This window comes from Cryocola sp. 340MFSha3.1, assembly GCF_000383315.1.
Classification (GTDB): Bacteria; Actinomycetota; Actinomycetes; order Actinomycetales; family Microbacteriaceae; genus Leifsonia.
This window is the reverse complement of sequence record NZ_KB911088.1, coordinates 1077442-1131251: the sequence shown is the minus strand read 5'-3', so window position 1 is coordinate 1131251 and position 53810 is coordinate 1077442. Positions and strand designations below refer to the sequence as shown.

Below are 53810 nucleotides of genomic sequence, written 5' to 3'. Positions count from 1 at the left end.
GATGCGGACACGGTCACGATCACGAACCTCCAGCAGACCGCCTGGAGCACCCAAGCCTCCGTCTTCACCCTCAGCGGCATGCACGTCGAGCTGACCGACGGCTCGAAGGGATGCTTCTGATCGTGGCCCGCGCGCACGCGAACGGCCCGATCGCGGCCGGCGAGGAGACGACCGCGCCGAGCGCCCGCGCGCGCTTCCGCGCGTGGCGCCGCCGCCGCCCCTTCGTCGGCGGTCTGCTGACCGCGATCGGCGGCGTCGAGATGTTCTTCTCGGGGCAGCTCGACATCGGCAAGATCCACGTGCAGCTCGGCATCGAGGGACTGCAGGCGACGATCATCCCGATCCTGCTGGTGCTGCTGGGCATCCTGGTGATCGCGATGCCCGCGCACCGCATCTTCTACGGCGTCATCGCGCTGGCGGTCGCCGTCTACTCGCTGGTCGGCGTCAACCTCGGCGGGTTCTTCATCGGGATGCTGCTGAGCAGCATCGGCGGCATCCTGACGGTGGCATGGATGCCGAAGAAGGCCGAGGGGGATGCGGCGGGCGCCGACGGGGACGACGACGCGCTTTCCGCCTCTTCGGCCGCTGAATCGCCGGCCGAATCGCCGGCCGCATCGCCGACCGCTTCATCCACCGAAGGCACGATCGCATGAGGCGGGGCCGCTCCGGCATCGTCGCGGGTGCCCTGGTCGCGTGCATCGCCGCCGCCCTCGCGGGCCTCGGCGCCGCACGCGTGCCGACCGCGGCTCCCGCCGCGCTGTGCATCCCGATCATCCTGCCGTGCAGTTCGCCGACGCCGACCCCGACACCCACGCCGACCGGCACCGGCATCCCGGGCGTCCCCACGCTGCCGATCCCGGGTGCGCCGGGCGCGCCGACCGCGCCCGGCTCCCCCACCCCGACGCCGACGACTCCAGCAGCCCCGGCCGCCCCCGCCGGCCCGGACGCGACCGCTCCAGTCTTCACCCAGCCGCCCGCGCAGCTCGGCAGCAGCTCGCTGTCGTTCTCCGGGCTCAAGGGCATCAGCGTCGTCACCGTCCCGCTCGCCGATGGCAGCCGCGTCCCGGTGCTCAAGGTCTCGGCCGACAGCATCACCATCGACGGCTTCAGTCTGACCGTCCGCAAGGAGACCGGCCCCAAGCTCGCGACCACCGCCGACCAGATGGCGTTGCGCGGCAACGTGCAGGTCTACCTCGACTCGGTGACCGCGACCGGCCCCGACGGAAAGACCCTGACCCTCGGTGCGGCCACGCCTCCCCCGGCGGACGGCCTGCCTCCCCAGCTGCTGCGCGTCACACTCGGGCTCGTCGGGGTGACGGCGGACAGCATCCACTTCACCAATCCGCACCAGCACCTGACGGAGTAGCGGCCCCGTCGCTCACCCCATCCTGTTGACGCAACACGCCGTCGGGGTGTCGCCGTCGACGGCGTGTCGCGTCAACTGCAGGGAGTGGATGCGGGCCTCAGCGCCCGCGCCGCAGCCGTCGCCGCTCGCGCCAGCTGAGCGCCGCGTACGCCTCCTGCTCGGCCCGCCGCCGGGCATCGGCCTCGCGGATGCGCTCGTCGCGTCGCTGCCGCCACCGGGCGACCTCGTCATCGACGTCACGCGTGCGCGTGATCACGGGCGGGCCGCCCTGCAGCTGCCTGCGAGCCTCGATCACGCGTCGGTTGAAGCTCTCGAGGTGCTCCCGCACGGCGCTCTCCGACGCGAGCCGGTCGAGTTTGGCGTCGAGCTCCGCATCCTCGGTGCGCAGCAGCAGCGCCGGCGGCCCGAGTCCGGTCAGCTGCTCGCGCTCGATCTTGCGGCGGATCCACCAATCCGGGTCGTGCGTCCCGGTGAGCCCGGGCAGCGGCTTGCCCGCGCCGGGCAGGTTGTCGAAGTCGCCGCGGCGGATCGCCTGCTGGATGGAGGTCTCCACGATCTGCGCGCGCTGTTCCATGGTGGGCTGGCCGGGGTTGGCTTCCTCCACCGGCTCTCCGCGCGCCTCCGCGTCTCGTCGCAGGCGGTAACGCGCGGCCTCGACGAGCGGGTCGGACTCCCGAGGCGCGCGACGGATGTCGTCGCGGTTGCGGGCCATGCATCCACATTACGCCCGGCCGCCGACGCTCCGCCGGGGGTTTCGACCATCCCCTCGCCGGCGCCGGTGGCGCTGTCGGTGGCGCTGTCGGTGGCAGCGACTACGTTCGGCCCATGGAGTTCCGCATCGAGGTGCCGCAGACCGTGCTCGACGACCTCCGGCGGCGGCTGGAGGCGACCATCCTGCCCGAGCCGACGCCGGGCCCGGAGTGGTCGAACGGCATCCCGCCGCGCGTGCTGGCGGCGCTGGTCGACCGGTGGCGAACGGGGTACGACTGGCGCGCCTTCGAGCGGCGGGTCAACGGATACGAGCAGCGAATGGTGCAGGTCGAGGGCGCCGACGTGCACGTCGTGCGACTCCCGGCCCGCCGCGCGTCCGGCCTCCCGATCGTGCTCACCCACGGTTGGCCGTACTCGTTCGCCTCCATGCTCGACCTCGCCGACCTGCTCTCCGAAGACCGCGACGTCGTCGTCCCGTCACTGCCCGGGTACGGCTACTCGGCGGCGCTGCCCGAGCCCTTCTCCGCCCAGGGCGTGGCTCGCCGGTGGAACACGCTGATGACCTCCGAGTTGGGATACGACCGCTATCTGACCTACGGAGAGGATGTCGGCGCGGGCGTGAGCGACTGGCTGGCGGGGACGCATCCCGAGTCGGTCGCCGGAATCGTCGCCACGCATGCCTCTTTCTCTGGGCGTTCCCGGCCGGGCGTCGAACTGACGGAGGAGGAGACCGAATTCCTGCGGTCGGTCGCCCGACCCGAGGAGTCCGGGTACGCGCACCTCCAGGGCACGCGTCCCGACACGCTCGCCGCCGCGCTCCTCGACTCCCCCAGCGGTCTGCTCGCCTGGATCGCCGAGAAGGTGGCCGCGTGGAGCGACGGCGACGGGCTGGAACACTTCGAGGTGGATGACGTGCTCACCAACGTCGCCCTGTACTGGGTCACCCGCTCCATCGGCACGAGCTTCCGTCCGTACCGCGAGTCGCCGGACGACGACGACCTGCACCCGCTGATCGAGGTTCCGGCCGCGATCGTCATCCAGCGGCACGAAGCCGCCTACCCGCGGTCGCTCGCCGAGAAGAGCTACACCGACATCCGCTCGTTCGAGCGCCTGGAGCGCGGTGGCCACTTCACCGCGTGGGAGGCACCCGAGGCCGTCGCGCGCACGGTGCGTGAACTGGAGATGAACATCCGGAATTCATAGCCGCAGACCGGTTGACAACCCAGGAAAGCCCTTTACTGTGTGCACTAAGCAACGGATGGCAGGCTGAACCGCAGGGGGCGGGCAGCTGTACTGCGTTCCCGGTGCGCGGCGGTCGGCTTTTTCGGGTGAGCCGGCCGCCGCTAATTCTTTCCCGGCCCTCCCTGGTCGCTCCGGACCTCGGTACGCTGGCCGCCGTGACCGATGATGCCGTGACCGCTGACGAACACCTCCGGGCCGTGCGCGAACGCTTCGACGACCGCGCGCCCACATACGACGAAAGCGCCATGCACCGCAACCTCGCCGCCGCCGTCGCCGGCTTCGCCGACCTGACCGGGGTGGATGCTGTGCTCGACGTCGCGACCGGCACCGGTCTGGTGCTCCGCGCCCTCCGCGACCGCGGCTTCACGGGAAGCGCCACCGGTGTGGACCTCTCCACGCGCATGATCGCCGAGGCCCGCTCGCACCTCCCCGACGCCGAACTCTTCGAGGCGGATGCGACCCGCCTGCCGCTCGGCGACGGCACGTTCGACCTCGTGACGTGCGTCACCGGACTCCAGCTGTTCCCGCATCCCGTCGCCGCGATCGCCGAGTGGGCGCGGGTCCTCCGCCCCGGCGGCCGCGCCGTCACGGCAACGTTCCTCACCTTCGACCCGTCGAAGCACCGCTCCGCCCCACCGCAGGCGTTCATCGACCACGCCCCGTTCGACTCGGTCGAGCACCTAGCCGACACCGTGGAGGCCACCGGCTTCCGCATCGCCCGCACCACCACCTGGACGGACGGCGCCGACGAGCTCCTCCTCGCCGAACTGACCCTCCCGACCTCCTGACCCCGCATCCCCCACCGTCGAGTCCGCACAAACTTGACGCCCTCACGGCGCGTCGCGTGCAAAGTTTGCGGACTCGACGGTGGGGGTGGAGCGGCGCGAGGGGTCAGGCGCGGGACTCGCGGGCGAGACGCCGCATGGTCCAGAAGCAGCCGAGGAACGCGAACGCCAGGGCCAAGACCACCTGCGGCAGGTACGCCTGCCACAGCTCGCCGTTGTTGAAGATGTTGTCCGCGAACAGTCCCCAGAAGTCCGGGTCGGTCAGCGCCTGGGTCAGCGGGATGCCGACCGCGCTGACGAGATCGGTGAAGATCCCGGCGAGCAGGCTGAGCACCACGGTCACGACCACGATCGCGACGAGCCCCCAGAAGGCGCCACGCGTGACGCGCGCCTTCGATCCGGCGCGATACAGCCACACCGCTCCCGCCGCGACACCCCACGACACGATGGAGGCGATGAAGCCGATGTTCCACAGGATGGTCCACGCGATCACCCCGGCCGGGATGATGACGAGCGCGAGCGCGAGGCCCCGGCCGACCCGCTCCTGCTGGGTGAGCGGTCCGCCGGGCGCGAGCGATTCCGCCGAGGGGTACGCGGCCGCGGAAGGCGCGTCGGCATCCGCCGCCGGCGTCGCGGCAGGTGCCTCAGCGGGCACCCCGGCCGTCGGCTCCTGCGCCGCCTCCCCGGGCGCGAGCTCCCCGTATCGCGGCTGAGTTCGGTCGTCTGTCGCGTCGGTCACGCGTGTCCCCCATCCCGGCCTCCCACCGAGGCGCGGAGGACAGCCTCCCACACCCCCAGCCCGCGAGTCTCGCGCCGACCGCACCCCACTTCGAGGCGCACGCCCACGGTCAGGGAGGACTCACGCGACCCCGAACCAGCCCGCCAGCCGCACCTCCAGCTCCTCCTGCGAGCTCCCGACCCAGACCACGTGCCCGTCGGGCCGCAGCAGCACCGCCGGCGCATCCAGTTCGTCACTGACGTCCGACACGAGATCAACCCGGGCCGACCATCCCGCGACGCTGAGCGTTCCCGTCTGGTCGAGCAGCAGCCCGCGTCCGTCGTGGAGGTGCTCGTACAGCCGCCCCCGCGACAGCCGGACGTCACGCAGCCGCCGCCCGAGCAGCCCGCCCGCGTCCGAGACCGCGTCCACCTCCCCCACGTCGTACCGCACCGCGATCCCGGCGACTTTCGCGCCGAAGAACTCCCCCACCCCGTCAACGTCCATCAGCTCGGTCAGCAGCCGCCGCACCGCCTGCGGCCCGGGCTCCGGCGAGATCAGCTCGCTCTGCGCCCGCGTGATCGTGAGCACGTCCTCCGCTGCCGGGTGCCGCTCGCCGAAGTAGGTGTCGAGCAGCCCGCCAGGCGCCCATCCCCCGACCTCCGCGGCGAGCTTCCAGCCGAGGTTGAAGGCGTCCTGGATGCCGAGGTTCAGTCCCTGCCCTCCGAGCGGCGGGTGGATGTGCGCAGCGTCGCCCGCGATCAGCACCCGCCCGACGCGGTACCGCTCGGCGAGCCGCGTCGCGTCGGTGAACCGCGTGATCGAGCGCGGCGAGTGGATGCCGAAATCGGTTCCCGCAAACGCCCGCAGCTGCGTTCGGAACTCGTCGAGCGTCGGCGGCACCGACCGGTCCTCCGACACGGATGCCGCGGGAACGACCGCCCGGTAGAGCCCCTCGCCGTTGGGCCCGATCCCGAAGCCGCGGTGAATCTTCCGCACCTCCTCGGAGACGGCGGCGATCTCCTCCGCCGACGCGGTCGCCTGAACCTCTCCGAGGATCCACTCGGTGGTCGCCGCCTCGCCGGGGAAGCCGATCCCGAGCGTCCGCCGCACCAGGCTGCGTCCGCCGTCGCAGCCGACCAGCCAGCGTCCGCGCACCCGCTCGCCCGGCGCGAGCACGACCTCCACCCCGTCCGCGGTCTGCGAGAACCCGACGACCTCCTCGCCGCGGCGGACCTGAGCGCCCAGCTCGGCTGCGCGCTCGGCGATGATCCGGTCGGTGACGGGCTGCGGCATCCCGAGGATGTAGTCGTGCGCCGTGTCGAGGTGCACCGGCCGCGGGCTCGGGATGCCGGCGAACCGCCCGCCGCCGGGGTAGGTCGTGCCGGCCGCGAGGAAGCGGTCGAGCAGCCCACGCGAGTCCATGATCTCGATGCTGCGCGGGTGCAGGCCGAGCGACCGGACCGCGGTCGTCGGCTCCACGTCGCGCTCCAGCACCAGCACCTCAATGCCGTGCAGGCGCAGCTCGCTCGCCAGCATCATCCCCGTCGGCCCGCCCCCGCTGATGATCACGTCGAACACGTCAGAACCCATGCGTCTCCCCATCCTCGCTTCCGCCGCGCGCCACGATTTCACGCGCGACCAGCCATTCTGGTGGATGGGATGGGCCTTGCCGCAAGCCCCCGCCCGACCGGTATCCTGGAAATGCGGGAGGGGGCGTCATCTTTCCAGTCGAGCATCCCGAGGTCGTCACCCCTGTGGGATGATTTCGGCAGGCGCAGACCCGACGCGCGCCGACCGGAGCCGCCTCGATGCCAGACCATCGCCTCGCCCCCGTGCACGCGGTCGACCGCCCCGCGCTGTTCGAGTTGCTGGATGTCGGCGTCCGCGGCCCCTTGACGGTCATCATCGCCCCGGCCGGGTCCGGGAAGACTGTGCTGCTGTCCCAGTGGACGGCCTCGCGCCCCGATCTCGCGGTCGCGTGGTTCCATGCGACGCGGGCGGACCGCGATGTCACGCATTTCGCGCGCCGCTTGGCGACCGACCTCGCCGCCGCGCATCCCGCCATCGCCGAAGTACAACCCGCGGCGGAGGCGACCGGCGGCCTCGGCGAGAGCTATCTCGAGGCGCTGGTCGGTGCGCTCGCGGAAGCGGGTGTCGAGATCGTGATCGTCATCGACGACGTCCACGTGCTCCTGCCCGAGCTGGTGGACGACCTGTCTAATCTGGCCGACCGCCTCCCGCCGAACGCCCACCTCGTGCTCGCCTCCCGCTCGGACACCGGGATGCGGCTGACCCACCACCGTCTGCAGCACGCGCTGGTCGAGATCCGGCAGCACCAGCTGACCTTCGCCGACGACGAGACGGAGGACCTGCTCGGGCGGCTCACCGGCTCCGCGGTCGACCTCCGCACCGCCGCGACCGTCCGCCAGCACACCGACGGCTGGGCCGCGGGCGTCCAGCTTGCGGGGCTCACCCTGCGTTCGCGGCCGGGCGAGGATCTGGTGGCCAGTCTCGCGGAGTCCGACCGGTTGATCGTCGACTATCTGGGCGAGGAGGTGCTCGACGCGCAATCGCCCGAGCGGCGCGAGGCCCTCCTGCGGCTGTCCGTCGCCGACGAGCTGCACCCCGACCTGGTGCCCATCCTGACGGAGGCGGACCTCGGCGTGGACCTGCTCGGCAGGCTGGAGCGGGAGTCGATGTTCCTCTCCGCTCTTCCTGAGAAGCCCGGCTGGTTCTCCTTCCACGCGCTGTTCCGGAAACTGATGCGGATGCGCCTGCGAGCCGAGCATCCCGGCCTCGAGCGGACGCTGCTGGTGCGCGTCGCCGACTGGTCGCGCAGTCGCGGGGACACCGCGACGGCCGTGGAGGCTCTGCTGCGCGCCCAGGCCTGGGACGACGCGATGGAGCTGATCGTCACCTCCGGCCGGGAGGTGTTCGAGCGCGGTTACGTCGCGACGGTCGCTCGGTGGCTCGGGACGGTGCCAGACGACATCCGGCGGACCTCGGTGGATGCGGAGATCATCTACGCGATCACGTACGGGATGACCGGACGCGCCCGAGAGGCCGCCGAGTTCCTCCGCAGCGTCGCCGCGCGGCCGGACGTCGACCCCGGCCGTCGCGCCGTGGCGATGGCCTGGCTGGGCGTCACCGTGCAGTTCAACCCGCCGGCGGAGACCGCGTACGAAGAGGCGGCGAGCGCCGTTGCGCTCCTCCTCGCCGACCCCGATCTGACCCTCCCGGACCTGCTGCAGTTGAACCGTCGTGACCTCCTGCTCGCGGTCTCACTGGTGGCGGCCGGGCGCGCACAGCTGTTCCTCGGCAACCTGGACGAGTCGCAGAAGTGGATCGAACGGATGCTGAACTCGGCGGGCGGCCAGTACACGCCGTACCGCATCCACGCGCTCGGAAGCCTGGCCGTGGCAGACGCCTTCAGCGGGCGACTCGTGCGCGCCGCCACCCGGGCCGACGAGGCCCTGCGCCTGGCCGAGGAGTCCGCGCTCCTCGACCATCCGGCTACTGGGGATGCGCACATCGCGCTCGCGCTCGTCGCCGTCCGGCGCGGACGGCCGGGTTCCGGCGCGCTGTCGCTGCGGGAGGGTGTGCTGCGCGCTTCCTGGAACGCCCGGCTGCAGTTGCTGTGGCTGGCCGTGCTGGCCGAGCGGCTGGGGCTGCCGCCCGACGCGGAGCCCGAGGTCGCCGATCCCGTCACCGAGGCGCCGCCGATCGTGCAGGTGGAGCTGGATGCGCTGCGCCTCCGTCATGCCCGGCTCGCCGGACAGCCGGAGCCGGCGCACGACTCTCCTACTGCGTGGTCGCCGGTCGCCTTCGAGGAGATCGTCGGACGGCTGACGCGCGGCGACGTGTCGGGTGCCGGGCGCCGCCTCGACGAGTTGCCGCCCGCCGGACCGTCCGCGTCGATCGTCGAGCGCGTCGAGCGCGACGTCGCACGAGGATGGTTCCTCGCCGCGGCGGGCGACCGTCCCGGCTCGGAGCTGCACCTGGCCCGCGCGCTGGCCGTCGCCGAGCCGGAGGGTCTGATCGACGTCTTCGTGCGCGCGGGCCGACCCGTCGCCGGACTGATCGAGGCGCTGCCCGGCCCACCCGACGCCTTCCGCCGCGAGGTCGTGCGCCTCGCGGGGCTGGTCGTGAGCACCCGGCCCGACGCGTTGCCGGACCCGCTCACCCGTCGCGAGCTGGCCATCCTCGCCTACCTGCCGACACGCCTGTCCAACGCCGAGATCGCGGCCCGGGGCTACGTGTCGCTGAACACCGTGAAGACCCACATCGCGCGCATCTACCGCAAGCTCGACGTGCAGTCGCGCGCGGCCGCGGTCGACCGTGCGGCGGAGCTCGGCCTGCTGGAGCCGCTGGACCTGGTCGACGAGCGCTGACGCCTGCGCGCGTCGCCCGCCGCACCTGCATAAGGTCACCCCGTTCGGGTGACGCCGCCGATTCCCCAGCGCCTTAGCGTCCTCGGTGTAGTGATGCGACTCTCGTGCCGGTCGGAGGTTCGGGCCCTCCGGCCGGCATGGGTTCGGGGAAGGAGCGGACGTGACCTACATCGATCTGCCCATCGGGCTGACGCCCCGCCGCGGGGCCGAGTTCCATCTGATCCGATGGACGCGCGGACGCGAAGAGTGGACGGCCGAGACCATCATCGCGGTCTACATCTCGTCCACGCTGACCGAGTGGATCGTCGACCACCACGGACGCCGGATACGGCTGTCGCGCCAGGAGTGGCTGCGCTACCTACCGTGAGTCGGGCGCCCGTCCTCCAGACAGGCAACGCGCTCACCTCAGCAGGTCGGCGACCACCGCGATCCCGTCGCGGATCTCCTCGACGGACGTGTTGCCGAAGCCGAACACGAGCTGCGGGGGATGCGAGCTGCGCGTCGAGCGGTAGGTGCTCATCCCGTACAGCCGGACTCCCCGCTCCGCGGCCGCCGCGATCACGGCCTGCTCGTCGGCGCGGTCCGGCAGGTGCGCGACCGCGTGGAATCCCGCTGCGAGACCGGTGAGCGGGACGTGCGGAGCAGCCTCCCGCAGCGCCGCCGCGAGCGCATCCCGGCGCGCTCCGTACAGTGCGCGCATCCGCCGCAGGTGCCGGTCGTAGCGTCCCGACTCGATGAGCCGGGCGAGCGCGACCTGGTCGAGCGTCGGCGCACCGCGGTCGGCCGCCTCCTTCGCGGCCGTCAGAGCCTCGACCAGGTGCACGGGTGCGACGGCCCAGCCGAGCCGCAGGGCCGGCGCGAGCGACTTGCTGACCGTGCCGAGTGTGACGACGCGGTCGGGCGCGAGTCCCTGCAGCGATCCGACCGGCTCCCGGTCGTAGCGGAACTCGGCGTCGTAGTCGTCTTCGACGATCACGGCGTCGCGGCGCTCGGCCCAGGCGATGAGCGCGTGGCGGCGCTCCGGGGCGAGAACGACGCCGGTCGGCCACTGGTGCGCCGGGGTGAGCACGACGACGCGTGCGCTGCTCGCGTCCAGCGCATCCACATCGATCCCCGAATCGTCGACCGCGACCGGCACCGCCGTCCCGCCCGCCGCCTCCGCCGCCCGGGTGACCGTGCCGATCGGCCCGGGGTCCTCGACCGCGACCCGTGTCATCCCGCGGTCGGCGAGCGCACGGAACGTCAGCGCGATTCCCTGCGCGAAGCCCGCGCAGACGACGACCTGGTGTGGATGCGCGCTCATGCCGCGCACCCGGCGGAGGTAGGAGGCGACGACGGTTCGGAGGTCCGCATCCCCTCGGGGGTCGCCGTAGTCGAAGGCGGCGTTCGGGGCGGTGCGCGTGGCCTCGCGCAGGGCCCACGTCCAGTCGTCGCGCGGGACGGTGCCGAGGTCGGGGACGCCGGAGGCGAAGTCGGCGATCCAGCGGCGAGGCGGGTGAGGGTCGGGCGTCGGTATCGGTGCGCCGGGGGCCGTCGCCTCGGCCGGCTCGACACGCAGGTCGGCGACCCGGGTGGCCGATCCGGTCTGGGCGACGAGGTACCCCTCCGATCGCAGCTGCTCGTAGCAGTCCTGCACCGTGCCGCGGGCGACACCGAGGCTCCGGGCGAAGTCGCGCGACGACGGCAGCCGCTCCCCCGCGCTCAGTCGCCCGGTCTGGATGGCATCCCGCAGCTGGGTCTGGAGCTGCGACCGCAGCGGCTCGCCCGAGTCCCGGTCGAGCTGGATCAGCAGTTCGGGACTCGAATTGGACCACTCCACCGCCATGGCAATGGATCTTACTGCTGAGCCACCCGGTTCCTAGTGTCATATCCATGACCGCGACGACACTCACCACCACCGCCCCGACCACCGGCCTCACCGCCCGGCCGCGGCTGATCACCCGCCCGCTGCTGCTGCGCTTCGTGTCGATCGTGGCGTGCTCGGTGGGGTTCTTCCTCCCGCTGGCCGTCGTGCCGCTGCTCGCCGAGTCCGCCTCGCCGGTCGCGGGCGGCCTGGCGAACGGGGCGCTGCTCGGGGCGACTGTCGCGGGCGAACTTGTCTCGCCCTGGCTGATGCAGCGGCTGGGCGCTCGCGCGGTGCTCGCCGCCGGTCTCATCCTGCTCGGGGCTCCGACCTTCCTGTTGCTCGGCTCCTCCTCGGTTGCCGCCCTCGTCGCGGTCGGCGTGCTGCGCGGTCTCGGCTTCGCCCTCGCCATCGTGGCGGGCGGTGCCGTGACGGCCGCGCTGGTCCCCGCGGAGCGTCGCGGCGAGGGGCTGGCCGTCGCCGGGCTGGTCAGCGCCGTCCCGTCGCTGATCGGGTTGCCGCTCGGCGTGACCTTGACCGCCGCCGCCGGACCAGCCCTGGTGTTCTGGATCGCCGGTGCCGCGCCGCTGCTGGCGCTAGCGACCGTCGCCGGCCTGCCCGGACGGTCGCTCCGCCCTGCGTCTCCGGCCGAGGCCGCCTCGGCCGGCATCCTCGCCGGCCTGCGTTCGCCGTCGATCCTCCGCCCGGCGCTCGTCTTCGCCGCCTCCGCCGCCGTGGCCGGTGTCGTCGTCACCTGCGTCCCCGGCGCGCTGTCCGGCGGTGCCGTCGCCTTCGGCCCGGCGCTGCTGCTGGCGCAGCCCGCCACCACGGCCGTCGGCCGCTGGGTTGCGGGCCGGTTCGGCGACCGCGTCGGCCACCGTCGGCTGTTCGTCCCCGGCATCCTGCTCTCGGCGGCGGGGATGGCCGCGCTGGCCGCGACCTCGAACATCCTGCTTCTGCTCGCCGGCGCAGCCCTCTTCGGCCTCGGCTTCGGCGCTCTCCAGAACGCGACGATCGCCGACATGTACGCCAACGCCGACGAACGCCAGTTCGGGACCGTCAGCGCCCTCTGGAACGCCGGCTACGACGGCGGAATGGCCGTCGGCGCCGTCGCCGTCAGCGCGCTGGCCGCCCTGATCGGCAGCCCGCTCGCCTTCCTCATCCTCGCGCTGGCCCTCCCGCTCGCGCTCACACTGGTCCGCCGGCACCGCGCCGCCTGACCGCATCTCACTAAGGAGAAACCACCATGGGAACACTCACCGTCGCCATGTTCATGACCCTCGACGGCTACACCGAGACGGCGGACGGCGAACTGATCTCGCCGGACTGGTCGGATGACATGCAGCAGTACTGGTCCGGCGCGAACGCGCACGAGGGCCAGACCCTCCTCTACGGCCGGGTCGCCTACGAGTTCAACGCCGGCTACTGGCCCACCGCGGCCGCCGACGAGAACAATCCGGAGGACTACCGCGCCTTCGCCCGCACGATGAACAGCCTCCCGAAGGTCGTCGTCTCCGACACCCTTGAGACCCCCGGCTGGAACACCACCGTCGCCCGGGGTCCGCTCCCCGATGTCATCGCCCGCCTCAAGCGCGAGATCGACGGCGAGATCGTCGCCGTCGGAGGCCTCTCCCTGGTCGAGTCGCTCGTATCGGCGGGGCTCGTCGACCGCTACCGCCTGCTCCTGATGCCGCGCCTTGCCGGAAGCGGGCGATCGGTGTTCGCATCCGGCGGTCCGGGTGCCGACCTGCAGCTGGTGTCGTCGCGGACGATGGACACGGGGGCGCTGCTGGTGGAGTACGTGGCGCGGGGGTGACGGGTCGCCCAGACGCCGACGACGGCCTCAGGGCTCGATGATCCAGTCCCGTTCAGGCGGCGAAGGCGGGTGATGCGGAAGAGGCAACCCGCCTTCCTCCACGTACCGAGCCCGAGCAGCATCCAGGCTCTGACTACCGTTCGGCCCGCCACGCACGATGTGGCTGTCGTGATCGTCTTGGCCGTCGTCCTCCCAGCCGCACTCATCGCAGGACTCGTAGCCGGCCCGCTTGCTCAGGGTGACGTGGCCGCAGCACGGACAGGAGTACGGTCCCTCGGATGCCGGGGCCCACACGTTCTCGAAGGAGACGTACCTCTCGAACCACGCCGCTCGCATGGCCAGGATCTCATCGTCGCTGAGCGCGGGATCGTCGCCGGGACCGCGCACGACGTGTCTCCGCTCCGGCTCACGGCGTCGTTTCATGCGGGCAAGCATAGCCATACGGCACGAGGGAGTGGCCCGAACATGAGCAGCGGTTGTGAGCGTCCCTCACTTTGGGGCGTTCGGTTGGCACCCGGTGCTGGCTAGAGTCAGGGCACTCGATAACTGGGGGAATCACAATGCACATTTCGGCCCGGCCGCTCATCCGTCACGCGTTCATCGCTGCTGCTGCCCTTGTTGCGGCTCTCGTCGTAGCAGCTCCACTTGCTGGGCCCTCGTCCAGCGCTATCGCTGTCGAATCACAGGCAAGTTCGGCGCAGCTCGCGACCACCTCGTCGAAGTCGAAGACCGTACCGAACGTCGTCGGCAAGACCGCTTCCGACGCCAAGGCAGCACTGAAGAAGGCCGGGCTCGGTTACACGTATAGCCCTCCGAGCGGCAGCGTCGTCATCCTGTCCAAGAACTGGACGGTCACGAAGCAATCACCGAAAGCAGGGTCGAAGGTCAAGTCCGGTACCAAGATCAAGCTGACCGTCGTCAAATCGTCGAGCCTGAAGGCCGCCGCCCCGTCCGCGGCACCGACGCCGGCAGGCCCGGTGCTCAGCGTCGCTCAGCAGCAAGCGCTCCTCGCCGCAAAGGGCTATCTGAGCAGCGGTATGGGCTTCAGCTACCAAGGCCTGATCGATCAGCTCACGTCGCCGTACGGCAACGGATTCGCTGCGGCCGACGCGACTGCTGCCGTGGACTCGCTTCACGCCGATTGGAACGCCCAGGCCGTGATCGCCGCGAAGGGGTACTTGTCGTCAGGCCAGGGGTTCTCGCACCAGTCGCTCGTCGACCAATTGAGCTCGCCGTACGGCAACAAGTTCACCCCCGAGCAGGCGGAGTATGCGGCCGGCCAGGTCGGCCTGTAGACGAACCTCTCCCTCTTGGTGGGCCGACCTGCCCTGACGCCCTCGGTCTCCGCACCGCGGTCTCACCTCCGATGTCCGCGGTCCCTGCGACGATTCACCTGAACGCACGTTCGACGGATCGGAGGCCGAGATGCGGGGCGAGGCGACCGTGCTGCATGCCGACCTCGACGCCTTCTACGCCTCCGTCGAGCAGCGCGATGCGCCGGAGCTGCGCGGCCGCCCGGTCATCGTCGGCGGTGGCGTCGTGCTCGCTGCTAGCTACGAGGCGAAAGCGCGCGGGGTGCGCACCGCGATGGGCGGCCGGCAGGCGCGCGACCTGTGCCCCGAGGCCGTCGTCGTCCCGCCTCGAATGGATGCGTACTCCGCCGCGAGCAAGGACGTGTTCGCGATCTTCCGCGATACGACCCCCATCGTCGAGGGACTGTCGATCGACGAGGCCTTCCTCGAAGTGGGTGGGCTCCGACGCATCGCCGGCACACCCGAGCAGATCGCGACGCGCCTGCGGGAACGCGTTCGCGCGGAGGTCGGACTCGCCATCTCGGTCGGGATCGCCCGAACGAAGTTCCTCGCGAAAGTCGCAAGCGCCGTGAGCAAACCCGACGGCCTCATCCTGGTGGAACCCGACCGGGAGCAGGAGTTCCTGCTCCCGCTCCCCGTGGAACGTCTCTGGGGCGTCGGCGCCGTCACCGCAGAGAAGCTCCACCGCCTCGGTATCCGCACCGTCGGTCAGCTCGCCGAACTCGAAGAAGCCACCACCGAGAGGCTGCTCGGCAAGGCGGCCGGCGCGCACCTGCACGCCCTGGCCCGGCTGCGCGACCCCCGCCCGGTCAACGCGACGAAGCGCCGCGGATCCATCGGCTCACAGCGCGCACTGGGCAGTCGTCCGCGGACGCCGGGGGAGCTCGACCTCATCCTGACCCAGATCACCGACCGGCTGGCTCGACGGCTGCGGGATGGGGATCGCACCTGTCGCACGATCGTGCTGCGGCTGCGCTTCGGCGACTTCGCCAGAGCCACGCGATCGCGCACGCTCGGCTTCCCATCGGACCGCACCTCGGTGCTGCTGACCGTGGCCCGCGGCCTCCTCGCCGCGGTTCAGCCCGAGATCGGCGAGCGGGGAATCAGCCTCATCGGCATCTCGCTCTCGCACCTTGGCCGATCGGATACCTTCCAGCCCGAACTGCCCATCGACTGGGATGACGGGGCGCGTCTCGACACCGTGCTCGACGCCGTCCGCGACCGCTTCGGGGCGACCTCGGTCGCGCGCGCCGCACAGCTCGGTCGCGATCCCGGCTGGTCCACGCCGCTGCTCCCCGAACACCAATAGGGCGACGCCCCGGTTCGTCGGAGGGCGCGAGGTCCACATCCCAGACACAGCAAAGGGCGCAGCGGATGCTGCGCCCCTTCTCGTCCGGCTGACGTGGTTGCTGCGGTCAGCGGCTGATGTACTCGCCGTCTGTGTCGTGCTCCAGCGTGTAGTACCGGGTGCTGCCAGTCTGTGCTGACAGTGCCCAGGCGCGCTCGAAGCGTCCGCCGGTCGAGTCGTACTCGACGACGATGCGGTCTGCAGCGGTGGGGAGCTGCGCGGTCCACTGACGGGGCGAGCCCAGACCCTCGGCCTGGAGTACCACCTGCGGACCTGCTGCCTGCGGGCGGCTGGTGAGTTCTGCCACCTTCGCGGCGTCCAGCCGAGCCTCGGTGATGGTGCGTTGCGTGAGTTCGACGTTCATTGCGACCTCCAATATAAATAAACGTTTAGTTGTATGGTAGATCATGTCCAGGCAAAAGAAAAGCGGGAGGCGCCATGGCCAGACGGTACGACCGGGATGAGAGCATCCGACTGCTCCTGGAGGCGAGTGCCGAGGAGTTCGCCCGCCATGGCGTCGGGGGCGCGCGCATCGAGCGGATCGCCGACCGCGCCGAGGTCAACAAGGCGTCCATCTACTCCTACATCGGCAACAAGGACGACCTGTTCGAAGCGACCCTGCAATCCAAGCTCGGCGAGCTGGCCAAGACGGTGGCCATCCAGTCCGACGACCTCGCCGCGTACGCCGGCGACCTGTTCGACTTCCTCACCGCGGATCCGTCCGTGGCCTGGCTGTTCGAGCAGGAGGGGCTGCATTACGGCGCGGACGATGTGCCTGCCCTCGCGGAACGGTCCGACTACTTCCAGTCCCGGGTCGCCGCCGTGCGTGCCGCCCTCGACAGCGAAGGGGACGCGGACGGCGACGCGGAGGCCATCTTCTTCTCGATCATCGCCATGTGCTACTGGTTCGTGGCAGCGCCGCAACTGGTCCGGATGGTGTTCGGCGACGTGTCCGACGAGGAGGCCAAGCGCCGCTACCGCAGCCACGTCGTGGCGACGGCGGAGGCCATGGTCACGCGGCGAGGTAGTACCGTCCCGTAAGTAGGCGCCTCGTACATCAAGGGAGAGAACGGGATGAGACCGCTTCGCTACGCCATCAACGTCACCCTCGACGGCTGCTGCCATCACGAGGCGGGACTTCCCCCGGACGAGGAGTCGATGCGCTTCTGGACCGCGGAGATGGAGCGGGCCGATGCCCTCATCTTCGGGCGGGTGACCTACGGGATGATGGAGTCCGCGTGGCGGCGGCCGGCCTCCGGCACCTGGCCTGAGTGGATGGACGAGTCGCAGCTCCCCTTCGCCGAGGCCATCGATGGCGCAAGGAAGCACGTCGTGTCGAGCACGCTGAGCGAGGTCGACTGGAACGCCGAACTGCTGCACGGCGACGTGGGGCAAGCGGTGGAACAGCTCAAGCAGCAGCCCGGCGATGGCCTGTTCGTGGGCGGGGTGACGCTCCCCCTCGCGTTGGCGGATCTGGGGCTGATCGACGAATACGTGCTGGTCGTGCATCCCGTCATCGCCGGACACGGGCCGACGCTGCTTGCGGGTCTGCGCGAGCGCATCCAGCTGGACCTCGTGGATCGCCAGGAGTTCCGGTCAGGGGTGACCGCGCTGCGATTCCGGCCCAGCTAGCGGGAGCGCGGGATGATGGACTCATGCCCGCCCCGCACCGCCCCGGCCTCACGGTCGACTCGGGACTCACCATCCCCGAGTCCGAGCTGTCGTGGCGGTTCTCGCGGTCGTCGGGTCCCGGCGGGCAAGGGGTGAACACGGCCGACTCCCGGGTGGAACTCGTGTGGGATGTGGCGGGCTCCGCCGTTCTCTCCCCCGTCCAGCGCGAGCGGCTCCTCGAGCGTCTGGGCGGTCGCCTCGTCGACGGGAAGCTGACGATCGCCGCATCCGAGCACCGCGCACAGCTGCGCAACAGGGAGGCCGCGCGCGCTCGGCTGGCCGACATCGTGGCCGACGCCCTCCGGCCGCCCGCGGCACCGCGACGACCGACGAGGCCGAGTCGCGGAGCCAGGGAACGGCGTCTGGATGCGAAGAAGCGGCGCACAGACATCAAGCGGCTGCGTCGCCCTCCGCACGACTGAGCGTCTCGGGATTCGGGCGGAGCACCCACGGATCGCGATGGGAGACGTAGCCTCGCATCGTGAAAACGAAGTGGTTGTTCCTCGTCATCGGCATCGTGCTCGTCCTTATCGGACTGCTGTGGACGCTTCAGGGGTTGAACGTGCTCGGCGGTTCCGTCATGAGCGGATCACCGGTGTGGGGCACCATCGGCCCCATCGTGCTCATCGCCGGCGTGGTGCTGATCATCGTCGCGCTGGTCCGCCGGCGCCGGCGCTCAGACACCTGACGACGCCGGTTCCCTCGGCGGAGGGGTGGATGCGGTGGCCGGGGAGGAAACGGACGACCGCTCCTCCCCCGCAGCGCCTCGGTGGGTTGGGTCAGACGCGCCGGCTTCCCGTGAGCATCCTGACGAGGAAGACGATGGCCGCGATGACGAGGAGCACGATCCCGACCCACAGCAGGAAGTTCAGCGACGAGACGAACCCTCCGGTGAGCAGGAGGATGATGGCGATCACAGCGATGATGATGAGCAGGATATTCATCAGTTGACCCTTTCTGGTCGGGGGTTGATGGCTCCACGCAACCACCGGCGAGGATGGGGCGCCTCACCCCTAGGGGTGTAATGTGCGGCCATGTCGGCAGCCCCGGACGTAGCAACGAAGCCGTTCACGATCGCCCTCGTGGACGACTACGACGTCGTGCTGCTGGGCCTCGCGCACATGCTGGATGACTTCCGCGACCGGTTAGTCGTCGCCGAGATCGACGCGAACGCCCCGCTGGATGAGCCGATCGACGTCGTCCTGTACGACGCGTTCGCCCAGCCCGAGTCCGGTCACGCGCAGATCGGCGAGCTCGTGCGGAACCCCCGAGCCCGCCACGTGGTCGTCTACACGTGGAACTTCCATCCAGAACTCATCGAGAGCGCCAGCGCGCAGGGCGTCCACGGCTACCTCTCGAAGACGCTCACGGCCTCAGAGCTGGTCGCTGCCCTCGAGGCCGTGAACTCCGGCCAGATCGTGGTGAGCGACTCCCCCGCGCGAGCCCGCAGCGCCGAGGAACTCGACTGGCCGGGTAAGCAGGAGGGCATCACCGACCGCGAGTCCGAGATCCTGGCCCTCATCACGCAAGGCAAAAGCAACGCGGCCGTCGCCGAACTGACGTATCTCAGCCCGAACACGGTCAAGTCGCACATCCGCAGCGTCTACCGGAAGATCGGCGCGAGCAGCCGCACGCAGGCGGTGCTGTGGGGAGTGGAGCACGGGTTCACGCCGGACCACCGGAGGATTGAGCGGTGGGTTGGTGGGCAAGACGGCGGCGCGCACCACGAAGCGCCCGTCGACGACACATCTGGGTAGCCCTGGGGGAAACTGCGAGCACCGTTCAAGCGCCGTTCGTGTGGGGCCAACACGAGAACTCGCAATTCTGCGATGCGCAGTGATGCCTTCGAGCAATGCCAGGAGGGCACCTGGTCCTAAAAGGAGCGATGAGTCCGTTGCAGCGTCCTTCGATTTGGGTGCGACGGCGTCACCCGCCGCACCGTTCGCGCCACCGGCGTCCGCCTGGCCTGCAGGAGTCGCTAATTCGGCACCTCTTGCGAGCAAGCGCGACTATGAGAGTCCCGGATAGCGGAGCAGATCATCGCGAACGCCAACGTCGATTGCAAGCTCGACGCGCTGCGGCCATCGCAGTCCGCGCACCCGCTTGAGTCCCGTCTTGTTAGACCTGTCAGAATCCGTGTAAGGATGGCGCCGTCGCGGCGGCTTACCAAGTTACTCATGTTCGGTTCTATGGAGGTGCGACTTTGATATGGACTGCGGTCGAGCAGGCTGAAATCCGCCAGGACATCTTCATGTGGCTCGAGCGCCAAGAATCTGAGCGTGGCGGTTACGAATTTCCGCGCGGATTCCTCCGGACGGCTTACACGTACCGCGGTCGAACTGTTCCGCTGATGGACCGACAGAACGGAATTTGGAATCCAACAGGATTCGATTCCACGCTATCGATCACCAGAACTCTGAAGGGACCGTACGGGGATTCACCAGACGGCGCGGTGCAGAAATACTCCTACGAACGCCTCCCTGATCGCCCGCTTAACAGTGGCCGCAACCTCAAGCTGCGGGCGGCGGCGGCGAGTGGCGTGCCGCTCATCTTCTTCCAAGAGATTCGGCCTTCGTTCTATTTGCCGCGTTATCCAGTATTTATTGTGGAGGATGATCCATACGCGGGATACGTGGACGTCGCGTTCGACGAATCGCTCACACTATTCGGCGATCCACTCCGATTCACAACTGAGCAGCGGCGATACGCCGAACGCATGGTACAGGTTCGACTACATCAGAAGAGCTTTCGAAGTCGTGTACTGCATGCATACGGCGCGAGATGCGCCGTGTGCACTCTCGCGCACGACGAGTTGCTCGATGCTGCGCACATAACAGCAGATGGCGCCGAGGACAGCACAACCGCGGTGACGAACGGGTTGTCGCTCTGCAAGTTGCACCACGCCGCGTTTGATCGCCAGGTAATCGGCATCGACGGAAACTACCGCGTGCATGTGCGCGCGGACATTCTCGCAGAGGCTGATGGCCCCATGCTAAAACACGGTCTGCAGGCAATGGATGGTCGAACTTTGCTGGTGCCACGTCGGATCGCTGAACACCCCGACTCTGAACGCCTGCACCGCCGCTATCTCGAATTCACCGACTGGGGCGGTGGACTCTTTCGACGAAGGTCTCCCTGAGCGCGCGCTTCCTCAACTCGTAGTAGTCGTTAGTTCTTCCGCTGGTAGCGCTGGAGTCACGCCTACTGGTGGTCAGTACCCAAGGATTCGCTTTGCGATCTGCTGAAGCCCAACGGTCGGGTTCAGGTCTCCGGTGACTCTCGTCGGTAGATCAACCGCGTAGCGAAGCGACGCGAGTTCGACATGCTGGCGTGCTATCACGTCGGCGCGACGCAAGACAGAAACGTTGCCATCAGTCATGTCGTACCCTCGAACGAAGGCAATCTCGATCGGGCGGGTGAAGGCCGCGTCCTTCGACATCGTCGCGTGATCATAGCCGAAGCCGGTACCCGCGCCGTATTCCCGCACCCTAGCTACAAGCAACGCTTGTACATCCTCACGACCAACCTGCTTCAGCCGCGAACTGATGCGATTCACCAAATCTGGCATCGTCAATGCATTCTCGTGCGCGACAGTGTAGTTCACGCCAATGCTCACGAGGAGAAGTTCGGTCTCAACAGGGCCGCCGGAGAGGCCGTCATTCACCTCAATTTGGTGAATACCTTGGATATCATGTGTTGACGTCGGTCGGGTCGTCGTCTTGACCTCAACGCCCATCGTTCCCAACGAGAGGTCTCGTAGCGACTGCGTCCACCCTCCCCAATTCTCAACAATTTGGGCCACCTCGGCGGACGATGCCCGTGCTGTCAGGGCGTCGAGGACTAGTAGTTCTCCAATGAGCCCAACGAGAGCGCCGTCAGAGAGCCGGAGTCGCTCGATGACAAGATCAATGATTGGCTCCGACCGCCTGAATGCGCCTGCAAGGTCGCCGTCGACGCCGTTGCGGGTCAACTCAGTGCAGATGAAGGCGGCAACCTGCTCGAAATAGCCAATGGCTGGGAGAATCAGCCGATTAGCCGTAAATTCTTGGTCGAGTTGCCCTTCTCGAAACCACCTGCCGAACTCCATCGCATCGCGAAGACCTGACCGCGTCGGCGCCAGTTCCGTCCCAACAAGGAAGATCTCGAGTCGATTCTCGGGCGTACGAGACACGCCGAGTATTCGGGCTTCAGAGCTCCAAAAGATCTTTCGCTCAGCGGCCGCCGTGGGTCGCGCGAGGACGGTGATACCAGCGAGCAGTTCCTCGTAGGTCAGCAAAACAGGTCCTCTCGGCTAAGCTATGGGGTCGCCGCAACTGGAACGGGCGAAACGAACGCAGCGAACTGGTCGGGACCGCCGGCCGGGATGCACACCCCGACCGCCACACTTGGATTGTCGTCATTGGAACGCTGGTTCACGTAAAAGAGGATTTGACCATCGGCGCCGACTGGTCGCCACGGATCCTCGCCCGCGACGGCGCGAGGGATCGGTTCGTCTCGATGGTAATAGTCGAAGTATTCGTCACCGCGGTATCCTGACGCCTCGGCGGCCGGGTCATTTGTGCCCCATGTTCCTCTTATCAACCCATCGTCATTGGCCTTCGCCGTGGATCGGATGGGGAAGGGCAGCGAGTCAAAGGGAGCTGTCGGAACTGGAGCAGTTGATGATCCATATCGGATACCGATCCAAAACCGAGGCAGTTGCGCGGTCTTTGCCGTCAAGTCAGCCATCGACCAAAGCTCGCCGCGGACACCCGTGACGAAAAGCCCGCGCACGTGTCGCGAAGTGGCGGCATGCCAGAGTCGAAAGTATGCCGGAATCCCGTAAGGGCAATCATTTCGGGGTTGCGAAGGTGGAACGCCGTGCTTGGGAAATGGGGGTCTGTATAGTCGATATCCCTTTGCGAGCGGCTGGACAGCTCCGACTCGCGCCTCAACCTGGGACCAGAGTTCGCCGAGTTGAGTGTTCAAACCGGGTAGATACCCGCGGTACTGCAACTGGTCCAGCAGGTCTGCAGCCTCCAATATAGAAAGCGGTGCTGTAAGGATGCGTCCCCGAACGATGCCACCGGAAACGACGTCTGTGGATTCGTTGTCTGTGAACAGTTTCTGGACTAGGGCCGAGTTAGGGTCGGGCTCAATACCCGGATTGATGAAAGGGATGAACGGTTTTCGACCGGGATGCAGCGGCTTCGTTCCGAGGTTCGCGATCTTTCCCGTCGCGAGGAATCCTTGGCCCTGCAGCACGATGGGCTTGGGTGCTTCGTTGGCGTGATTCATTGCCTCAGCGATCACATTGCGTAGAGCCTCGTCGACGTCGTGATAGTCGGCGAAGAAGTCAAGTTGCTGCTGGGGCGCGAAGACTCTGCAGAGTTCGATGTAGGCGCCGCGGTATCCGAACCAGCGCTGCATCTGCATCTGCGTGTCGGCGCGCGGCGTATCGGAAGTCCGGAGGAACAGCGCAGTGGTGAGACCTTCCAAAGTGAGTCCCCGCGCCATGACATTGCCCGAGACGAAGATCGTGAAAGTGTCTCTCGGGGCCGACCAATGTCCGTCTGGGAGTTCCTTGGCCCCGTACTCGGGACGATCGTATGCGTCTGGATCGCTATTTACGACCGCGAGGCGAGTTCCAGGGATCACCTCCGTGATGAGCAGATCAAAAATATCGTCCCAGGCGGGGAGGCTCGGCTTGCTCGCCGTGTTGAACTCGTCGTGAATCGCTCGGGCGGACGACGTGTAGCGATCGAGCCACGCCTTCCAGAGTGGCTCCTCGGCGACTAGCCGGGAACTCAAGGACTCCGGAAGGAAACCACCCGACTCGAGAATCGACCTCGCTTCGGCGCGGGTAGACACCCCGCACCAGAGCAACGCGTCTTCCGCGACGGTAAACTGATCAGCTACCAATGATGACGGATGGATGAGCATCGAATGGGGTCTTGGGAGTTGCGCCGCCGCTTCAGCTCGAGATGCGAACTCTTGCGAGCGCGCCGACGCCGGGCCGAGGCGATTTTGGTCGCGGTGGAGACGGATCGCCCCCGCAACGAAGAAAGCACGCATGGCTTCACCCAGATCGTCCTGCAAGACTCCGGTAACCGGCACGGTAAGTCCGGCGGTGCGGCCTCGCCTGTAGTAGGTCTCGCCGCCCGTGTAGTAGCGGCTGACCCCTTTCGGATCCGAGAAGGTCGACGAGCGAAAGGCGGTATCCCCGCGATCAAACGGAGTGCGTAGCGTTGCAAGGAAGTCACGAGGGGCAAGCGGGTTCTGCTCTTCCTGCAGGAAGTTAGCCTGCGGCGTAGCAGTGTATGCGAGGTACGTTGCGAAGAGATTTTCGGGAGCAGGCCGACCAGGCGGTGCCCACAGGTCGACAATCGCGCGAGGAATCTGCTTTAGATTCCCGTAGATCGGATCCATCGACGCTTCGACATTTGCGTCCAGTACCGAACCGTCGTCTGCCTCGTCATCCACAACGAGCATCTGGACGGGTCGATCAATCTTGGCGACTTCGGGCAGCAGCGCCCGGGCGAGACTCTGGCCGAGGGCCTGAAGGTGCCCCGAGTGCTTCAGGGCCACGATGATAATCGGCTGATTTCTGTCAAGAGCTCGCTCGACACGGACTGGCGTCAGCCGGTACCGGTCGTCGAGCGGCATGCTGATGCGCGGCGGCGTCCGAGGAATCAGGAGTCGCCTCCGTTGCTTCGCTGAGGTGTCGGAACCCGCATCTAGCTGGTCCTCAAGCCGCTCCAAGGTTTGCTGCCAGAGCGAGAGTCTAGTGCCGGCGAGCACCACGACGATGTCGATCCCGCGATCCAGAGACATAGCAATGGTGCCGAGCATCGAGGCGGTCTTTCCGGACTGCACTGAGCCCATTACCAGCCCGCGCCGAACTCGAGTTTCGGGCCAGGCGGGGCTGCCTGCCTCGCCCGCCCCGAAAATGCCTCGGTCGACGATGTATCGACAGTCCATTTCCAGCACGGTATGTGCTGTCTCAGTGAAGTCCCCTAGCGTCCCTACATATCGTGACCACCATGAATCCTCTGGGCTCTCGCTCGGCGTGGGATGCGCGAAGATCGTTTCGACGGGGATCCCAGCAGCTAGCGGATTGTCACTGTCCATCATTTGCGATCATCGCGAATAGGGACTCAACTCCTGAAGAGCCGAATTTCCGGCGAATAGCATCACTCGCAGCCGCGGTGTCGGTCTCCAATAGTTCTGCGACTCGTTTGGCGACCTTGGCAATGAATTCCCACTGCGTCTTTGTCTGCGTCTTATTGGGGCGCGCCCACAGCGACTGTTGCTCCCCCCTTTCGGCGGTTGCCGACTCAGCGTAGATCTCCTCCGCATGCTCCTCAATGCGGTCTTCGGCAGTGCCGGGGTCGCCGAGGTATGCGATCACGATGCCAACGAGACTGCCGATGAGTTGCAGTTCTTGCCACTTTTGTCCCGCGTCACCGTCCCTGAACGTCTTCGCCCAGAGCTCGTCTTCGAAGACCTTGTGAAGCTTTGCCGAGGCAGCAATTGACTTGAAGAGTGATGCAAGGACGGCAGGATCACTGAGTTTCGGATTGTTGAGCGGAGGCGTCGCACCGATCTTGTCGAACGTACCCTTGGCCTTCTTGAGGAGGTCGTCAATATGCCTGGCCGTCGAAGGAAGATCCTTGCCACCTGTGTCTCCCAGTACTGTCGCTAGCACCCACGAGAGAACCTTGGTACGGCGATAGCGAGACTCGCCGAAACCGTAACCTTCGAGCGTCGATCCGAGATGCGAAATATCCGCCCAGACGTTCGCCAGCGAGGGCGCAATGCTCTCAACATCTTCCACCGTGTGAACCGGCGAGTCTCCAGCCGCGACGAGCATGGCTCGCGTCAATTCCACTTCGTGATAAATCGCGTTCCGGATCTCCTCGGCGTTGAGGTGAACCCCCTGCTTGTTATAGAGCTTGAATACCTCATGGATCTGGCCCTGGGTTGCCTTCTTATACTCAATCACCGGAATCTTGTACGCGACGACTTTTCTGAAGACTTCCCCGACGGTGCGCTGCTCGTCCGCCACAGAGATCACATGATTGATGATCTGAGTGAAATACTTGCCTTTCAGTTCAGCGAGGGCTCCGTTAAAGACCGCGTCGTTGCTGCCCAGCTTGAAGGGAAAAAAGAAGTCGTCTTCAATCTTCGACGTGATGGACTGGTGCTCCAACGCCTTCCACATTTTCTTGAAGTGCGGGTAATTTCCCTCAAATGCCTTCACTAGTTCGCCGTGTTGCTCGTGGACGTCATCGGCCTTGCGAACGCGATCCACGGCGAGCGGGTGCTTTCCCACGAACCGAAGGATTGCGGTCAAGCGCTGCTTCCCATCAACGACCTCATACGGGCGGCCCGGCTGGTCCGGCTTGAGCAGGATGACAGAAGGCAAGGGAATGCCCCGCAAGATGGATTCAATCAGCAATTGCCGCGCGCTCGTCGTCCAGACATCTCCGCGCTGATACGACGGAGTTAGGTTCAGGTCACTGTCAGTGAAGTTCTGTATTGGCCAGACTTCCGTAGTCGCAGAAACCGGTTCGAGCGGTTCCTCTTCATCGGGCTCAGGCTCGTCCTCCCACGCCTCTTTCCAGGCATCGGAAGCCGCCTTGACGCTGCCAGTTTCCTCAAGCTGCTCGACAAACACTTGCTGAATCCGCGTCGCTTGGTCGGCCCGATCGAAAAGCCGGCCAAGCCCGGAGACTGTCAGGCTGGGCTGGCCGGTGGAAAATACGGCGGCTGCGTCGGAATTCTCAAATCCAAGTGCTGACGCGAGCGCCTGGATGAAGCTGGCCGGACTGTCCAGAGGGAGGGCGTAACCCAGCCGCAGCCAGTCCTGAACCTCGGCGAGTCGCGCCATCCACGATGAGGAAGCGAAGTCGACGTCATCCGCCACAAATGACCCACCACTGTGCTCGAACTCGTCGGGCGTGTCAGATTGCTGGGACAACGTCGCTAGGCGGTCCGCGATATCCGTCTGCAACTGGACGATCGAGTCGTCGGGAAGTCCATCCTCAGACTCAACGAAGTCGTTTGCCATTTTCTCCCCTTGTCTCACGCTGTCTTACGCAGCTGTTCTGCGTGCCGCTTGTCCAGGCGCGACCGACAGTCCCTCGAGCAAGGGCACTGTGATCGCCCTCACGACACTCGCGTTGACGGCATTTCCCAGCGCTTTGTATGCAGCAAGGTCGCTCGCAGGGAGTCGAACGCTGCCCAGGCTCTGCAGTTCTGCACATTCCCTCGGGGTCATATACCGGCGGACGCCGACGATTTCCTTCCCTAGGATTGGTACCTGAGTTTGCGTCATCGCGATGAGGCTTGGAGCTGTGGTTGTCCGCTTCACTCGGATGCCGGACGCCCTCACTTGGATCACGTATTTGTCGATGCGCCGATCGCCACCCTGGGCATTCCACTCAAACTTTTGGAGACTCTGCGGCATGTTCCACGGTCGCCACTGATTCATCCAGGGTTCGATCCACTTGCGGTTGCTCCAGAAGAACTCACGATTTTGACGAATGAAGTCTCGCTTCCATTTCGGAAATGAGTAATCGCCATCTCGTCGGGCATAGCTTGGAAGACGGTCAAACTGCTCACCGCGCGCGCCGACGTTGAGGTCGAAGCCGAAGCTACCGAGATAAGGCCGCAAGGCGCCGTGGCCCTCCTCATCCCATAGGGCCGCTGGTGTGGCCCCATCGAACGGATACGTAGCGCCGAACTCCATCGACCAAATTGGAAAGGACGGGAGCTTCACGTCGTTCGGTGAGCGCCGGAGGAAGTCGTCCCACATGTCGATAGCTCGCGCGGTCTGCTGGGGGATCGTCCTACTCGGTTTTGCCGAGGGGTCGAGCACCGCTCGGATGTCCGTCGTCGCGTGCGTGGGTTCAGGCCATTCGAAATCGTCGAGACCATCCAAGGACCCTACAAAATAGGCCCGCTCCCGAATCTGGGGTACCCCGAACTCGTGCGGTGAGTACCTTCGCCAGGCGACCGCGTAACCGGCCCCCTTCAGTTCGGCCAGCATCGTTTCAAGGGTCTCGCCGCCCTTATGACGAAGAATGTTAGGGACGTTCTCGAGGATGAACCGTCGAGGCCGCTTCACCTTCAGAATGTCCAGCACCTTAAAAAAGAGTTGACCCTGAAGGGTATGGGCAAATCCAAGTTGCTCGCCAGCCTTTGAGAAAGGCTGACACGGGAAGCCTGCAGTCAGGACGTGATGCTCAGGCACCTGTGCGTCAATCACCGAAACGCTGTCGAGAGCATTTACGTCTGACCACACGGTAGTTCCGGGGAAATTCTCGGAATAGAGCTTGTTGAGCGTAGGTTCCCACTCGGCAGCAAACACGCCGTGGCCCCCGAGTTGCGCGAGTGCGACATGAAACCCACCCAGCCCCGCGAACAAGTCGATGAACCTGAAGGTCCCCGTTTCTTCAACCATGCGCCACTCCTCATATGATGCTTCGGTCAGCGTATCGATAACGGGGGACATCTCGCGGAGCCCGACACGGCCAGCCACCAGATACGGCCCGCCCTTCGGCGCCGAGGCGGCAGTCCGCGGCTCGCACCTATTCGCAAATGGGCCCAGACGCACCCGCGAGGTCTGACTACAAGGGAGACCAGGTCATCAGAGAACGATAGGTGCCCCTGGAGGGACTCGAACCCCCAACCGTTTCCTTAGGACGGAACTGCTCTTCCATTGAGCTACAGAGGCTGGCCCGTCGAGTCTACCGAACCCCACGGCATCCCCTTCGCAAAAAAAGTTTGCTATTCAGTGTTGCTATCTACCGGTACTCATGCTTACTATGTACCGGTAATCAGCAACACTGACTAGCAAGCAGGAAGGAGGGTCCCATGGGCAAGCAAGAGACCGAGATGCTCAAGGGGACGCTTGAGGGCATCGTGCTCGCCATCCTGTCGCGTCGGCCCGCATACGGGTACGAGATCACCGCATGGCTGCGCGACCAGGGGTTCGCCGACATCGCGGAGGGCACGATCTACGCCCTCCTCGTCCGGGTCGAACAGCGCGGGCTGGTGGATGTCGAGAAGGTTCCATCCGAGAAGGGTCCGCCCCGCAAGGTGTACTCCCTCAACGCCCGGGGTCGTGACTACCTCGAAGAGTTCTGGAGGACGTGGAGCTTCCTCGCAGAGCGGATCGAACAGCTCCACGAAGGAGACAACTGATCATGGCAGCGAAGTGGATCGAGACGATCACCGGATCCCTCGAACAGAAGAAGCAGTACCGGCAGTACAAGGCCCGCGTGCAGGCCCTGCCGGAGCCGTACCGCGGCGCCGCGAAGGCGTTCGAACGGTACTTCATGTACAACGGCGGCATCACCGACGGCGACACGCTCGTCACGATGCTCACCGATTTCGCCGACATGTGGGAGCGCGCCGCCATCGACGGCACGCCGATCAGCGAGCTCGTCGGGGGCGACCCCATCGACTTCGCCGAGACCTACACGGAGTCGTACGGCGGCGTGAAGTGGATCGACAAGGAGCGGGCCCGCCTCATCAAGGCGGTCCAGGAGGCAGAACAGGAGGAGAAGAAATGAGCGCAACCGCGATCAGCGTCCGCGGCATCCAGAAATCGTTCAAAGACATCGAAGTGCTCCGCGGGGTCGACTTCGACGTGCAGGCGGGCACCATCTTCGCCCTGCTCGGCTCCAACGGGGCCGGCAAGACGACGCTGGTCCGCATCCTCAGCACCCTCCTCCGCGCCGACGGCGGTACCGCCACCGTGCAGGGGGTGGATGTGGCGGCCAAGCCGGGCGACGTCCGCGGCGCGATCAGCCTCACGGGGCAGTTCGCGGCGGTGGATGAGGTGCTCAGCGGACGCGAGAACCTCATCCTCATCGCCAAGCTCCGACACCTGAAGGACCCGGCCGGCATCGCCGACGACCTCCTCGCCCGCTTCTCGCTCACCGACGCGGGCAAGCGCAAGGCCGCCACCTACTCCGGTGGGATGCGGCGCCGGCTCGACATCGCGATGAGCCTGATCGGCAACCCGCCGATCATCTTCCTCGACGAGCCGACCACCGGACTCGACCCGCAGGCGCGGATCGAAGTCTGGGACACGGTCAAGCGCCTCGCCGGCCAGGGCACCACGGTGCTGCTCACCACGCAGTACCTGGACGAGGCCGAGCAGCTCGCCGACCGGATCGCCATCCTCCACAAGGGGACGATCATCCAGAACGGCACCCTCGACGAGCTCAAGCGGCTGCTCCCCGCCGCGAAGGTCGAATACGTCGAGAAGCAGCCGACGCTCGAGGAGGTCTTCCTCGCCCTGGTCGGCGACACGGGAGACGACAGCGGCGAGAACGCCGACACCGACACCACCACCGACCGCACCGACGGCGCGGCCGCCACAGGAAGGAAAGCACGATGACCGCCACCGTTCTCAGCGACACCGGTGTGCTCACCGGGCGCTCGCTCCGCCACATCCTGCGCAGTCCCGACACCATCATCACCACCGCGGTCACGCCGATCGCGCTGATGCTCCTGTTCGTGTACGTGCTCGGCGGGGCGATCAACACCGGATCCAGCAGCTCGTACGTCAACTACCTGCTGCCAGGGATCCTGCTCATCACGATCGCCTCCGGGGTCGCGTACACGTCGTACCGGCTGTTCCTCGACCTGCAGGGCGGCATCTTCGAGCGGTTCCAGTCCATGCCGATCGCCCGCAGCAGCGTGCTGTGGGGACACGTGCTCACGTCCGTGGTCGCCAACATCGTCTCCATGGCGATCGTCATCGGCGTCGCACTGATCATGGGCTTCCGCACGGGAGCGTCGGTCTGGGCCTGGCTCGGAGTCGCCGGCATCCTCATCCTCTTCACCCTCGCCCTCACCTGGCTCGCGGTCATCGCGGGACTGTCGGCGAAGACAGTGGATGGGGCCAGCGCCTTCAGCTACCCGCTGATCTTCCTGCCCTTCATCAGCTCGGCGTTCGTTCCGACCACGTCGATGCCCGGCCCGGTCGCCTGGTTCGCCGAGAACCAGCCGGTCACGTCCATCGTCAACACCATCCGGGCGCTGTTCGAGCAGCAGCCGGTCGGCAGCGACATCTGGATCGCCCTCGCCTGGCTCGTCGGTATCCTCGTCATCGCGTACGCCTTCGCGATGGTCATCTACCGCCGCAAGATCACCGCGGGTTGACCGGGGTCACCGCTGCCGGCCCCGGCACCGAACGGAAGGTTCCGACAGGACCTTCCGCTTCGGTCGTTAACCGCTCGGCTAGCGTGGAGGACATGAACGCCCCCGTCGACATCGAGGTCGCGACCACGCTGAACCCCACCGAACTGGATGCGATCGAGCGCCTCCTCCCCCAGCTCTCGTCCACCGCCGGCTATGACCGCGACCGGATGCTGGCCATGCTCGACCATCCCGGAACCGATCTCCTCCTCGCCCGCGTCGACAGGCAGATCGTCGGCATGGCGACCCTCGCCACCTTCCCCCTCCCGACTGGCTGGCGCGGCCACGTCGATGACGTCGTGGTCGACGACGCGCAGCGCGGAAAGGGGATCGCGCGGCAGCTGCTCGACGCGATCATCGACCTCGCGCGCGAACGCGACCTGCGAACCCTCGACCTCACGTCCCGCCCCAGTCGCACGGCAGCCATCCGCCTCTACGAATCCGTCGGCTTCGAGCGCCGCGACTCGGTGCTGATGCGGCTCCGGTCGATGGAGTCCGACGGCTAGAGGCTCAGCCTGATCCCGAGGTTCTCCCCGCGGTCTTCGAAGCCGAGCGACCGCGCCAGAGAACGCGAGGCCGCGTTGCTCGCCAGGCTCCTCCAGCGGGCGATGCCCGCCAGCTCAATCGCCTCGTTCACCGCCGCCGCGGCGACCCGGCGGCCGTACCCTCTCCCCCGGGCGCCCGGGAGCGTCAGCACGCCGATATCCGACGGCTCCGCCATCCAGACGCTCAGTCCGGCGGCAGCAACGAGTCGACCGTTCTCCCGGACACCGAACACCGTGGTCGCATCCGCCAGGCCTGACTCCTCGAACTCGCCCTCCCCGACCTCGTCTGCGAACAGCCGGACGTCGTGCTCCGACACCACCGCGATGTCACGGGGGTCGGACGTCACGGGGTCGCTGCGGTACGAGTGGATGGCGGGCCCGAGCACGTGCGGAGAGAACGCGTCGAGGTCCACTCGCCAGCGGCCCGCATCCAACGCGTCCTCGGCGGCGACCCCTCGAAGGATGGGCTCGAGCTTCGCCCGTTCGCTGCCCGGGGCGCGAAGACGCACCACGCCGGGTCGAACAAGGACGTAGACCCCTGGCCACGGGTCACGCGCCCAGGTTGTATGGATGCCCGGATGCCAGATCCGGGCGACCTCCACCTCGAAGACTTCGGCCCAATATCCGTCGACGCGCGCCTCAGCCTCCGCCTTCATGCAGGCGTGCTCACCCGGCGAGTTGCAGCTCGTGGCGGCGCCACGGCTCCGTGAACTCCTCCCAGTTGGGGTCGTTCCAGCGCATGCTGATCAGCGACGCCATGTTCAGGTGCGGCTCCTTCAGCTCGAACGGGAGCTTCCAGCCCAGCTCGCTGAGCAGGCGGTCCGACTTGACGTTGTTGCAGCGGAAGCAGGCGACGACGACGTTGTCCCACGTGTGTGTGCCGCCGCGGGCGCGCGGGATGACGTGGTCGAGGGTGTCGCCGTACTTGCCGCAGTACGCGCACACGTGGCCGTAGCGCTCCAGTGCGGACTTGCGGGTCAGCGGGATGCGGCGGTGCGGCACCTTGATGAACTGGTTCAGGAGAACGACGCTCGGCGCATCCAGAACCAGGGAGCGGCTGTGCAGCTGCGCCCCGCTCCCGGCGATCGTCGACGCTTTGCCGCTCAGCACCAGCATGATCGCGCGTCGCGTCGCGATCACGCCGAGCGGCTCGTAGCTGGCGTTGAGAACCAGAGTCTTCATCTGCGGCCTTTCGGGACAAAAGGGAGGGTGCTCGGGCAAACAAAAAGGGCACTGTCCGTGCGGACAGCGCCCAAGGAGGAGGCGGCATGGTGGCGGCACGCCACATGGTGGCGGTGGCAGGCCTCGACGTGGTGGCGGCAGGCGAGGAAGTCGCCCCAGCGGGAGAGCGTGATGCTCGATCCCGTCGGAAGGCCGCGCTCGTCCCACCCGGTCGCCCTCAGCGGCCCGGCGGAGCGTGTTCCGGCCATCGGATCCTCCGATTCTGCGGCTGCATGACGCAGCGTCAGAACGCCAGGGTAACCCAGAAACGGCGCGCCACCTATTCGGGGCGCGCCGTTCCGGTGCTGTGGTGCGGAGTGTTCACCGGACGGAAACCGTTCAGGTCCGGTCCGGAGGGGATGCCGACTGGGCTCAGATGCCCAAGCGGACGATGTAGTAGTCGCTGGTCCAGATCGGGCGGATCGAGATCGACCGGCCGGTGTCCGGGGCGTCCATGATGTTGCCGTTGCCGGCGTAGAAACCGTCGTGGCCCGGCATGATCACCAGGTCGCCCGGCTGGGCGTCGGCGATCGAGATGCGCTTGCCCATCGCGGCCTGACCCGACACCGAGTGCGGGAGGGAGATCCCGAACTGGGCGTACACGTACATCACGTAGCCGGAGCAGTCGAAGCCCGCGGGGCTTGCGCCGCCGTACACGTACGGGGTGCCGATGTACTGCTGGGCCACCGAGAACACCTGCGAGAGGCTGAAGCTCGGGTACGGCGGGTTGGCGAGGAAGTCGGAGACGGACGGGCCGGTCGACTTGCTCGCGTAGGTGGCCAGCTCGACGGCGGCCTGACGGCGCGCAGCCTCGGCGGCGGCGACCGCAGCGGCGGCGGCCTTCTGCTGGGCCAGCTGCTCCTCGGTGGTCGCGGAGGCGGCGTCACGGTTGACGGTCGACGCGGCGACACCGCCGACCTCGACGGTCTGCGACTGCGCCTTCTTCATCGAGTCGGCGGCGCTGGGGCCGAAGCCCGCGCTCTCGGCGTCGTTCGGGTTGAAAGCGAAAGCAGGGAGGGACATGGTCGCGATGATCCCGGTGGCGACGGTGATGACACCGGCGTTGAGGATCCATCCGCCCTTGCGCTTCTTCTTCGCCTGCGCAGCCGTGGAGCCGGTGGCCGTGCTGACGGCGGTCGAGGCGGCGCGGCCGTTCGTTCGCGCCGGCGACGATGCCGTGCGGGACGACGCTGCGGCCTCACGCTGCACGCGCTGCGCGCGGCGGGAGACAGGGGTCGAAGGGGAAGAAGTGATGTCCGTGCTGCTCTGGTCCGGGTTCGAACGGTCCTGGGAGGGACCGGTCGTGCTCGAGTCTGCCAAAGTGTGACCTCCAACGCTCCGGCAGCACTAGGGAGCTGCCCCCGTCCGCACGAGTGGCTTCGGCTTCACGGATCGAGAGACGGGTATAGGGGGGGTGGAGCGTCTCGATCCAGGGTCCTGATGGGCCGGGTGGTGGCCCGTTCGGACTCGTAAGAGACTACGGGACGAGGCCCCGTTTGTCACATCTTTTTGGCCGCTTTTTAACGAATCGGTAACGGGATTCAGGCGTCGACGAAGATGTGCGCCGCGAGTTCGTTGGGCAGTTCCAGCCCGGTGTCGAACCCGTCGATCTGCACGGCGACGTAGGAGCCGGCGGCAGAGAAAGTGCCGGTCGAGCCAGGAAAAACGCCCGCCTGCTTGAGCTGCAGGAGGAGCTCGGGGTCGACCTGGGCGGGCTCGCCCAGGCGTCGGATCCTGGCAGTCACCCCGGAATCGCTGCTGCGGACGACGTCGACCAGGTTGATCAGGTTCTCGGTCGAAAGCGACGAGTCGACGGCGCCCAGCTCGCCGAGACCGGGGATCGGGTTGCCGTACGGCGACTCGGTCGGGTGGCCCAGCATGGTCAGCAGCTTGCGCTCCACCTGCTCGCTCATCACGTGCTCCCAGCGGCACGCCTCTTCGTGGACGTACTCCCACTCGAGCTCGATGACGTCGCTCAGCAGGCGCTCGGCGAGGCGGTGCTTGCGCATGACGTGGACGGCCTTGCGGCGGCCGTCGTCGGTGAGCTCCAGGTGGCGGTCGCCGGAGACGACGACGAGTCCATCGCGCTCCATCCGGCCGACGGTCTGCGAGACGGTCGGACCGGAGTGGCCGAGACGCTCGGAGATGCGCGCACGCAGGGGGACGATGTTGTCCTCCTCCAGCTCCAGGATGGTGCGAAGGTACATCTCGGTCGTATCGATCAGATCGGTCATGAACCCCTCCACGTGACGGCGCGCGAACGTCGGATATCAGCCTACTTGGTGCGGCTGACAGCCTGGCGCAGGCGCGGGCGGAGCGCCGGTGCGCGCCGTCCTGGACGTGCAACAGCCAATACACTTCAGTTATGCCGGACGTCACGATTCCCTCTGAGCTGCTGCCCGCCGACGGTCGATTCGGATGCGGACCCTCCAAGGTCCGCCCCGAGCAGGTCGCGTACCTGGCCGGCGCCGGTGCGGAGCTGCTGGGCACCTCCCACCGCCAGGCACCGGTCAAGAACCTGGTGGGCCGCGTGCGCGAGGGCCTCGGCGAGCTGTTCCACCTGCCCGAGGGCTACGAGGTCGTCATCGGCAACGGCGGCTCGACCGCGTTCTGGGACGCCGCGGCGTTCGGTCTCATCGAGAAGCGCAGCGAGAACCTCGTCTTCGGCGAGTTCGGCGGCAAGTTCGCCAAGGCGGCGCAGACCCCGTGGCTGGACGCCCCGCGCGTCATCGAGGCGCCGGGCGGATCGCGCAGCGAGGTCGAGGTCGTGGAGGGCGTCGACCTGTACGCCTGGCCGCACAACGAGACGTCCACCGGTGTCATGGCGCCGGTCCGCCGCGTCCACGGCGACGATGGCGCGCTCACGGTGATCGATGCGACCAGCGCCGCCGGCGGTGTCGACCTCGACGTCAGCGAGGCGGACGTCTACTACTTCGCCCCGCAGAAGAACTTCGCGTCGGACGGCGGCCTGTGGCTCGCCCTCTTCTCCCCCGCCGCCCTGGAGCGCGTCGAGCGGATCGCGGCGAGCGACCGTTACATCCCCGACTTCCTCAGCCTCAAGAACGCGGTCGACAACTCGCGCCTCAACCAGACGCTGAACACCCCGGCGATCGCGACGCTGGTGCTGCTCGAGAACCAGCTCGAGTGGATGAACGGCAACGGCGGCCTCGCCTGGGCCGACGCCCGCACCCGCGAGTCGTCGGGCGCGCTGTACTCGTGGGCCGAGTCGGTCGAATACGCGACCCCGTTCGTCGCCGACCCCGACCACCGGTCGCAGGTCGTCGTCACGATCGACTTCGACGAGCGCGTGGATGCGGCAGCGGTCGCGAAGACGCTGCGGGCCAACGGCGTGGTCGACACGGAGCCGTACCGCAAGCTCGGCCGCAACCAGCTCCGCGTCGCGACCTTCACCGCGATCGAGCCGGCGGATGTGCGTGCCCTGATCGGCTGCATCGAATACGTGGTCGAGCGGCTGGGTTGAGAGCGCGATGCGCCTCTGGCTCCGCGACGACGAACGTCGGCCCGATCCGGTCCCCGTGAAGACGGATGACCGGCGGGCCGTCGTCGTCGGGCTAGCCCTGTGGGTGATCGCCCTCGTCGTCGTGCTGGTCGTCGGCGGACCGGTCGTCGCCTCCGGCACCTGGCTCTGGACCATCGTCGTCGGACTCGTCCTCGGCGTCCTCGGACTCGGCTACCTCACCGTCAAGCGCCGCCGCTGAGGCGTCGGGCTCGTCGTCGTCCGACTCGTCCTCGTCCTCATCCGGCTCGTCATCGTCGTCGTCCGAGTCCTCGTCGTCGGCGTCCTCATCGGCGAGCGCCGCCGCCTCTTCGGCCTCGAGGTCGAGGTCGGTGTCGACGTCCGTCTCCTCGTCGAAGTCGACGTCGACGCTGTCGATGTCCACGCCGTCCACATCGTCGTCGTCGTGCAGGTCGTGCACGTCGTGGTCGTCCTCGGCGTCGTCGAAGCCCTCCTCGGACTCGTCGTCGCCCTCGTCCTCGTCGTCATCCGCGTCGTCGTCGTCCTCCGACTCGGCCTCCGCGCCGGCGTTCGCCTCCTGCGCGGCCTGGTACTCGGCGAGACGCTCCGACCACGGCACCCAGTCGGGCGCGAGCAGCGACCCGTCGCCGGGCATGAGCTCGGCTTCGAGCACGGTCGGCTCGTCGTCATCGCTCGCGCGGCCGACGGTGACGGTCCAGTGCCAGTCCGGGTAACCGGACAGGCGGCTGGCGAACAGCAGGGAGACGACACCCGGCGCCTCGACGACGTGCCCGAGGGGCTCGCCGATCGTGTTCTCCGGAGTGATCTCGCGCAGCGCCTGGAGCGCCAGCGGGACAGCGGCGAGCAGCTCGGGATCGGCCACCAGCGGTTCGGCCGGCTCCGCATCCTCGGTCACCTCGACGAGGTCGATCTCCTCGACCTGGACGTCCTCCGGCACCGCCTCACTCTCGACCGCCTCGGCGGCCGGGTCGACCTCGTCGCCGCGCTCAGGCATCCAGGTCGTCCGCGACCTTGCGCAGCACGGCCGCGATCTTCGCGCCGTGCGCCTTGTCGGGGTACTTGCCGCGGCGCAGGTTCGCGCCGATGCCGTCGAGCAGCTTCACGAGGTCTTCGACGATGATCGCCATGTCGTCGGCCGACTTGCGCTTCATCTTCACCAGGCTCGGCGGAGCCTCCAGGACGCGCACGGACAGCGCCTGTGCCCCGCGCTTGCCGTCGGCGATGCCGAACTCCAGACGGGTTCCCGATTTGACGACGGCACCGGCGGGAAGCGCCGAGGCGTGCAGGAAGACTTCCTGGCCGTCATCGGAGCTGATGAAGCCGAAGCCTTTCTCCTCGTCGTAGAACTTGACCTTGCCGGTTGGCATGGGAACCTCACTTCGCATGGGGGATCGTATGACCAACCTCAATTATCCTTGATTTCGTGACCCAACAGACCCCGCCGCCGGCATCGCGGCTCCAGCGCATCCTTGCGTACATCATCGCTGCGCTCGTCATCGTCTCCCTGGTCTGCATCGCGGCCATCCTCATCGGCACCGCAGCGGGTCAGTTCGCCGCCCAGGGATCGGGTCAGGGCCTCTGGCCGACGGTGTTCTTCTTCCCCTTGGTCGCGCTTCCGATCGCGTTCGTGCTGATCGTCGTGCTGATCATCGTCAGCGCCCGGCGCAACCGCGCGCTCAACCGCGCGAACGGTACGCCCGGCTCTGCGCCCACCGGACCCAAGGGCCGGCGCTAGGGGCCGGGGCGACCGGCGGTTCGGCGCCATGACGACCACGCTCGCTCTCGCAGCACGACTGCGGGAGCTGGATGACGCTGAGCTCGTCTCCGCGCTGCACCGGCGCACCTACCGCCGGACGGGGGTGTCCGACTTCTTCGACCTTGCGGACGCCCTCCTCGACGCGGACTCCCTCCAGCGCGCGCTGACCCCGCTCGACCGGACACGCCTCGCGGCGCTCGTCGCGCTGGGCAGCGGCGGCGGCCCGCTGACCGCCGAGGAGCTCGCCGACCGGCTGACCCGCGAGCCGGCGACCGCCGGAACCACGGTCGAGTCGGCCGCGGCCGCCCTCGCCGACCTGAACGGCCTCCTGCTCGTCCATCCCGCCGACGCCGAGGCCGCCCCCGCCTCCGACGCGCCCGTCGGCCGCGTCGTCGTCTACGTCGCCGTGACCGAGCACCTCGCCTCGTGGCCGGCTTCCGGACTCCCGTCGCCGGCCGAGCTGCTCAGCACCCCGCCTCCGCCCGCATTGGCGCCCGTGCCGGACACGGAGAGCCGCTTCACCGACCGCCTCGCCTCCGAGCGCGCCTTCGAGGCCGTGACGGCCGTGTCCGAACTGCTCGCGGAACTCGCGCGCGAGGGCGCCCGCCGACTGCAGAAGGGCGGACTCGCGCTCCCGGCGGTCAAGCGCCTGGCCGAGGCCCTCTCGGTGGAGGCGGACGTCGTCCCGGTGGTCCTCTCCGCCGCCGAGCGCGCCGGGCTCGTCGCCGTCGACGACGGGATGTGGCTGCCGACCGAGGCCGCCGCGGACTGGTCGCACTCCCCCACTCGCGACCGCTGGCGGGCCCTCGCCGCCGCGTGGCTCGACGCCCTCCCCGCCGACCTCCGCACCCTTCTCGCCCTGCGCAGCCGCGCCGCGTGGGGCGACAGCCTGCGCGAGCACGTCGCCTGGCTGTATCCGGCGGCCGTCGAGGAGGCGCAGCGGCGCGTGGATGCGCACACGCGCCTCGCGGAATGGCTCGGCGTCACCGCGCACCAGGCGCCGTCCTCCGCGGGCACCGCGCTGGTCGAGAACGGTCCGGAGGCCGCAACGGAGGCCATGGCCGCCGCGTTCCCGGCCGAGGTCGACCGCGTCTACCTGCAGCACGACCTCACGATCGTCTCCCCCGGGCCGCTGGCGCCGGAGATCGAGGGACGCCTGCGCGGGATCGCCGACCTCGAGTCCCGGGCACTCGCGGCGACCTTCCGCCTCTCCGCCGCGTCGGTCGACCGCGCGCTGACGGCGGGCGAGACGGCGGACGGCATCCGCGAGTTCCTCAGCACGATCTCGCTGACGGGGCTCCCGCAGCCGATCGAGTACCTGATCGCCGATGCCGCCGAGCGGCACGGGCGCGTCCGTGTGCACGAGGCGGAGCGCGAGAACGTGCGGTCGGCAGTCCGTTCGACGGACGCGACGCTGCTCCGCAGCATCCAGATCGACCAGGCGCTCAGCTCTCTGCGGCTCATCCCGACCGGAGACGGCGAACTGGTGAGCCGGTACCCACGGGATGTGGTGTTCTGGGCGCTCAGCGACGCGCGCTACCCCGTGGTGGCGGAGGACGCGGACGGGCGCGAGGTGACGCTCCGTCGCCAGCGGTTCGCGCATCCCCGCGCCGCAGAGGAGGCCGATCGCGACGCAGAACTGGTCGCGCGGCTCCGGCAGGCCGAGGACGACGCCGGCGAGGACACGGGCGAGCGCTGGCTGGCGCGGCAACTGGATGCGGCGGTCAAGGCACGCCAGACGGTCATCGTCGAGGTCGCCATGCCCGGCGGCGACGTCGTCGACTACCTGCTGGAGCCGACCGGGGTCGGCGGCGGCCGGCTCCGCGGACGCGACCGTGCAGCGGACATCGAGCGGACACTCCCGCTCTCCAGCATCCGGGGCGTGCGCCCGGCTCCGTGATCGCGGCGGCGGTGCGGCCGCGTCCGGTTCCCGGCCACCCGGCCGAACCCCAGGGCGCAGGGCGTAGGCTGGTGAGCTATGTCCGATGGCCCCCTGATCGTCCAGAGCGACCGCACCGTCCTGCTGGAGGTCGCGCACCCGGAGGCGGAGGACGCACGCCACGACCTCGCCGTGTTCGCCGAGCTGGAGCGGGCTCCCGAGCACATCCACACCTACCGCATCACCCGGCTAGGACTGTGGAACGCGCGGGCCGCCGGGCACACCGCGGAGGACATGCTCGGGACGCTCGAGCGGTACTCGAAGTTCCCCATCCCGCAGACCGTCTCCGTCGACGTCTCCGAGACCGTCGCCCGCTACGGGCGGCTCGTGATCGAGCGTGACGACGAGGGGACGCTGCTGCTCCGCTCCAGCGACCTGGCCGTACTGACCGAGGTCGCGAGCGCCAAGCGGATCGCTCCGCTGCTGTTGCAGCGCCGCGACGACACGACGTTCGTCGTGGAGGCGTGGGCGCGTGGGCAGCTGAAGCAGGAGCTCGTGAAGCTCGGCTGGCCGGCGGAGGACCTCGCCGGGTACACGCCGGGCACACCGCACGAGATCGGGCTGAAGGAGGACGGCTGGGCGCTGCGCGACTACCAGCGCAAGGCAGTCACCAACTTCTTCGACGGCGGCTCCGGAGTCGTGGTGCTCCCCTGCGGCGCGGGCAAGACGCTCGTCGGCGCTGGCGCGATGGCGACGGCGAAGACCACGACGCTCATCCTGGTCACCAACACCGTGTCGGCCCGGCAGTGGCGCGACGAGCTGCTGCGCCGCACGACGCTGACGGCGGAGGAGATCGGCGAGTACTCGGGGCAGGTCAAGGAGGTCAAGCCGGTCACGATCGCGACCTACCAGATCCTCACCGCCAAGCGGAAAGGCGAGTACGCCCACCTGGCGCTACTCGACGCACTCGACTGGGGCCTCGTGGTCTACGACGAGGTGCACCTGCTTCCCGCGCCCGTCTTCAAGCTGACCGCCGAGCTGCAGGCCCGCCGCCGCCTCGGCCTGACCGCGACGCTGGTGCGCGAGGACGGCCGCGAGGGCGACGTGTTCAGCCTCATCGGCCCGAAGCGCTTCGACGCCCCGTGGAAGGAGATCGAAGCGCAGGGCTTCATCTCGCCGGCCGCCTGCTACGAGGTGCGCGTCGACCTGCCGCCGTCGGACCGGCTCAGCTACGCCGCCGCTCCCGACGACGAGCGGTACCGCCTCGCGGCGACGGCCCCCGCGAAGCTCGACATCGTGCGTCAGCTGGTCGCGCGGCACGAGGGTGAGCGCATCCTGATCATCGGGCAGTACCTCGACCAGATCGACGAGCTCGCCGAGGCGCTCGACGCACCGCAGCTGACCGGCGCGACGCCGGTGGACGAGCGGGAGCGGCTCTACCAGGAGTTCCGCGACGGCCGGACGAAGGTGCTCGTCGTGAGCAAGGTCGCGAACTTCTCGGTGGACCTTCCCGAGGCGACCGTCGCCATCCAGGTCTCCGGCTCGTACGGCAGCCGCCAGGAGGAGGCGCAGCGGCTCGGACGCCTGCTGCGGCCCAAGGAGTCGGGCCTGTCGGCGAACTTCTACACGCTCGTCGCGCGCGACACCGTGGACCAGGACTTCGCGCAGAACCGCCAGCGGTTCCTCGCCGAGCAGGGCTACTCCTACACGATCCTCGACGCGCACGCGCTGCAGGCGGCGTAGCGCGCTGCCCTGCGCCGTCCTCCCCGCACGAGATTTGCGCCAAATCGCGGTTATCGGCGCCGCATAACAGAGATTTGGCGCAAATCTCGGGGCTTCGGGAGCGGGCCGCGGGCGTCAGCACAGGATGCGGGCGAGGGTCGCGCGGGCCTCGGGGTCGGCGGGGCGGTCGCGGAGCGTGATGGCGGCCTTCCAGAGGGTCCAGCCGCGCGCCCGGCGCCACGTGTCGTCGTCGAGGCCGACGGTGTCGACGAAGGCATCGCGGGCCGCGCCCTCGAACATCGTCCAGGCGGGCACGAGGTCGCAAGCGGGGTCTCCGACACCGGACGCGCCGAAGTCGATCACCGCGGACAGCGCGCCCGACGCATCCGTCAGCAGGTTGCCCGGCGCGACGTCGCCGTGGAACCAGACCGGCGGCCGACCCCAGCGGGATGCTGTCGCCTCGGCCCACAGGCCGCGCGCGCGGTCGGCGTCGGCGGGCGGGAGCAGCGTGAACGCGGCGAGCGCCTCCTCGCCGTAGACGTCCGGCGGAGCGCCGCGGAAGAAGTTGTGCGTCCCGGGCTCGGGTGCGCCCGCGGTCGGCGCCTCCCGCAGTGCGACCAGGAAGCGCCCGATCGCCTCCGCGAGCGCAGCATCCCGCGACACATCGCCGAGCAGCACCACCGGGCGACCGGGCAGCCAGCGGTACACCGACCAGGGCAGCGGGTACTCCTCCGTCGGCGTGCCCGCGGCCACCGGCTGCGGGATGGGCAATGGCAACAGCGGGGCCAGCCGCGGCAGCCACTCCTGCTCCTTGGCGACCTGCTCGCGATAGCCTGCGGCGCTCGGCAGCCGGACGCTCAGCTCCTCGCCAAGGCGGAACGTCCGGTTGTCCCAGCCGTCGTGCTCCACCGATCGGATGGGCAGCTCGCGCCACTGCGGAAACTGCGCGTCGACGAGACGACGCACCACACCCGCATCGATCACCGGCCGCAGCTCGGCGGTCACAGCATCCTCAGCCCCGGACATAGCGCAGCAGCAGGGTGTCGTCCCCCGCCAGCGTGTGCGCCAACCGCAGCCCGAGCGGGGCGATCGGTGCTGCGCCCGTCGCGATCCGAGACGACGTCCCGCCCTCCAGCCGCGGGCTGACCGTCAGGCAGAGCTCGTCGACCGCACGCGCCGCGATCAGGTCGGCGAACAGGTGCGGACCTCCCTCGCAGTGGATGCGCGTGAGCCCCCGCTCGTGCAGCACCCGCAGTCCGCGCTCGGCCTGCACGCGCTCCCGACCGCAGACCACGACGTCCGCCACCTCCGACAGCGTCTCGCGCGCCTCCGGCCGCGACAGCTCGGTGGTGAGGATGATCGGCCGCTCGGGGGCGTCCTGGAAGATCGAGCTGCGCGGGTCCAGGTCGAGCCCGGCCGACACGATCGCGAAGACGGGATGCGCGGTCATCCCCGCGCCGCTGCGGACGCGAGCCGACTCCGGGGCGACGCGCATCGCACCGTACCCCTCGGCACGAACAGTGCCGGCACCGACGAGCACGACATCGCAGAGTCGCCGCAGCAACTCGAACACGCGGCTGTCGACGTCGTTGGACAGCCCGCCCGAGAGCCCCTGATGGGTGGCCGCGCCGTCCGCACTGCTGACGAAGTTGACCCGCAGCCACGGATCGCCCGCCCCCTCCAGGTAGAGGGCGGTGATGTCGTCGTCGGTCAGCTCGGTCTGCGACGGCAGCGGCGACAGGCGGTGGATGGCGGGCTCACTCATTCACGTCTCCCATGTTGTGCTTCAGGTAGGCGGGCTGGCGGAGGCCCAGCACAGCCTCGGTCATGCGCACGGCGGCGACGGAGGCGCGCACGTCGTGCATCCGCACGATACGCGCGCCGTTGACGATGCTGATGACCGCGGCCGCGAGCGACCCCTCCAGCCGGTCGGCGCGCGGGGCGTCGAGCGTCTCGCCGATGAAGTCCTTGTTCGACACGGCGGCGAGGGTCGGGTAGCCGAGGTCCGCGATCTCGCTGAGACGGCGGGTCAGCTCCAGCGAGTGCAGCGTGTTCTTGTTGAGGTCGTGGCCGGGGTCGACGATGATCCGCTCCTCCGGGATACCCGCCGCCTGCGCACGCTCGACGCGGTCGAGCAGGAACGCGGACACCTCCGCCACCACATCCCCGTACTGCGGCTTCGGGTATGGGCGCCGCGGCTCGGCGAGACTGTGCGTGATGACGAGGGTGGCCTCGCTGTCGGCGACGACCCGCGGGAGCTCGGGATCGCGCAGTCCCGTTGTGTCGTTGATGACGGTCGCTCCGGCGGCGATGGCCGCCCGGGCGACGGCCGCGTGGAAGGTGTCCACCGAGATGACCACGTCGGACCCGGCACGCAGCGCCGCCACGACCGGGACGACGCGCTCGATCTCCTCCTCCACCGGGACCGGCTCGCCCGGAGCGAAGGGCGCGCCACCGATGTCCACCCAGTCGGCGCCGAGCGCGACGGCCTCGAAGCACGCATCCACCGCCCGGTCGAACGCGTACGTGCGGCCCTGGTCGAAGAACGAGTCGGGGGTGCGGTTCACCACGGCCATGACCGCGACCTGCCGCGAGAAGTCGAACGTGCGCGCGCCGATGCGCCGGACCGGCACGCGCAGCGGCGGCAGGTACGGCTCAGAGCGCGGCAAGGTCGACGTCCCGATCGGCCAGGCGGTCCGCATCCACGTGCTCCCCCAGCCGGATGAGGCGCTGGATGTCGTCCTGCACGTCCCACACGTTCACGTTCATGCCGGCCACCACCCGGTCGTTGCGCAACCAGAACGCGATGAACTCGCGGGCGTCGACATCGCCCCGGAACACCACCCGGGCGCCGGCGGTGAGGGGGCCGTAGCCCGAATACTCCATGCCCAGATCGTATTGGTCGGAGTAGAAGTACGGGATGTCGTCGTACGACGCGCGCTCGCCCAGGATGGCGTGGGCGGCGACCTTCCCGCTCGCGATCGCGTTCGCCCAGTGCTCGCTGCGGAGGTGGCGGCCGATCGCCGGAAGGAAGGGAGTGGCGACGTCGCCGACGGCGTAGACGTCGTCGATGCTGGTCCGCATCCCCTTGTCCGTGAGGACGCCCTCCGCGACCGCCGCGCCGGAGCGCTCGGCCACCAGGCTGTTCGGCGACGCCCCGACACCGGCGACGACCACGTCGGCGGGGATGCGCTCCCCCGACGCGAGCACGACGTGCTGCTCCTCGCCGCCGTCGACGCCCACTACCTTCGCGCCGTTGCGGAACGCGACCCCGTTGTCCCGGTGGAGTCGCTCGAAGACGCCGCCGAGCTCCCGACCGATGGCCCCGCTGAGCGGGACCGCCGAGTGGCCGATCACGGTCACGTCGTTGCCGTACCCGCGGGCCGCCGCCGCGACCTCCATGCCGATCCACCCGGACCCGACGATGACGACACGTCGGCCGCCGACCTCGAGCGCCGCGCGCAGCCAGGCGGAGTCCTCCCGGGTCCGGAGCGGGAACACCGCGCCGTGACCGCTGCCCGGAACACCGAGCGGGCGCGCTCGCGCCCCGGTGGCGAGGACGAGGCTGTCGTAGGTGATCCGGCCGCCGTCCGACACGAACAGCTCGTGCGCGTCCGCTTCGAACGAACCCGCCTCGACATTCGGGATGAACTCGACCGCGTTGTCGGCGTACCACTCGGCGGGATGCACGTCCGCATCCTCGAGCCCGGCCTCGCCCTTCAGGAACTCCTTCGACAGCGGCGGCCGGATGTACGGATGGTGCTCTTCCGCACCGAGCAGCAGGATGCGGCCGCCGAAGCCGCGCTCGCGCAGCTCCGTGGCGACGGTCGCGCCGGCCAGGCCGGCCCCGGCGATGACGACGGTGGGTTCAGACATGCTCTCAGCATCCACTCTTCACACTGCGGGCGCCAGACCTGCGCACCTAGGGCGCACCGACGGCTCACAGGTAAGACCCAGCCGACGCGCAGATACTGTCTCCATGAACGCAGGACCCCGCATTCTCATCGTCGACGACGAGCCGAACATCCGCGACCTCCTCACCACCAGTCTCCGTTTCGCCGGGTTCGCCGTCCGTGCAGTCGGGAACGGCGCGCAGGCGATCTCCGCGGTCCTCGAAGAGGAGCCCGACCTCATCATCCTCGACGTCATGCTGCCGGACATGAACGGTTTCGGCGTCACCAAGCGCCTCCGCGGCGCGGGTTACACCGCGCCCATCCTGTTCCTCACGGCGAAGGACGACACCGAGGACAAGATCACCGGCCTTACGGTCGGCGGCGACGACTACGTCACCAAGCCGTTCAGCCTCGACGAGATCGTCGCCCGCATCAAGGCCATCCTGCGCCGCACGATGCAGGCCGACGAAGACGCGGTCATCCGTGCGGGCGAGCTGACGATGGACCAGGACACGCACGAGGTCTTCGTCGGCGACACCCCCATCGAGCTCAGCCCCACCGAGTTCAAGCTGCTGCGCTACCTCATGCTGAACCCGAACCGCGTGCTCTCGAAGGCGCAGATCCTCGACCACGTCTGGGAGTACGACTTCAACGGCGATGCCGGCATCGTGGAGTCGTACATCTCGTACCTGCGCCGCAAGGTGGATGCGCACTCCAGCGAGCCGCTCATCCAGACCAAGCGCGGGTTCGGCTACATGCTGAAGGCCGCGAAAGCCTGAGGTGCGCACCGGGCGCACACATGCCCGACTCAGCATCCCCTGCATAGACTGACGGCCTGATGCACTCACGTCTGCTCGACCGCTGGAACGCGATCTCCCTGCGCACGAAGATCACGGGCGTGACCGTGCTCATGCTGACGCTCGGGCTGCTCGTGACCGGTATCGGCACGATGTCGATGCTGAAGCCGGTGCTCCTCGACCAGCTGGATGCGCAGCTCTCCGCCGCCTCGGGGGCGTCGTACCTGAACACGTACCTCGGCACGGCGTCGTCGGACGACGACCAGATCGCGACCGACTCGAGCCCGTCGGACTACTTCGCGGCGCTGTACGACTCCAGCGGCAAGCTGGTGAAGAGCAACTGGTCGAACATCCCGTACGCGCACCGGCCGGCGATCCCCTCCACCCTGACCCTCCCCGAGGCGAAGAGCATGAACGGCGGCTTCACGCTGCCGAGCAACGACGGCCGCACGACGTACCGCGCCCTCGCGACAACGCAGACGTTCGCCGGCAGCGGTGAGCTGGCCACCGCGATCGTCGCGACGACCACATCGCAGATCGACACGGTGATGGCGAGCTTCCTCGCGATCTTCCTCGGCTTCGGAGTGATCGTGATCGTGGTCGGGGCCGGGCTCACGCGGATGCTGGTCACGACGACGTTCTCGCCGCTGCGCGAGGTGGAGCAGACGGCCGCCGCCATCGCCGACGGAGACTTCAGCCAGCGCCTCGGCGGGGCGACTCCCAATACGGAGGTCGGACGCCTCAACCGCTCCCTCAACACCATGCTGAACCGCATCGACCGCGCGTTCAGCGACCGCGCGCGCACGATCGATCAGATGCGTCGCTTCGTCGGCGACGCCTCCCACGAGCTCCGCACCCCGCTGGTCTCGGTGCGCGGCTACGCCGAGCTGTACCGGATGGGTGCGCTGCAGACGCCCGAGGACGTCGCGCAGGCCATGGATCGCATCGAGAAGGAGGCGATCCGCATGGGCATCCTCGTAGAGGACCTCCTCGAGCTCGCCCGGCTCGATGAGACCAAACCGCTCGACCTGCGCCGCGTCGACCTCGTCAAGATCGCGCAGGACGCGGCGATGGATGCGATGGCCGGCTCCCCAGGACGCGTCGTCACGGTCCTCACGCCCGAGCCGCTTCCGCCCGCGGACGACGACGCCGCGGAGCCCGGGCTCGACACCGTCCCGATGACCATCCCCGACACCGACGCGCGCGCCGCGAACGCCACGGGCCCGATCGCCTTCGCGGGATCGGCGCTCGCCCGCCTGCGCCGCGGCCGCAACCGCCGCGCGACGACCGGCCCGCTGCCCATCACGACGGCCGAGAAGGTGGTGCTCACGCAGCCCGCCCCATCGGAGCCCGCGATCGTCATGGCGGAGGAGAACAAGCTCCGCCAGGTCGTCACCAACCTGATGGGCAACGCCCTGCGCTACACGCCGGAGGGCAGCCCGATCGAGATCGCGGTGCAGATCGACCATCGCACCGAGCGCGGCATCATCGAGGTCCGCGACCACGGCGAGGGAATCCCGCCGCAGATCCGCGAGAAGATCTTCCAGCGCTTCTGGCGCGCCGACACGTCGCGCGCCCGCGAGACCGGCGGAAGCGGCCTCGGCCTCGCCATCGTCTCCTCCATCGTCGCCGCCCACAACGGCACGGTCGACGTGGTCGACACCGAGGGCGGGGGCGCGACCTTCCGCGTCTCGCTGCCGCTCGCCGGCTCCCCCGCCTCCCCGAGTCCGCTCGCCCCGTAAGCGCTCCCCCGCCGCGTCGCGTTCGCAGCGGAACGCCGCGTCGGAGCGCCGGAAACGGAGGGGATCCGGCCCACTGGCGCGCCGGTCCGCCTCCGTTCGTGGCGAATCGCCGCGGGCCGCGCACGATTCTCCTCCGTTTGCGCGGGGTGCAGTCAGCCGCACGTGAAAGGCCCGGGCACGCGAAGAGGGCGCCTCCCCGATGGGGAGACGCCCTCTGCGTGGTGCGGGGACTTAGAAGTCCATGCCTGCGCCCGGGTCGCCGACCGGAGCCGGGTTCTTCTCGGGCTTGTCGGCGACGACGGCCTCGGTGGTGAGGAACAGGCCCGCGATGGACGCCGCGTTCTGCAGCGCCGAACGGGTGACCTTCACCGGGTCGTTGATGCCGGAGGCCAGCATGTCGACGTACTCGCCGGTCGCGGCGTTGAGGCCGTGGCCGACCGGGAGGTTGCGGACCTTCTCGACGACGACGCCGGCCTCGAGGCCCGCGTTGATCGCGATCTGCTTCAGCGGAGCCTCGATGGCGACCTTGACGATGTTGGCGCCGGTCGCCTCGTCACCGGTGAGCTCCAGCTTCTCGAAGGCGGTCTTGCCGGCCTGGATGAGGGCGACGCCACCACCGGCGACGATGCCCTCCTCGACGGCGGCCTTCGCGTTGCGCACGGCGTCCTCGATACGGTGCTTGCGCTCCTTGAGCTCGACCTCGGTGGCCGCGCCCGCCTTGATGACGGCGACGCCACCGGCGAGCTTGGCGAGGCGCTCCTGCAGCTTCTCGCGGTCGTAGTCCGAGTCGGTCGACTCGATCTCGTTGCGGATCTGCTGCACGCGGCCGGCGATGACCTCCGGGTCGCCCGCACCCTCGACGATCGTGGTCTCGTCCTTGGTGATGACGACCTTGCGGGCCTGGCCGAGCAGGTCGAGGGTGACGTTCTCGAGCTTGAGACCGACCTCCTCGGAGATGACCTGGCCGCCGGTGAGGATCGCGATGTCCTGCAGCATGGCCTTGCGGCGGTCGCCGAAGCCCGGAGCCTTGACGGCGACGGACTTGAAGATGCCGCGGATCTTGTTGACGATCAGGGTCGCCAGGGCCTCGCCGTCGACGTCCTCAGCGATGATGAGGAGCGGCTTGTTGGCCTGGATCACCTTGTCAACGATCGGCAGGAGGTCCTTGATGTTGCTGATCTTCTGGTTGGCGATGAGGATGTACGGGTCCTCGAACACCGCCTCCTGGCGGTCCTGGTCGGTCACGAAGTACTGCGACAGGAAGCCCTTGTCGAAGCGCATGCCCTCGGTGAGCTCGAGCTCGGTGCCGAAGGTGTTCGACTCCTCGACGGTGACGACGCCCTCCTTGCCGACCTTGTCGATCGCCTCGGCGATGATCTCGCCGATGGTGGTGTCGCCGGCGGAGATGGACGCGGTGGCCGCGATCTCCTCCTTGGTCTCGACCTCCTTGGCGGAGGCGACGAGCTCCTCGGTGACCGCCGCGACGGCCTTCTCGATGCCGCGCTTCAGGGTGATCGGGTCAGCGCCGGCCGCGACGTTCCGCAGGCCCTCCTTGACCAGGGCCTGAGCGAGGACGGTCGCGGTGGTGGTTCCGTCACCGGCGACGTCGTCGGTCTTCTTGGCGACCTCCTTGACGAGCTCCGCGCCGATCTTCTCGTACGGGTCGTCGAGCTCGATCTCCTTCGCGATGGAGACGCCGTCGTTGGTGATCGTCGGGGCGCCCCACTTCTTCTCGAGGACGACGTTACGACCGCGCGGGCCCAGGGTCACCTTGACCGTGTCGGCCAGGGTGTTCAGGCCGCGCTCGAGGCCGCGGCGGGCGTCCTCGTTGAAAGCAATGATCTTTGCCATGTGTTTCTCGTCCCTCCCGGACGTGTGCGAAAGATTCCGTCTATTAGCACTCGATCAGATGGAGTGCTAAAGCGATTCTGGCACTCGCCGCGGTGGAGTGCAAGATCACTCCGCGACCGGCGAACACCGGGAGCAACGGCGAAGCGCCGCCCCCGATGGGGACGGCGCTCCGCAGATTCGTTGGTTCGCTGTGCTCAGGCCAGCCGCACCGACTCGGCCTGCGGGCCCTTCTGCCCGGTGCCGACCTCGAAAACGACCTGCTGGCCCTCTTCGAGGACCTTGTATCCGTTCATGTCAATCGCGGAGTAATGAACGAAAACGTCCTGTCCCCCTCCATCGACGGTGATGAAGCCGTAGCCCTTCTCAGCGTTGAACCACTTCACGGTCCCGTTCGCCATGCATTACTCCCATTGCTGTGTCGCTCGCGCGATCCGTCGCCGCACGTTGACTCCCGATCCTAATGCTTTCAATAGGCGGCGACGCCAGAGATTTCGTGAATCGATTCCGAAATGAGGCGAAAGTTAAACACGCGCGAAACAAAGGGATCGGGCGGTCGTGGAGCCGGGATCAGCCCGTGAAGTTCGCGCCGATCACGACGGTGATGTCCGCGCCGGTGTCGTCAAAGGCATTGCTCTGCTGGATGGTCGCGCCCGGCAGCGACTGCACGACCCCGAGGGCGGCGGCCTGGTTGGCGGGATTGCCGTAGTAGACGATGGTCGTCGCCAGGTCGTTGCGGTCGGCGTTCGCGAGCGCGCTGACCGTCCAGCCCGCGGCCTTCAGCTTGTCGCCGACGGTCTGCGCCAGGCCTTCCGTCGACGTGCCGTTCAGCACGTTGACCTGCAGCGCGGGGTTCACGGTCGGGACGATCGTCGGGGTCGGGGTGGGCGTCGGCGTCTGCGAACGGGATGCCGAGGCCGACGGCCCGTGGAACGAGATGTTGCCGTTGATGACGGAGAGACCGAAGATGCCGGCGCCGACCAGCACGATCGTGGCGAGCGCCGCCCATCCCACCGCCATCCATGCGCGGCCCCGCGGGCGCGGCGCCCGGTGCGCGCCGACGCGCTTCAGGTCGTCGGGGATCTCGTCGAACCTGTCGCGGGGGTACTTCTCAGCCATCGGGGGATGCGGTCCTCGGGGTCAGTCGCCGGACGGGAGGGTCCGTGCGTGTCGTGCGGCCAGCCTCGCCTCGCGCAGCCGCAGCAGCCTCTTGACGAGCATGGGGTCGTGGCGGAGAGCGGCCGGGCGGTCGATCAGCGCACCGAGCAACTGATAGTACCGAGCCGCCGAGAGACCGAACTCCTCGCGGATGGCCTGCTCCTTGGCTCCGGCGTGACGCCACCACTGGCGTTCGAACGCGAGGATCGCGGCATCCCGATCGCTCAGCTGGTCCGTGTCCGAGGGCTCGCGGTCGGCGGCAGGCCGTTCGTCGGCTGACCGGGTCACGCGCACCGCCTTCCCTCGTCACGGACGCCGGACGGTGCCGGACATGCCGGTCGCGCCCCGCGCTCGCGCATCATCCTAGGGCGCAGGCCCTGTGTGTTCCCCGTTTCCTCCCGGCACGTCGCGGGACGAAACGGGAACAGCCGTCGCGGCGTCGCCGTTTAGTCTGGTGACGACGAAAGGGAGAGGCATGGCAACGAACGAGACGGCCCAGGACGGATACACGGTCTCCAAGAGCGAGAACGAGTGGCGTGAGGAGCTCAGCCCGGAGCAGTACGCGGTGCTTCGCGAGGCCGGGACGGAGCGCCCGTGGACCGGTGAGCTGCTCGACGAGAGCCGCTCCGGCCTCTACACCTGTGCGGCGTGCGGAGCGGAGCTGTTCAAGTCGGGCACCAAGTTCGACTCGGGATGCGGTTGGCCGAGCTTCTACGAGTCCGTCCGCCCGGAGGCCGTGCAGCTGATCGAGGACACGAGCCTCGGCATGGTCCGCACCGAGGTGCGCTGCGCCTCCTGCGGTTCGCACCTCGGGCACGTCTTCCCCGACGGCTTCGGCACGCCGACCGGCGACCGCTACTGCATGAACTCGCTGTCGCTGAACTTCACGCCGGAGTCCTGATGACGACAGGCGCGACGGCCGCGGGCTCCGCCGGCGACCTCGCCGAGCGCGTCGCCGCGCGCCGGTCGTACTCGCGGGTGACGCCGGACGCGCCGACCCACGAGGAGCTGCTGCCCCTGGTGGCGGCGGCCGGCCGGGTCGCCGACCACAGCGCGCTGCACCCGTGGCGTCTGATCGAGCTCCGCGGCGACGCGCGGCTGCGGCTCGGCCAGGCGTTCGTGCGGGATGCGAAGGCGACCGGATCGGAGGCGGAGAAGCTCGCATCCAAGCCGCTGCGCTCCTCTCTCTTGATCGCGATCGTGTCCGTGCGGACGAAGAGCGAGAAGGTTCCCGGCTGGGAGCAGGATGCGGTGGCGTCGGGAGTGGCCCACATCCTGAGCCTGCTGCTCCACGACGCGGGCTGGGGCGTGATGTGGCGGACCGGCCACCACACCCGGTCGAAGGCGGTGCACAGGATGCACGGACTGAAGAAGAACGAGCGGCTGCTCGGCTGGCTGTACGTGGGTGGCATCCCCGCGGACAGCAAGGAGGGGTACCGCCGGTCGCTCGACCCCGAGCGCTTCCTGACGGCGCTGGACTAGGCGGACTGCCGTCGCCATCGCCAGCGGATGCTGGCGATGGCGACCGCGACGATCGCGAGCAGCGTGCCGCCGATCGTCGAGAACGCGAGGGTGTGGCCTGCGGTCGGCAGGAGCAGGTCGAGCAGGAGGGCGGAGGCCAGCTGGCCCGCAACCGTCGCCAGACCGAGCAGCAGCACCCCGGTGATCCGCACGAGGAACGCGGTCACCCCGATGAAGATGCAGCCGATCGCCCCGCCGATGTAGAGCCAGGGTTCCGTCGGCAGGCGTGCGGGGAGTCCGGCCAGCGCCCAGTGTCCGAGCATGAGCACCAGCAGAACCGACGTGCCGACGGCGAAGTTGATGAACGTGGCCGTCAGCGCGCTCTCGGCGACGACGCGGACCTGGCCGTTGACGGCCTGCTGCCAGCCGGTGCCGAGACCCGCGATGAAGGGGAGCACCATCATCCACACCGGGGCGCTGCCCCCGAACTGCGCCGACACCGCCCAGGTGACCGCGACGAGGGCGAGCAGTGCTCCGACGAGTCGTGCGGCCGTCAGCGGGCGGCGGCCGCCCGGGCCGAGACCGACGCGGTCGAGCACGAGGCCGCTGATGGTCTGACCGGCCACGACCGCGACGGTGAACAGCGCAACGCCGAGCGCGGCGGCCGTCAATCCCTGCGAGAGCACCAGGAACGAGCCGGCGGCGCCGCCTAGCACGTACCACCAGCGCAGACCGCGGCCGCGGAGCGCGTCACGCACGCGCGCCAGGCCTCGTCGGCCGGCCGGCACGATCGCCAGCGCGACCGTGAGGATCACGAGGCCGGAGCCGAACGAGATGGCAGCGGCCGTGAACCCGTCACCGAGCCGGCTCCCCAGCTCGCCGTTGATGCGCGACTGCAGCGCGACCAGCGCACCGCACAGGAGCGCGAGGACGAGAGCGAGCCAGAGCGGGAACGAGCGAGGAGTCACTCCCCCAAGCCTAGGCCCGCCCGCGGAACGGCTCAGGGAGCGGGCGCCTCGCCGTCGGTCGGCTCCGGCTTCGGCAGCCAGTCGATGTTCTCCTCCGGCGCGACCTCCTTCTCCTCGGTGAGGTCGTAGTCGTCGTCGTTCTTCTTGTCGCTCATGCCGCCACCCTACGCTCAGCCGGCGACAGCGCCGGGCGTGTCCGCCAGCGCGCCGAGCGGCGACTCGATCGCGTCGGCGATGTCGCGCAGGAACCCCGCAGCGACTCCCCCGTCGGTGACCCGGTGATCGAACACGAGCGACAGCTGCAGGATGCGGCGCGGCACGATCGCGCCGTCCACGACCCACGGCCGCTCGATCGCCCGGCCGAGGCCGAGGATGGCGACCTCGGGGTGGTTGATGATCGCTGCGCTGCCGTCGACCCCGAGGCTTCCGTAGTTGTTGATCGTGAACGTCGAGCCGGCGAGCTCGGCGGGCGGGAGGGTGCCCTCGCGGGCCGCCCGCGCCAGACGGTCGAGCTCCGCATCCAGCTCGCGCACGGAGAGCCGGTCGGCCCGGCGGACGACCGGGACGAGGAGACCGCGGTCGGTGTCGGCCGCGAACCCCAGGTTGACGCCCTCGAACAGCTGCAGGCCCTGCCCGTCGGCCGTGACGCGTCCGGCGAGCTCGGGATGCCGGGCGAGCGCGGTCAGGGCGAATCGGGCGATGAAGGAGAGGAACGAGGGAGCGTGACCCGTACGGGCGAGGCGACGGCGCCCGTCCCACAGCTCGGTCGCATCCACATCCACCCAGACCGTGGCCTCGGGGATCTCGGCGCGGCTGCGCGTCATGGTCTCGGCGACCGTGCGGCGCAGGCGCGAGAACGCGGCCGTCTCTCGCACGGTGAGCCCGGTGCGCGGGTCGGTCTCCGCGGGAGCGGCGGG

At 68.5% G+C, this 53810-nt stretch carries 59 protein-coding genes, 1 tRNA gene and 1 pseudogene (1 of these 61 running past the window's edge); 32 read left to right on the top strand and 29 right to left on the bottom strand.

The window, feature by feature from the left end:
• The 3 genes in view from H284_RS0116570 to H284_RS0116560 are tightly spaced (each overlapping or abutting the next) and all read left to right on the top strand, a layout consistent with a single transcriptional unit that may run on beyond the window.
• Positions 1-120, top strand: the end of a protein-coding gene (locus H284_RS0116570; protein ID WP_020077106.1) for a DUF6230 family protein. Its footprint begins 477 nt before the window's first position; 120 of the gene's 597 nt are visible here — the last part of the coding sequence; its start codon lies beyond the left edge, outside the window; the stop codon is at positions 118-120.
• Complete coding sequence (locus tag H284_RS0116565) at positions 111-653, top strand: DUF6114 domain-containing protein (protein WP_020077105.1); 543 nt, start codon at positions 111-113, stop codon at positions 651-653. Before H284_RS0116570 ends, H284_RS0116565 begins: the two co-directional genes overlap by 10 nt.
• The gene (locus H284_RS0116560; protein ID WP_020077104.1) at positions 650-1366 is read left to right on the top strand and encodes a hypothetical protein; all 717 of its coding nucleotides are present in this window, start codon (positions 650-652) and stop codon (positions 1364-1366) included. Before H284_RS0116565 ends, H284_RS0116560 begins: the two co-directional genes overlap by 4 nt.
• 97 nt (positions 1367-1463) lie before the next feature.
• Here the strand turns inward: H284_RS0116560 and H284_RS0116555 are convergent, their stop codons facing one another.
• Positions 1464-2078 carry a DnaJ family domain-containing protein gene (locus tag H284_RS0116555; protein ID WP_020077103.1) on the bottom strand — a complete coding sequence of 205 codons (615 nt, stop codon included), beginning with the start codon at positions 2076-2078 and terminating at the stop codon, positions 1464-1466.
• A gap of 113 nt (positions 2079-2191) precedes the next feature.
• On the opposite strand from H284_RS0116555, the gene H284_RS0116550 reads away from it, so the two are divergent.
• Positions 2192-3280, top strand: a complete 1089-nt coding sequence (locus H284_RS0116550) for an epoxide hydrolase family protein (protein WP_020077102.1) — start codon at positions 2192-2194, stop codon at positions 3278-3280.
• A gap of 194 nt (positions 3281-3474) precedes the next feature.
• Positions 3475-4107, top strand: a complete 633-nt coding sequence (locus tag H284_RS0116545; protein ID WP_020077101.1) for a class I SAM-dependent methyltransferase — start codon at positions 3475-3477, stop codon at positions 4105-4107.
• Between the two features lie 103 nt (positions 4108-4210).
• Here the strand turns inward: H284_RS0116545 and H284_RS0116540 are convergent, their stop codons facing one another.
• Together H284_RS0116540 and H284_RS0116535 are read right to left on the bottom strand one after the other, a co-directional pair.
• Complete coding sequence (locus H284_RS0116540; protein ID WP_020077100.1) at positions 4211-4843, bottom strand: hypothetical protein; 633 nt, start codon at positions 4841-4843, stop codon at positions 4211-4213.
• 120 nt (positions 4844-4963) lie between these two features.
• Complete coding sequence (locus H284_RS0116535; RefSeq protein ID WP_020077099.1) at positions 4964-6415, bottom strand: FAD-dependent monooxygenase; 1452 nt, start codon at positions 6413-6415, stop codon at positions 4964-4966.
• 218 nt (positions 6416-6633) lie between these two features.
• Here H284_RS0116535 and H284_RS21270 point away from each other — a divergent pair, with 218 nt between their 5' ends.
• A complete protein-coding gene (locus H284_RS21270) occupies positions 6634-9216 on the top strand; it encodes a winged helix-turn-helix domain-containing protein (RefSeq protein ID WP_286132314.1) in 2583 nt (860 codons plus the stop codon).
• Positions 9217-9376: 160 nt separating this feature from the next.
• Positions 9377-9583 carry a hypothetical protein gene (locus tag H284_RS0116525; protein ID WP_018191719.1) on the top strand — a complete coding sequence of 69 codons (207 nt, stop codon included), beginning with the start codon at positions 9377-9379 and terminating at the stop codon, positions 9581-9583.
• Between the two features lie 33 nt (positions 9584-9616).
• Here the strand turns inward: H284_RS0116525 and pdxR are convergent, their stop codons facing one another.
• A complete protein-coding gene (gene pdxR, locus H284_RS0116520; protein WP_020077097.1) occupies positions 9617-11041 on the bottom strand; it encodes a MocR-like pyridoxine biosynthesis transcription factor PdxR in 1425 nt (474 codons plus the stop codon).
• Positions 11042-11088: 47 nt separating this feature from the next.
• On the opposite strand from pdxR, the gene H284_RS0116515 reads away from it, so the two are divergent.
• Positions 11089-12279 (top strand): MFS transporter, encoded by a 1191-nt coding sequence (locus tag H284_RS0116515; RefSeq protein ID WP_020077096.1) that lies wholly within the window; start codon positions 11089-11091, stop codon positions 12277-12279.
• Between the two features lie 26 nt (positions 12280-12305).
• Positions 12306-12875: a dihydrofolate reductase family protein gene (locus H284_RS0116510; RefSeq protein ID WP_018191722.1), complete on the top strand. Its 570-nt coding sequence runs from the start codon at positions 12306-12308 to the stop codon at positions 12873-12875.
• Between the two features lie 27 nt (positions 12876-12902).
• Here H284_RS0116510 and H284_RS0116505 read toward each other — a convergent pair whose 3' ends face one another.
• Positions 12903-13211: a CPCC family cysteine-rich protein gene (locus tag H284_RS0116505; RefSeq protein WP_231371304.1), complete on the bottom strand. Its 309-nt coding sequence runs from the start codon at positions 13209-13211 to the stop codon at positions 12903-12905.
• 224 nt (positions 13212-13435) lie between these two features.
• Here H284_RS0116505 and H284_RS0116500 point away from each other — a divergent pair, with 224 nt between their 5' ends.
• On the top strand, positions 13436-14170 hold the full coding sequence (locus H284_RS0116500; RefSeq protein WP_018191724.1) for an Ltp family lipoprotein: 735 nt from the start codon (positions 13436-13438) through the stop codon (positions 14168-14170).
• A gap of 130 nt (positions 14171-14300) precedes the next feature.
• On the top strand, positions 14301-15497 hold the full coding sequence (gene dinB, locus H284_RS0116495; protein ID WP_018191725.1) for a DNA polymerase IV: 1197 nt from the start codon (positions 14301-14303) through the stop codon (positions 15495-15497).
• A gap of 106 nt (positions 15498-15603) precedes the next feature.
• On the opposite strand, the gene H284_RS0116490 is transcribed toward dinB, so the two are convergent.
• The gene (locus H284_RS0116490; RefSeq protein WP_018191726.1) at positions 15604-15900 is read right to left on the bottom strand and encodes a hypothetical protein; all 297 of its coding nucleotides are present in this window, start codon (positions 15898-15900) and stop codon (positions 15604-15606) included.
• A 74-nt stretch (positions 15901-15974) separates the two neighbouring features.
• Here H284_RS0116490 and H284_RS0116485 point away from each other — a divergent pair, with 74 nt between their 5' ends.
• The 4 genes from H284_RS0116485 to H284_RS0116470 are packed head-to-tail and all read left to right on the top strand — an operon-like array spanning position 15975 to position 17895.
• Positions 15975-16577 (top strand): TetR/AcrR family transcriptional regulator, encoded by a 603-nt coding sequence (locus tag H284_RS0116485; RefSeq protein WP_020077094.1) that lies wholly within the window; start codon positions 15975-15977, stop codon positions 16575-16577.
• 33 nt (positions 16578-16610) lie between these two features.
• A complete protein-coding gene (locus tag H284_RS0116480) occupies positions 16611-17168 on the top strand; it encodes a dihydrofolate reductase family protein (protein ID WP_020077093.1) in 558 nt (185 codons plus the stop codon).
• Positions 17169-17191: 23 nt separating this feature from the next.
• The gene (gene arfB / locus H284_RS0116475) at positions 17192-17629 is read left to right on the top strand and encodes an alternative ribosome rescue aminoacyl-tRNA hydrolase ArfB (RefSeq protein WP_020077092.1); all 438 of its coding nucleotides are present in this window, start codon (positions 17192-17194) and stop codon (positions 17627-17629) included.
• Positions 17630-17688: 59 nt separating this feature from the next.
• The gene (locus tag H284_RS0116470; RefSeq protein WP_029042984.1) at positions 17689-17895 is read left to right on the top strand and encodes a hypothetical protein; all 207 of its coding nucleotides are present in this window, start codon (positions 17689-17691) and stop codon (positions 17893-17895) included.
• 91 nt (positions 17896-17986) lie between these two features.
• Here the strand turns inward: H284_RS0116470 and H284_RS21105 are convergent, their stop codons facing one another.
• Positions 17987-18151 (bottom strand): hypothetical protein, encoded by a 165-nt coding sequence (locus tag H284_RS21105; RefSeq protein ID WP_018191731.1) that lies wholly within the window; start codon positions 18149-18151, stop codon positions 17987-17989.
• 90 nt (positions 18152-18241) lie between these two features.
• Here H284_RS21105 and H284_RS0116460 point away from each other — a divergent pair, with 90 nt between their 5' ends.
• A complete protein-coding gene (locus tag H284_RS0116460) occupies positions 18242-18964 on the top strand; it encodes a response regulator transcription factor (RefSeq protein WP_020077090.1) in 723 nt (240 codons plus the stop codon).
• Positions 18965-19557: 593 nt separating this feature from the next.
• Positions 19558-20346, top strand: coding sequence for an HNH endonuclease (locus tag H284_RS20795; RefSeq protein ID WP_196802845.1), 789 nt, complete (start codon positions 19558-19560; stop codon positions 20344-20346).
• Between the two features lie 72 nt (positions 20347-20418).
• Here the strand turns inward: H284_RS20795 and H284_RS0116455 are convergent, their stop codons facing one another.
• The 5 genes from H284_RS0116455 to H284_RS0116445 all read right to left on the bottom strand — a co-directional run bounded on the left by H284_RS0116455 (position 20419) and on the right by H284_RS0116445 (position 27927).
• Entirely contained in the window at positions 20419-21483 is a 1065-nt protein-coding gene (locus H284_RS0116455) for a PD-(D/E)XK motif protein (RefSeq protein ID WP_155885509.1), read from the bottom strand.
• Positions 21484-21503: 20 nt separating this feature from the next.
• Positions 21504-24320, bottom strand: a complete 2817-nt coding sequence (locus H284_RS20790) for a Z1 domain-containing protein (protein WP_231371264.1) — start codon at positions 24318-24320, stop codon at positions 21504-21506.
• On the bottom strand, positions 24307-26259 hold the full coding sequence (locus tag H284_RS20580; protein WP_020077088.1) for a DUF262 domain-containing protein: 1953 nt from the start codon (positions 26257-26259) through the stop codon (positions 24307-24309). Before H284_RS20580 ends, H284_RS20790 begins: the two co-directional genes overlap by 14 nt.
• A 24-nt stretch (positions 26260-26283) precedes the next feature.
• Entirely contained in the window at positions 26284-27654 is a 1371-nt protein-coding gene (locus tag H284_RS20785) for a DNA cytosine methyltransferase (protein ID WP_081630423.1), read from the bottom strand.
• Between the two features lie 201 nt (positions 27655-27855).
• Positions 27856-27927: transfer RNA gene (locus tag H284_RS0116445), tRNA-Arg, on the bottom strand.
• A gap of 140 nt (positions 27928-28067) precedes the next feature.
• On the opposite strand from H284_RS0116445, the gene H284_RS0116440 reads away from it, so the two are divergent.
• The 5 genes from H284_RS0116440 (at position 28068) to H284_RS0116420 (ending at position 30910) form a co-directional block, all read left to right on the top strand.
• A complete protein-coding gene (locus H284_RS0116440) occupies positions 28068-28397 on the top strand; it encodes a PadR family transcriptional regulator (RefSeq protein ID WP_020077087.1) in 330 nt (109 codons plus the stop codon).
• 2 nt (positions 28398-28399) lie between these two features.
• Positions 28400-28768: a DUF1048 domain-containing protein gene (locus tag H284_RS0116435; RefSeq protein ID WP_020077086.1), complete on the top strand. Its 369-nt coding sequence runs from the start codon at positions 28400-28402 to the stop codon at positions 28766-28768.
• On the top strand, positions 28765-29601 hold the full coding sequence (locus H284_RS0116430; protein WP_018191738.1) for an ABC transporter ATP-binding protein: 837 nt from the start codon (positions 28765-28767) through the stop codon (positions 29599-29601). The genes H284_RS0116435 and H284_RS0116430 overlap by 4 nt, the downstream gene beginning before the upstream one ends.
• Complete coding sequence (locus H284_RS0116425) at positions 29598-30368, top strand: ABC transporter permease (RefSeq protein ID WP_018191739.1); 771 nt, start codon at positions 29598-29600, stop codon at positions 30366-30368. The genes H284_RS0116430 and H284_RS0116425 overlap by 4 nt, the downstream gene beginning before the upstream one ends.
• Before the next feature lie 92 nt (positions 30369-30460).
• Positions 30461-30910 (top strand): GNAT family N-acetyltransferase, encoded by a 450-nt coding sequence (locus tag H284_RS0116420; RefSeq protein ID WP_020077085.1) that lies wholly within the window; start codon positions 30461-30463, stop codon positions 30908-30910.
• Here the strand turns inward: H284_RS0116420 and H284_RS20575 are convergent.
• The 3 genes from H284_RS20575 to H284_RS20360 all read right to left on the bottom strand — a co-directional run bounded on the left by H284_RS20575 (position 30907) and on the right by H284_RS20360 (position 33193).
• Positions 30907-31605 carry a GNAT family N-acetyltransferase gene (locus tag H284_RS20575; RefSeq protein WP_020077084.1) on the bottom strand — a complete coding sequence of 233 codons (699 nt, stop codon included), beginning with the start codon at positions 31603-31605 and terminating at the stop codon, positions 30907-30909. The two genes, H284_RS0116420 and H284_RS20575, sit on opposite strands and share 4 nt — an antisense overlap.
• Before the next feature lie 10 nt (positions 31606-31615).
• Positions 31616-32131: an HNH endonuclease gene (locus tag H284_RS0116410; RefSeq protein ID WP_018191742.1), complete on the bottom strand. Its 516-nt coding sequence runs from the start codon at positions 32129-32131 to the stop codon at positions 31616-31618.
• Positions 32132-32542: 411 nt separating this feature from the next.
• Positions 32543-33193, bottom strand: coding sequence for a C40 family peptidase (locus H284_RS20360; protein WP_081630439.1), 651 nt, complete (start codon positions 33191-33193; stop codon positions 32543-32545).
• Between H284_RS20360 and H284_RS20945 the strand changes: the two genes are divergently transcribed.
• Entirely contained in the window at positions 33192-33497 is a 306-nt protein-coding gene (locus H284_RS20945) for a hypothetical protein (protein ID WP_155885508.1), read from the top strand. The genes H284_RS20360 and H284_RS20945 overlap by 2 nt on opposite strands.
• Positions 33498-33711: 214 nt before the next feature.
• On the opposite strand, the gene H284_RS0116400 is transcribed toward H284_RS20945, so the two are convergent.
• Complete coding sequence (locus tag H284_RS0116400) at positions 33712-34404, bottom strand: iron-dependent transcriptional repressor DtxR (protein ID WP_018191744.1); 693 nt, start codon at positions 34402-34404, stop codon at positions 33712-33714.
• 131 nt (positions 34405-34535) lie between these two features.
• On the opposite strand from H284_RS0116400, the gene serC reads away from it, so the two are divergent.
• Positions 34536-35651, top strand: a complete 1116-nt coding sequence (gene serC, locus H284_RS0116395; protein ID WP_020077083.1) for a phosphoserine transaminase — start codon at positions 34536-34538, stop codon at positions 35649-35651.
• A gap of 7 nt (positions 35652-35658) precedes the next feature.
• Positions 35659-35823: pseudogene (locus H284_RS21225) on the top strand (DUF2530 domain-containing protein); the annotation flags it as partial.
• Here the strand turns inward: H284_RS21225 and H284_RS0116390 are convergent.
• Positions 35743-36663 carry a DUF3027 domain-containing protein gene (locus tag H284_RS0116390; protein ID WP_020077082.1) on the bottom strand — a complete coding sequence of 307 codons (921 nt, stop codon included), beginning with the start codon at positions 36661-36663 and terminating at the stop codon, positions 35743-35745. The pseudogene H284_RS21225 and the gene H284_RS0116390 sit on opposite strands and share 81 nt — an antisense overlap.
• On the bottom strand, positions 36656-37036 hold the full coding sequence (locus H284_RS0116385; RefSeq protein ID WP_020077081.1) for a cold-shock protein: 381 nt from the start codon (positions 37034-37036) through the stop codon (positions 36656-36658). Before H284_RS0116385 ends, H284_RS0116390 begins: the two co-directional genes overlap by 8 nt.
• Positions 37037-37092: 56 nt before the next feature.
• Here H284_RS0116385 and H284_RS0116380 point away from each other — a divergent pair, with 56 nt between their 5' ends.
• From H284_RS0116380 to H284_RS0116370, 3 genes are all read left to right on the top strand, one after another.
• Positions 37093-37404 (top strand): hypothetical protein, encoded by a 312-nt coding sequence (locus H284_RS0116380; RefSeq protein WP_018191748.1) that lies wholly within the window; start codon positions 37093-37095, stop codon positions 37402-37404.
• Positions 37405-37432: 28 nt separating this feature from the next.
• Positions 37433-39325 carry a helicase-associated domain-containing protein gene (locus H284_RS0116375; protein ID WP_020077080.1) on the top strand — a complete coding sequence of 631 codons (1893 nt, stop codon included), beginning with the start codon at positions 37433-37435 and terminating at the stop codon, positions 39323-39325.
• Between the two features lie 78 nt (positions 39326-39403).
• Complete coding sequence (locus tag H284_RS0116370) at positions 39404-41047, top strand: DNA repair helicase XPB (protein ID WP_018191750.1); 1644 nt, start codon at positions 39404-39406, stop codon at positions 41045-41047.
• 114 nt (positions 41048-41161) lie between these two features.
• Here the strand turns inward: H284_RS0116370 and H284_RS0116365 are convergent, their stop codons facing one another.
• From H284_RS0116365 to H284_RS0116350, 4 genes are read right to left on the bottom strand one after another with little or no spacing between them, the layout of a single operon-like run.
• A complete protein-coding gene (locus H284_RS0116365) occupies positions 41162-42031 on the bottom strand; it encodes an aminoglycoside phosphotransferase family protein (protein WP_020077079.1) in 870 nt (289 codons plus the stop codon).
• Between the two features lie 7 nt (positions 42032-42038).
• Positions 42039-42791 (bottom strand): pyrimidine reductase family protein, encoded by a 753-nt coding sequence (locus H284_RS0116360; RefSeq protein ID WP_018191752.1) that lies wholly within the window; start codon positions 42789-42791, stop codon positions 42039-42041.
• Positions 42784-43728, bottom strand: coding sequence for a dihydropteroate synthase (gene folP / locus H284_RS0116355; protein ID WP_020077078.1), 945 nt, complete (start codon positions 43726-43728; stop codon positions 42784-42786). The genes H284_RS0116360 and folP overlap by 8 nt, the downstream gene beginning before the upstream one ends.
• On the bottom strand, positions 43682-44902 hold the full coding sequence (locus H284_RS0116350) for an NAD(P)/FAD-dependent oxidoreductase (protein ID WP_020077077.1): 1221 nt from the start codon (positions 44900-44902) through the stop codon (positions 43682-43684). The genes folP and H284_RS0116350 overlap by 47 nt, the downstream gene beginning before the upstream one ends.
• Positions 44903-45005: 103 nt before the next feature.
• Here H284_RS0116350 and H284_RS0116345 point away from each other — a divergent pair, with 103 nt between their 5' ends.
• Positions 45006-45698 (top strand): response regulator transcription factor, encoded by a 693-nt coding sequence (locus tag H284_RS0116345; protein ID WP_018191755.1) that lies wholly within the window; start codon positions 45006-45008, stop codon positions 45696-45698.
• A 59-nt stretch (positions 45699-45757) separates the two neighbouring features.
• On the top strand, positions 45758-47458 hold the full coding sequence (locus tag H284_RS0116340) for a sensor histidine kinase (protein WP_020077076.1): 1701 nt from the start codon (positions 45758-45760) through the stop codon (positions 47456-47458).
• A 231-nt stretch (positions 47459-47689) separates the two neighbouring features.
• Here the strand turns inward: H284_RS0116340 and groL are convergent, their stop codons facing one another.
• From groL to H284_RS0116320, 4 genes are all read right to left on the bottom strand, one after another.
• Positions 47690-49309: a chaperonin GroEL gene (groL, locus tag H284_RS0116335; protein WP_018191757.1), complete on the bottom strand. Its 1620-nt coding sequence runs from the start codon at positions 49307-49309 to the stop codon at positions 47690-47692.
• Between the two features lie 194 nt (positions 49310-49503).
• Positions 49504-49707, bottom strand: coding sequence for a cold-shock protein (locus H284_RS0116330; protein ID WP_018191758.1), 204 nt, complete (start codon positions 49705-49707; stop codon positions 49504-49506).
• 169 nt (positions 49708-49876) lie between these two features.
• On the bottom strand, positions 49877-50425 hold the full coding sequence (locus H284_RS0116325; protein ID WP_020077075.1) for a LytR C-terminal domain-containing protein: 549 nt from the start codon (positions 50423-50425) through the stop codon (positions 49877-49879).
• 21 nt (positions 50426-50446) lie between these two features.
• Positions 50447-50758 carry a DUF3263 domain-containing protein gene (locus tag H284_RS0116320; RefSeq protein ID WP_018191760.1) on the bottom strand — a complete coding sequence of 104 codons (312 nt, stop codon included), beginning with the start codon at positions 50756-50758 and terminating at the stop codon, positions 50447-50449.
• 181 nt (positions 50759-50939) lie between these two features.
• Here H284_RS0116320 and msrB point away from each other — a divergent pair, with 181 nt between their 5' ends.
• Both msrB and H284_RS0116310 read left to right on the top strand, forming a co-directional pair.
• Positions 50940-51365, top strand: coding sequence for a peptide-methionine (R)-S-oxide reductase MsrB (msrB, locus tag H284_RS0116315; protein WP_020077074.1), 426 nt, complete (start codon positions 50940-50942; stop codon positions 51363-51365).
• Positions 51365-51946, top strand: a complete 582-nt coding sequence (locus tag H284_RS0116310) for a nitroreductase family protein (RefSeq protein WP_018191762.1) — start codon at positions 51365-51367, stop codon at positions 51944-51946. Before msrB ends, H284_RS0116310 begins: the two co-directional genes overlap by 1 nt.
• Here H284_RS0116310 and H284_RS0116305 read toward each other — a convergent pair.
• The 3 genes from H284_RS0116305 to H284_RS21220 form a co-directional block, all read right to left on the bottom strand.
• Positions 51943-52893: a DMT family transporter gene (locus H284_RS0116305; RefSeq protein ID WP_020077073.1), complete on the bottom strand. Its 951-nt coding sequence runs from the start codon at positions 52891-52893 to the stop codon at positions 51943-51945. The genes H284_RS0116310 and H284_RS0116305 overlap by 4 nt on opposite strands.
• Before the next feature lie 32 nt (positions 52894-52925).
• Positions 52926-53048 carry a hypothetical protein gene (locus H284_RS21265; RefSeq protein WP_018191764.1) on the bottom strand — a complete coding sequence of 41 codons (123 nt, stop codon included), beginning with the start codon at positions 53046-53048 and terminating at the stop codon, positions 52926-52928.
• A 15-nt stretch (positions 53049-53063) separates the two neighbouring features.
• A partial coding sequence (locus tag H284_RS21220; protein WP_020077072.1) for a dihydrolipoamide acetyltransferase family protein occupies positions 53064-53810 on the bottom strand: 747 nt, incomplete at its 5' end.

Coding starts and splice junctions, on each gene's coding strand:
- H284_RS0116565 (WP_020077105.1), top strand. CDS start 111: ATGCTTCTGATCGTGGCCCGCGCGCACGCGAACGGCCCGATCGCGGCC.
- H284_RS0116560 (WP_020077104.1), top strand. CDS start 650: ATGAGGCGGGGCCGCTCCGGCATCGTCGCGGGTGCCCTGGTCGCGTGC.
- H284_RS0116555 (WP_020077103.1), bottom strand. CDS start 2,078: ATGGCCCGCAACCGCGACGACATCCGTCGCGCGCCTCGGGAGTCCGAC.
- H284_RS0116550 (WP_020077102.1), top strand. CDS start 2,192: ATGGAGTTCCGCATCGAGGTGCCGCAGACCGTGCTCGACGACCTCCGG.
- H284_RS0116535 (WP_020077099.1), bottom strand. CDS start 6,415: ATGGGTTCTGACGTGTTCGACGTGATCATCAGCGGGGGCGGGCCGACG.
- H284_RS21270 (WP_286132314.1), top strand. CDS start 6,634: ATGCCAGACCATCGCCTCGCCCCCGTGCACGCGGTCGACCGCCCCGCG.
- pdxR (WP_020077097.1), bottom strand. CDS start 11,041: ATGGCGGTGGAGTGGTCCAATTCGAGTCCCGAACTGCTGATCCAGCTC.
- H284_RS0116515 (WP_020077096.1), top strand. CDS start 11,089: ATGACCGCGACGACACTCACCACCACCGCCCCGACCACCGGCCTCACC.
- H284_RS0116510 (WP_018191722.1), top strand. CDS start 12,306: ATGGGAACACTCACCGTCGCCATGTTCATGACCCTCGACGGCTACACC.
- H284_RS0116505 (WP_231371304.1), bottom strand. CDS start 13,211: ATGCGAGCGGCGTGGTTCGAGAGGTACGTCTCCTTCGAGAACGTGTGG.
- H284_RS0116500 (WP_018191724.1), top strand. CDS start 13,436: ATGCACATTTCGGCCCGGCCGCTCATCCGTCACGCGTTCATCGCTGCT.
- dinB (WP_018191725.1), top strand. CDS start 14,301: ATGCGGGGCGAGGCGACCGTGCTGCATGCCGACCTCGACGCCTTCTAC.
- H284_RS0116490 (WP_018191726.1), bottom strand. CDS start 15,900: ATGAACGTCGAACTCACGCAACGCACCATCACCGAGGCTCGGCTGGAC.
- H284_RS0116485 (WP_020077094.1), top strand. CDS start 15,975: ATGGCCAGACGGTACGACCGGGATGAGAGCATCCGACTGCTCCTGGAG.
- H284_RS0116480 (WP_020077093.1), top strand. CDS start 16,611: ATGAGACCGCTTCGCTACGCCATCAACGTCACCCTCGACGGCTGCTGC.
- arfB (WP_020077092.1), top strand. CDS start 17,192: ATGCCCGCCCCGCACCGCCCCGGCCTCACGGTCGACTCGGGACTCACC.
- H284_RS21105 (WP_018191731.1), bottom strand. CDS start 18,151: ATGAATATCCTGCTCATCATCATCGCTGTGATCGCCATCATCCTCCTG.
- H284_RS0116460 (WP_020077090.1), top strand. CDS start 18,242: ATGTCGGCAGCCCCGGACGTAGCAACGAAGCCGTTCACGATCGCCCTC.
- H284_RS20795 (WP_196802845.1), top strand. CDS start 19,558: ATGGACCGACAGAACGGAATTTGGAATCCAACAGGATTCGATTCCACG.
- H284_RS20790 (WP_231371264.1), bottom strand. CDS start 24,320: ATGATGGACAGTGACAATCCGCTAGCTGCTGGGATCCCCGTCGAAACG.
- H284_RS20580 (WP_020077088.1), bottom strand. CDS start 26,259: ATGGCAAACGACTTCGTTGAGTCTGAGGATGGACTTCCCGACGACTCG.
- H284_RS20785 (WP_081630423.1), bottom strand. CDS start 27,654: ATGGTTGAAGAAACGGGGACCTTCAGGTTCATCGACTTGTTCGCGGGG.
- H284_RS0116440 (WP_020077087.1), top strand. CDS start 28,068: ATGGGCAAGCAAGAGACCGAGATGCTCAAGGGGACGCTTGAGGGCATC.
- H284_RS0116435 (WP_020077086.1), top strand. CDS start 28,400: ATGGCAGCGAAGTGGATCGAGACGATCACCGGATCCCTCGAACAGAAG.
- H284_RS0116430 (WP_018191738.1), top strand. CDS start 28,765: ATGAGCGCAACCGCGATCAGCGTCCGCGGCATCCAGAAATCGTTCAAA.
- H284_RS0116425 (WP_018191739.1), top strand. CDS start 29,598: ATGACCGCCACCGTTCTCAGCGACACCGGTGTGCTCACCGGGCGCTCG.
- H284_RS0116420 (WP_020077085.1), top strand. CDS start 30,461: ATGAACGCCCCCGTCGACATCGAGGTCGCGACCACGCTGAACCCCACC.
- H284_RS20575 (WP_020077084.1), bottom strand. CDS start 31,605: ATGAAGGCGGAGGCTGAGGCGCGCGTCGACGGATATTGGGCCGAAGTC.
- H284_RS0116410 (WP_018191742.1), bottom strand. CDS start 32,131: ATGAAGACTCTGGTTCTCAACGCCAGCTACGAGCCGCTCGGCGTGATC.
- H284_RS20945 (WP_155885508.1), top strand. CDS start 33,192: ATGGTCGCGATGATCCCGGTGGCGACGGTGATGACACCGGCGTTGAGG.
- H284_RS20360 (WP_081630439.1), bottom strand. CDS start 33,193: ATGTCCCTCCCTGCTTTCGCTTTCAACCCGAACGACGCCGAGAGCGCG.
- H284_RS0116400 (WP_018191744.1), bottom strand. CDS start 34,404: ATGACCGATCTGATCGATACGACCGAGATGTACCTTCGCACCATCCTG.
- serC (WP_020077083.1), top strand. CDS start 34,536: ATGCCGGACGTCACGATTCCCTCTGAGCTGCTGCCCGCCGACGGTCGA.
- H284_RS0116390 (WP_020077082.1), bottom strand. CDS start 36,663: ATGCCTGAGCGCGGCGACGAGGTCGACCCGGCCGCCGAGGCGGTCGAG.
- H284_RS0116385 (WP_020077081.1), bottom strand. CDS start 37,036: ATGCCAACCGGCAAGGTCAAGTTCTACGACGAGGAGAAAGGCTTCGGC.
- H284_RS0116375 (WP_020077080.1), top strand. CDS start 37,433: ATGACGACCACGCTCGCTCTCGCAGCACGACTGCGGGAGCTGGATGAC.
- H284_RS0116370 (WP_018191750.1), top strand. CDS start 39,404: ATGTCCGATGGCCCCCTGATCGTCCAGAGCGACCGCACCGTCCTGCTG.
- H284_RS0116360 (WP_018191752.1), bottom strand. CDS start 42,791: ATGAGTGAGCCCGCCATCCACCGCCTGTCGCCGCTGCCGTCGCAGACC.
- folP (WP_020077078.1), bottom strand. CDS start 43,728: ATGCGGACCGCCTGGCCGATCGGGACGTCGACCTTGCCGCGCTCTGAG.
- H284_RS0116350 (WP_020077077.1), bottom strand. CDS start 44,902: ATGTCTGAACCCACCGTCGTCATCGCCGGGGCCGGCCTGGCCGGCGCG.
- H284_RS0116345 (WP_018191755.1), top strand. CDS start 45,006: ATGAACGCAGGACCCCGCATTCTCATCGTCGACGACGAGCCGAACATC.
- H284_RS0116340 (WP_020077076.1), top strand. CDS start 45,758: ATGCACTCACGTCTGCTCGACCGCTGGAACGCGATCTCCCTGCGCACG.
- groL (WP_018191757.1), bottom strand. CDS start 49,309: ATGGCAAAGATCATTGCTTTCAACGAGGACGCCCGCCGCGGCCTCGAG.
- H284_RS0116330 (WP_018191758.1), bottom strand. CDS start 49,707: ATGGCGAACGGGACCGTGAAGTGGTTCAACGCTGAGAAGGGCTACGGC.
- H284_RS0116325 (WP_020077075.1), bottom strand. CDS start 50,425: ATGGCTGAGAAGTACCCCCGCGACAGGTTCGACGAGATCCCCGACGAC.
- msrB (WP_020077074.1), top strand. CDS start 50,940: ATGGCAACGAACGAGACGGCCCAGGACGGATACACGGTCTCCAAGAGC.
- H284_RS0116310 (WP_018191762.1), top strand. CDS start 51,365: ATGACGACAGGCGCGACGGCCGCGGGCTCCGCCGGCGACCTCGCCGAG.
- H284_RS21265 (WP_018191764.1), bottom strand. CDS start 53,048: ATGAGCGACAAGAAGAACGACGACGACTACGACCTCACCGAGGAGAAG.